A 55,516-nucleotide genomic window follows, 5' to 3' on the forward strand; every position below is an offset into this window, starting at 1 on the left:
GCGGGTGGAGCCCCTGCGCTGGGGCGAGTCCCGGCTGGTCGGCGACGTCACCGTGAGCGCGCTGCCGTTCTACGGCGAGCAGCCCACGGATGGCGAAGGCCCGTACCCGGACCTCTTCAACGAGGGCAACGCGTGGCTGGTGCGGGCGCCCGATTTCTCCGCGGCGTTCTTCGCGGACTCGGGGCACGACGTGCGCGGGGACATGGCGGCGGTGTGCAGGCGAGTGCGCCGCGAGGCCCCGGTGAATGTGCTCTTCTGCGGCGTCCGAGGCTTCCGGCTGGCGCCCATCTTCTTCGGCTTCACCACGCTGGAGGCGTTCCTGGTCAACGTCCCTCGCGCGATGCTGAGGGCGCCGCAGCGGCTCATGGCCGGGCCGGAGGAGGCGCTGCGTTATGGCGCCTTGCTGGGCGCGCGCTACGTGGTGCCCTGTGCGGATGGTGGGGCGCCCTGGTACTGGCGTGAGGGCATGGGACCTCGCTACGCGGGCTATCCCGGCGAGCCCGTGAGCGGCGCCAGCCACCTGGATGAGAACCCGGACGCGGACCCCTACCCGGAGCGGCTCGCCGAGGTCCGGCGGACGATGAAGGACGGTCCCAAGCCCCTGGTGCTGCGGCCGGGAGAGTCGCTGCGCTGGAAGGGGGCGCGGACGCCGGAGGTGGTGCGCCACCCCGGCTTCGTGTGGCCTTTCGGCGACGCGGCGTGACGTATCCGCCGCGCTCGGGACTCAGCGCGCGGCGAGCCGGGCCCTGCCGCGCACGAGCTGCACCACGTACACCCCGGCGACCACCACGAGGCACACGGTGGCCAGCGTGAGGTACCTGCCGATGAGCTGGTGCTCGCCCCAGTTGTGGGGCATCCCCACGAGCTTGCTGGCGTCGCTCAGGCCCACGCCTTCCGTCTTGCCGAAGGGAATGGCGTTGAAGTCCTTCTTCGACTTCCACCACGTGAGGAAGCCATCCACGAGCGACAGCGCGCCGAGCCCCAGGAAGCCCCAGCGCAGGGCCTGCTTGTGGAGGTAGCTGCCCGCCGGGGCATAGATGGTCAACATCATCACCGTGCCCAGCACCATCATCCCGCCATCGCCGTTGAAGGTGATGAGCATGTCCACCGTTTGCGGCGACAGCAGCAGCGTGCCCACGGCTTGGAGCGCCAGCAGGCTCGCGCCGCAGGCCACCCACAGCCACTGACGGCGCTTCCACCCCCACCACGCCCACGCGCCCAGCACCGCGGAGAGCATCAGCGCGAGGACGTAGGAGCGGCCGAAGATGGCCGTCTTCCACAGCGTGGGGAACGCGGACCGGCCGCAGAACCAGGCCGTCATGGCGTGGCCCAGCTCATGGAACGGCATGGTGATGAGCCGGGCCGCGAAGGCGCTGAAGTTGCCGTTCAGCGCCACGTAGGACACCAGGAGTGCCACGGGGATGGCCCAGGTGCGCAGGCGGTGCTCGAACGCGGCCTCCTCGGCATCGCCGTCCCAGGCGGGCGTCTCCAGTGGCAGCACGTCCGGGCGCAGGTCGGGCGTCGCCAGCCATGCGGGGTCGACGAGCGGCGGCGGTTCCTCGGGCACCCCGGGCGCCACCGTGGAGGCTTCCTCGCGCTGCCGTGCCGCCCGGGCCTCCGCCTTGGCGTAGATGATGCCGCAGCGGGGGCACTCCGGCCCGGCGGCGCGGGGGGACCGGCAGCGGGGGCATGCCTGGGGGGACGAGGCTTCCACGTCAGGCCCACTCTAGGGGGCCGCCGCGTCCGGCGAAAATCGGGGGTGGTACGGAGCGGGGTGGGCTTGACGGCCACGCCAGACTCACCCAAGAGCGCACCATGCCACCGCTGGACACGAAGACACGGGGAAGGACGTCGCGCGGACGCCTGCGCGCGCTGGACGCGTACCTGTGCCGCTTCGAGCGTCTGTTGCTCGAACGCCGTGACGGGCCCTGGGCCCACGCCGTCTTCGTCGACGTGGGCTTCGGCGAGCACCCGTGGACGACGCTGGAGAGCGCCCAGGCCTTTCGCGCGCTCAACCCGGAGCTCGCCGTGGTGGGCGTGGAACTGGACGCGGAGCGCGCGCGGGCGGCACAGGTGGACGCGGATGCCCGCACGTCCTTCCGCGAGGGCGGCTTCGCGCTGCCCCTTCGGCCCGACGAGCCCGCCCGGCTGGTGCGTGCCATGAACCTGCTCCGTCAGGGCCCCCTCGAGCGCGTCCCCGAGGTGCACCGCACCCTGGCCCGCTACCTGCTGCCGTCGGGCCTGCTGGTGGAGGGCAGCGCGGACGCGACGGGCGCGGTGATGTCCGCGCACCTGCTGCGCCGCGGCGTCGGGGATGGCGAGGAGCTGCCGCTGCGCGAAGCGCTCCTGTTCCACACCGACTTCAGCCTCGGCTTCGCGCCCATGCTCTTCCGGGACTGGCTGCCCCGGGACTTGCGCCGCCGGGTACGTCCGGGTGAGCCCATCCATGACTTCTTCTCCGCATGGAGCGCCGCCTGGCAGCAGGCGCGGACCATGGGCCATACGCACCCACCCGATGCGTTTCGTGAAGCCGCACTGGGGCTCTCCGCACGAATGGAGGGAGTGGAGACCGACCCGTGGCTCTTGTCCCAGGGCTACGTTGTTTGGAGGTCCAAGGGGGGTGTCTGTTTTTGACGACAGTGGGCTGCGTCTTTCTCAGAGAAGGAGAGGGCGCAGCCGAGGGAAGCCAAGTGGGGTGGCGTGCGGTTATCCTTCGCGCGACCAGGACTTGAAACGGCACCTCCTCTCCTTCGCGTGAGGCGTGCCGGGAACGCAGCGGGAGAACGACACCGTCATGTTGGAGCAGGCACCCCAGGTTCGAATGGAGGGCCGGCCGTCCGTGCTGCTCTTCTCCGCGGGCTTCTACGGCACGCTCGCGGCCGCGCGTTGCTTCGGACGCAATGGCATTGACGTCACGGTGGCGGACCCCGGCAAGCTGGGGCCCGCGAGCTGGTCTCGCTTCGTGGGCCGCCGCGTGCAGTGTCCTCCGGAGTCCCAGGCCGAGGCCTTCGTCGAGTGGCTGATGGACCTGGGCCGCCGCGAGCCGATGCGGCACGTGCTCTATCCGACGAGCGATGAGCTGGCGTGGCTGGTGTCTGTCCACCGCGAGGCGCTGTCGGAGTATTTCCACCTCTACGACCCGGGCGTCGACGCCGTCTACGGCCTGCTCAACAAGCGCAAGCTCTTCGAGGCGGGCCAGGCGGTGGGCCTGAAGCTGCCGCGCACCTGGTTCCCCGAATCGGAAGCGGACCTGGACGTGGTGTCCCGCGAGGCGCGCTTCCCGGTCCTCATCAAGCCCACCACGCAGATTCTCTACTCCACCCACCGCAAGGGGCAGCCGGTGCAGGCGCCCGAGCAGCTCGCGGAGGAGTACCGCGCCTTCTCTCGGGACGGGTACGCGCCCATGCTGGTGCGCTTCGACCCCGCGGTGTCGCGCCCCATGGTGCAGGAGTTCCACCCGGAGGCGGCGGAGGGCATCTACAGCCTCTCCGGCTTCGTGGACGAGACGGGCGAGCTGTTCGAGGTGCGCGGCGCCATGAAGGTGCTCCAGCGTCCGCGGCGGCTGGGCGTGGGCGTGTGCTTTGAATCCGCTCCGGTGCGCGAGGAGCTGGCCGCGGGGCTCCAGCGTCTGTGCAAGCGCCTGGGCTACCACGGCGTCTTCGAGGTGGAGTTCATCCAGACGAAGGACGACTTCCTCCTCATCGACTTCAACCCCCGCTACTACGGGCAGATGGGCTTCGACATCGCCCGGGGCCTGCCGCTGCCGCTGCTGGCCTACCACGCCGCGCTGGGGGACCGGGACGCCCTGCGCCGCGAGCTGCGGGCCGCGCGTGACTGGCGCGGCAACGGCGAGGTGTTCTGCAACCGCATCGCGCTGGAGATGCTGCTCAACCTCCAGCGGCTGTCCGGCGCGTTGCCGGAGGACGAGGCCCGCCAGTGGCGGAGCTGGCTGGCGTCACACCGGGACGTGGCGGTGGACCCGCTCATCGACTCGGATGACCTGATGCCCACCGCGGTGGAGGTGGCGCAGATTCTCTACGGCTCCGCGCGCCACCCCCGGGCCTTCATCCGGATGATGGTGCTCAACCGGTGAGCGCGGCGCGGCTGTCCAGCGCGTCGAACGTCACCAGGTCATCGAACGTCTCCGCGCGCCGCAGCAGCCGCTCCTTCCCGTCCTCCAGCGCGATGATGGCCGGCTGGGGATAGGAGAAGGACGTGGCGAAGGGCACGAAGTAGGCGCCCGCGTCCATGATGGCCAGCGTGTCTCCCACGCGCAGGTCGGGCAGCCGCTTCGCGTGGTAGAGCGTGTCGCCCGGCGTGCAGATGGGGCCCACCACCGTATAGATTTTGTCGGCCGGCGCGTCCGGCCGGTTCACGTGGAAGAGCTGGTGGTACTCGTTGCGCACGCACTCGGCATGGTTGATGCCAGCGTCGAGCACCGCCCACGTCCTGTCTTCCCCCGCCTTGAGCGCGTGCACGCGGCCCAGCAGCAGCTGCGTGTCGCCCGTCATGGCGCGGCCCGGCTCCAGGAAGATGCGGGGACGCTGGCGGCCGCGCCGCGCGTAGTGCGTCTCCACCATCTCCACCGCCAGCGCCACGTAGCGGTCGATGGACAACGACGCCGCCGGGTCGGGCGCGGGCACGTCGCGGAAGAACGTGAGGTTGAGGCGCCAGTCGCGCTCGGCGATGTGCTCGACGGTGGGCGTGTTGAGGCTGCCGCCCAAATCGAGCACCTCCAAATCCAACCCCAGCTCCTGGTGCAGCGTGTCCGTGAAGTCGAGCACCGACTCCACGAAGGCCGTGAAGTCGCCCTCCGTGCGGAGTGTCTCCCCACGGTGCGCGTGCAGGCCCACCACGTCCAGGTGCTTCGACGCGCGCGCCTGCTGGTAGGCCCGCAGCGCGGCGCCTCCCGCGATGGGCGTGCCGAACTGCGCGGACCAGCCGCTGTTCGTCGTCACTCGCACGGCGACGCGCGGGCGGCGGTCCAGCTCCGCGGCCAGGCGGGCGAAGACGGCAATCTCCTCCGCGTGGTTGGCGGCCAGCAGCTGGATGCCCCGGGAGATGGCCTCGCGCACGGAGGCCTCCGACTTCACCGGGCCGTTGTAGACGATGCGCTCCGGGGGCACGCCCAGCTTCAGCGCCAGCCACATCTCGTAGGCGGAGATGACCTCCGCGCCCACGCCCAGGCCGTGCAGGAAGGACAGCACGCCGGGCACCGGGTTCGTCTTGTACGAGTAATAGACTTCACAGCCGCCCGTGCGCCCCGGCGGCACCGCCAGGAAGCGCTCCGCGTTGCGGCGCAGCGCCGCCATGTGCACCACGTGCAGCGGCGAGCCCCAGCGCTCCACCAGCTGCGCCAGCGGGACGCCCTCCAGGCTCAGGCCCTGGCCGGGCACGTCCCGCAGGCCCCAGTGCGAGGCGGGAATGTGGTTGCGTGCGGGGGCCATGGCCCGCTGGAGCACCGGGCGCAGCGTCTGCTTCACCTGGCGCCTGGCCGTCCCGAGAAGCCGGCTCTTGAGGCTCATGACACGCGGCCCTGGTTGCGCAGGCGCAGCGGCAGACGGCGGGCGACCTCGAAGGGCAGCACCCGCAGGGCGGCCTGCATGAGGCGGTACTCCAGCATGCCGTTCGTCTTGCGGTACTTGCCGTGAATCATCTCGTTGGACTGCACCACCAGCGTGCCGTCCTTGCCCAGGTTGTGCATCAGTGAAGGCCGGCCGGTGCGGTAGTGCAGGATGGGCCGGTTGACGTACACGTGGCCGAACGCGCGGATGCCGCGCAGGTAGAAGTCCACGTCCTCGTAGACGGGGATGCTGGCGTCGAAGCCGCCCAGCGGGGCGAAGTGCTCGCGGCGCACCATGCACGCGGAGTTCACATACAGCGTGCCGCGGAAGAGGATGTGGGCCACCGTCCACGCGCTGTTGGGAGTGCTGGCGCCCACCTGGGCCGCCCACTCGAAGTAGGTGCTCTTGTCCTTGAGCCAGTCCGCGTCGTCGCCGAAGGGCACCACCCAGCCCACCGCCACGCCCGCGTCCGGCCGCGCGTCCAGCGCGCTCACCATGGCGTGAAGCGCGCCCTCGGCGAGCATGTCGTCGTCATCCAGGAAGTGCAGGTATCGGCCGCGGGCCAGCGTGGCGCCGTGGTTGCGCACCACGGCTGGGCGGCCCTTCGACGGCGGGTCATTCACCAGGTAGCGGACCCGTTCGTCCTTCAGTCCTTCCACCGCCTCGCGTGCCGTGCCCTCGGGCGTGTCGTCCAGGACGAGGACCTCGACGTTCACCCCTTCCTGGCGGAGGACCGAGCGGATGGCCTCCACCACTTCCTTCTCCCGCTTGTGGGTGGGCATCACCACCGAGACGTCAATGACGGACATAGCGGACTTATACGCGTTGGCGGCCACGCCTGAGAAGCCGCCCGCCCGCGCGCCACCCCGTCACATCAGTAGCTCGCGAACTCCAGGTCGAAATCCACTCCAAGCGCCTCTTCCGGGTCGCACTCGACCTGTGCCCGGACCGCCGCAAGTAGGACAGGAATGTCCGAATTCTGGCGATTCCCACTCGGACGGGAGGGGGGTGTGGTGCTCACGACCACCCAGTCATGGCTGCCAGTGGCCGCACGGACCTGCCTGTCCGCTCGACCGGAATCCCAGTGCGACAGGCGGTTCAGCGAGGGCTGCGTGCGGTGGCGGGCCATGGTCATCCTCCTGCCTCGACTCCGCGAGGCTGGCCGTTGGTTGTGCAGACGTCATGCCAGCCCGCCAGCTGGGCAGACGGGTGTGCCGCGGACGACGCGTTTCCCTCTGAGAAGCGGGTGTCTGCCCGGAAGCGGAGGCTTCGAGACACCGGGTCAGACTTGACGCCGGACAGCGGGCACGACAGGAACAGGCCACACATGGCGTTCCTCCTGGCACACGAAGTCGAGCCGCCCCGGGCCTGCAGCTACCTGCCGGAGCGGCAGGCCTCGCTCGAAAACCTCGTGCTGGAGGACGTCACGCCGGAGGAGTACGAGCACCTGCTGGTGAGAGGCTGGCGCCGCTTCGGGTTGGTGTACTTCCGGCCCGCCTGCGTGGACTGCCATGCCTGCGTGTCATTGCGCATCCCCGTGGAGGGCTTCCAGCCCAACCGCAGCCAGCGCCGGGCGCGTGCCGCGTGCGCGCATCTGCGCGTGGAGGTGGGGCCGCCGCGTGTGGATGACGCGCGCCTGGCGCTGTATCGCCAGTGGCATTCGGAGCGCGAGGCCGCGCGCGAGTGGGCGCCGTCACCCATCACCGTGCGCGAGTACTCGCTCCAGTTCTCCTACCCGCACCCGTCCGCGCGCGAGGTGGCGTGGTACGACGACGGCGCGGAGGGCGGATCCAGGCTGGTGGGCGTGGGCATCTGCGACGAGACGCCGCGCGCCTGGAGCGCCGTGTATTTCTTCTACGACCCCGCATATGCGCACCTGTCGCTGGGCACGGCCAACGTGCTGCACCAGGTGGCACTGGCGAAGGCGCGGGGCATCCCCCACGTCTACCTGGGCTACCGCGTGCTGGCCTGCGCGTCCCTGCGCTACAAGGGCGCCTTCCGTCCGCACGAGCTGCTGGAGGAGCGGCCCGCGCTGGACGCGGCGCCTCACTGGGTGGCACCGCCCGAGGAGGCTTGAGGCAGGGCCTGGAGCGCCGCGCCGAAGTGCTGGAGCAGCCGGCGCGCGTATTCCTCCGGCGCCACACGCGCGTACTGGCCATGGCCCGCGCCCTCGACGACCCAGAGTGACTTGGGTTCGCACGCGGCCTGGAAGAGGCTGGCCTGGAGCTTCGCGGGCGCGTCCGGGTCCACGTCGCCGTTGATCAGCAGCAGCGGCCGGCCGCCCAGCCGGCACATCCCGTCAATGGGGCGCACCGCGTCCACCGTCACGCCCGCGCGGCGCAGGGTCCACAGCACCGGCTCCGCGCTCAGCGCACCCCAGCGGCCATAGCCGGCGTAGATGTCCGCCTCCAGCGCGGGATAGGCCCCCGCGGCGGCCACCGCCTTCACCCGCGCGTCCTCGCTGGCGACCAGGAGCGACGTGGTGCCACCCATGGAGAAGCCGAAGAGGCCCAACCGTCCCGGGTCCACGTCCGGGCGCCGTGAGATGAAATCCAGCGCGGCCGTCACGTCGCGCCGCTCCCGGTCTCCCCACGTCACCGTGTCGCCGCCGCTCTCGCCGTGCGCGCGCAAATCAAAGAGCAACACTCCGTAGCCCGCGCCCGCGAGCGTCCGGGCCTCGAAGAGCAGCTGCGCGCGGTTGTCCGCGAAACCGTGCACCAGCACCACCGCGGCGCGGTTGCGTGAAGGCACGTACCAGCCCTTGAGCGGCACCCCGTCGGACGTGGTGAAGGCCACGTCCTCCAGCGGCGACAACACCGGCTCCGCCGGGGGACGTGTCACCGGAATGGGCCGCGGATGCAGCAAGCCCTGGCCGATGCGATGACCGTTGACCCCGAGGTATCCCGCCGCGGCGAGCAACACGCAGAGGGGCGCCAACGCCATGAGACAGCGGAATTGAGTACGTGTTTTCACGGATATCTTGGATTGGCTTGGAATAAAGCGAACCCTAGCTGAGCCGTGGGGGTGGCGGAGCGAATGCAAGTTGGTTACACCGCGGGTGGGTCAGGTTGGAGCCGGGGGGAGTCCTGTCACTCCGAAGGTCCTGGACCGCGGTGTCTCGAAGCACGCGAGAGTGCGGGTGATGCTCGTAACGACACAGGGCGAGGCGCCTCCAGTAGCCGCTCGGAAGCGGGTGCTGTTCACGCTGGTGTTCCTGGGCTCGGGCGGCATCGAACGGTCCGTGTGCAACGTGCTGACGGGGCTGGACCCCAGCCGGTTCGACACGAAGATGTTCTTCCACCACCGGCCCCATCCGAAGAGCCAGAGCGACCGGATTCCGCAGCGCACCGAGGTGGTGTGGGGCACCGACGCCTTCGAGTACCGGCGGGGCATGTTGCCGCGCTTCTTCTGGCGGCTGGTGCGCGAGTCGCGCGACGTGGACGTCATCGTCGCGGGGCAGGAGGGCCGGGCGGCGCTGCTGGCGTGCCTGGCGGGGCGGCTGCTGCGCAAGCCCGTGGTGGGCATGATTCACTTCGACTGGGGCGCCTTCCACCTGGAGCAGCCCCGGCGGCAGCTCTGGGGCCTGCGGTGGCTCTACCCGCGCATGAGCCGCATCGTCGCGTGCGGCCACGATTCAGCGAAGGCCTTCCAGGACCTGGTGCCGGTGCGGCCCGAGCAGCTCCACGTCATCCCCAACTTCGTGGACGGCGACCGGGTGCGCGCCGCCGGTGCGCAGCCGCTGCCGGCCTGGGCGGAGCCCATCTTCCGCAAGCCCGTGGTCATCGCCGTGGGCCGGCTGGAGCACCAGAAGGCCTTCGACGTGCTCATCCGGAGCCACGCGCTGATGCGCCAGGCCGGGGTGGACCAGCACCTGCTCATCCTGGGGGAAGGCTCGCTGGAGGCGGAGCTGAAGGCGCTGGTGAAGTCCCTGGGCGTGGAGGACTCCGTCTTCCTGCCGGGCTTCGCGCCCAACCCACATGCGCTGATGCGGCGGGCGGCGGCCTTCGCCCTGTCCTCGCGCTTCGAGGGGCTGCCCATGGTGCTGCTGGAGGCGCTGGCCCTGGGCTGCCCCGTGGTCAGTACCGACTGTCCCTCCGGTCCCGCGGAGGTGCTGGAGCACGGCAAGCACGGCGTCCTGGTTCCCATGGAGCAGCCCCAGGCGCTGGCGGACGCCCTGGCGCGAATCGTCCAGGACGACGTGCACCGGGCCGACCTGTCCGCCCGGGCCCGGCGCCGCTCCGAGGAGCTGTCCGCCGACCGCGCCCTCAAGGCCTGGGAGTCCCTGCTCTCGTCGCTCTGACAGAGGGGGAGGGGCCCGGTCCCCCGCCTTCCGGACGGAGGGATGAAATGTGCCCCCGCTGGGGGTTCCCCTGCACGGCTTCGGGGCGTCCACCTTCGTCCCGGAGGCCCGGCCGGGCGGCACATGAGGTAGGAATCCCTTGCCGGCCCCCGGCTGCTTCACGAGGATTCGCCCCCATCATGACGACGACGAACGAAACGCAGGGCCTGAACTTCCTCCAGGAAATCATCGAGGAAGACCAGCGGACGGGAAAGCACGCGGGCCGCGTGCACACCCGCTTCCCGCCCGAGCCCAACGGCTACCTCCACATCGGCCACGCCAAGTCCATCTGCCTCAACTTCGGGCTGGCGCAGCAATACGGAGGCACGTGCAACCTGCGCTTCGACGACACCAACCCCGTCACCGAGGACACCGACTACGTCGAGGCCATCCAGCGTGACGTGAAGTGGCTGGGGTTCGAGTGGGAGGACCGGAAGTTCTTCGCGTCCGACTACTTCCCGAAGCTCTACGACTTCGCCGTGCAGCTCATCAAGCAGGGCAAGGCGTACGTGTGCAGCCTGTCCCCGGAGGAGATTCGCGAGTACCGCGGCGACTTCACCACGCCGGGGCGCAACAGCCCGTACCGCGAGCGCTCCGTGGAGGAGAACCTGGACCTGTTCCACCGCATGCGCGCGGGCGAGTTCTCCGACGGCCAGCACACCCTGCGGGCGAAGATCGACATGGCGTCGCCCAACCCCGTGCTGCGCGACCCGCCCATCTACCGCATCCGTCACGCGCACCATCACCGCACCGGCGATGCGTGGCCCATCTACCCGCTCTACGACTTCGCGCACTGCCTGTCGGACGCCATCGAGGGCATCACCCACTCCATCTGCACGCTGGAGTTCGAGAACCGGCGCGTGCTGTACGACTGGATTGTCGGCAACCTCATCAGCGGGGACCGGCCGTACCAGTACGAGTTCAACCGGCTGAACCTCAACTACACGGTGATGAGCAAGCGCAAGCTGCTCAAGCTGGTGACGGAGGGTTTCGTGACCGGGTGGGATGACCCCCGGATGATGACGATTACCGGCCTGCGCCGCCGTGGCTTCACGCCGGCGTCCATCCGGGACTTCGCCACGCGCGTGGGCGTGGGCAAGGCGCAGCAGCTCATCGACATGAGCCTGCTGGAGCTGTGCATCCGCGAGGACCTCAACGAGACGGCCCCGCGCGCCATGGCGGTGATGCGCCCGCTGAAGGTGGTGCTGGAGAACTACCCGGAGGGGCAGACGGAGCTGCTGGAGGTGCAGAACCATCCGCAGAAGCCGGAGATGGGGACGCGCCAGGTGCCCTTCATGCGCGAGCTGTACATCGAGGCGGACGACTTCATGGAGGACCCGCCGAAGGGGTTCTTCCGGCTGGCGCCCGGCAAGGAGGTGCGGCTGCGCTCGGCGTACTTCATCAAGTGCGAGCAGGTCATCAAGGACGCCGCGGGCAACGTGGTGGAGCTGCGCTGCTCGTATGACCCGGCCACGCGCGGCGGCAACGCGCCGGACGGCCGCAAGGTGAAGGGCACGCTGCACTGGGTGCCCGGCAACGCGCCCGTCGCGGAGGTCCGCCTCTATGACCGGCTCTTCTCCGTGGAGGCGCCGGACACGGACGAGTCCAAGGACTTCACCACGTTCCTCAACCCGGCCAGCCTCCAGACGCTGCGCGACGCCCGCGTCGAGCCGATGCTGGCGGATGCCGCCGTGGAGTCGCGCTACCAGTTCGAGCGCACCGGGTACTTCTACGTGGACCCGAAGGACTCGAAGCCGGGCAAGCCCGTCTTCAACCGCACGGTGACGCTGAAGGACTCGTGGACGAAGGAGCAGGCCAAGGGGAAGTAGTCTCTGGCGTGCTTCCGGGTGCCGCCCACGCTGGCGGCACCTGGCACGGTGCTTTCTTCGGAAGGCTCGCGGCCTACCGCGTCGCGGCGGGCTGCTCGAGCTCCTTGAGCATCTTCACCGCGTTCTCGTTCTTGGGGTCCAGCTCCAGGGACTTGCGGTAGTTGGCGATGGCCTGTTCCTTGTCGCCGTGGGCGGCGTAGGCCTCGCCGAGGCTGTCGTAGCAGTTGGCCTCCTTGGGGAACATCTCCACGTTGAGCTTGAACACCTCGATGGCATCCGCCACGCGCCCGCCGCGCAAGAGGTGGTAGCCCACCGTGTTCAGCTGCGATTCGCTGAAGTCGTACTGGGCTTCTTTCGTCTTCTTCAGCGTGCGGTAGTTGGCGATGGCCTCGGCGGTGGAGCTCTTGCCGAGAGACTCCATCATCACGGTGCCGATGGGCATCCGGGCCTGCCGGGGGGCGATGCCATGGAGGATGCTCAGCACGCCGCCCGCAATCTCCTGGAGGTCGCCGTGGGTCGCGTTGTCGAGGAGGATGACGACCTCCTTGCGCTCGGGCACGCGGACCAGCAGGGATGAGAAGCCGTTGATGCCGCCGCTGTGGAAGATACCTGGGAGCTTCGTCTTGCCGTCATGCAGCTGCACGGGGGCAATGGCCCAGCCGAAGCCGTAGTGCTGAAGGCCCGGGGTGAGCATCTTCTGCTTGAGCTCCGCGGGCATCAGCGTGTCGCCGTAGAAGGCCCGGTCCCAGCGGTACAGGTCCTCCACCGTCGAGTACAGCGAGCCGGCGGCATAGGGCTGGCCCATGTCGAGGTAGGGCGCGTTGACGTACCCACCCGGCGTGGCCGTGTAGCCGCTGGCGCGCTTGGGCAGCACCGTGGCGGTGACGTCATAGCCGGAGTCCTTCATGCCCAGCGGCCCGAAGATGCGCGCCTGCACGGCCTGCGCATACGTCTGGCCGGTGAGCTTCTCGATGAGGGCGCCCAGCAGGTAGTAGCCGCAGTTGTTGTACGCGTACTTCGTGCCGGGCTCGAACTCCAGGTCGCCACTGCAGGACTTCTTCACGAACTCCGCGACGCCATAGGGGTTGACCGAGTCGGCCCGGAAATGGGGGGCCGACGTGTAGCTGGGAATGCCGGAGGTGTGGTTCAGCAGGTGGGTGATGGTGACGCGCCCACCGGTGTCGTTCCGGTAGTCCGGCAGGTGCTTCGTGATGGGGTCATCGAGCTGGAGCTTTCCCTCGGCGACGAGCTGCAGGATGACGGTCGCCGTGAAGGACTTGGTGATGGAGCCGATGCGGAACTTCGTGTCCGGCGCGTTGGGCACCTTCCACTCGAGGTTCGCGGAGCCGTAGCCCTTCTTGAGGAGGATGCCTCCCTCATGGGCCACGAGCACCGTTCCATTGAACATGCCCTTCTGGTGGAACCCACGGATGTACCGGTCCACCTCCTGCTTCCGGTTCGCCGCCTCCGCCAGCGGCGCCACCAGCACCCATGCCACCAGTACGCCCGTGAGGCGCGCGCTCAGCCATCTCATTCAGACCTCCCCTTCATTTCGCGCAGTACGTGCGGGGGGGCGGGTGATTGCATCTGTTTTCGCGGGCCGCCCCGGTTTTCCTTGGTTCGGAAGTCGGGTTGTCTGCCAGACGCTTGTTCATGAGAAGTGAAGGGGTGTCTTGCAAAGGCAGTCATTCATGCATGACAAGGGTTGGCGTCAATGGCTGTCGAAAAAAGGAGCCCATGACATGGCAAAGCCTTCCCCCGATGGCGTGCATCGCTTCCTGGCCCCGGCGAACCAGATTGATTTCCCCGAGGACCCGACAGCACAGAAGAAGCTCAACGAGGCATGGAACTTCAACCTCACGGGCTTCACCGACCAGGGCATCACGGGCAACCCGTGGAACATGTCCAACTTCCTCCGCCCCAGGATTTCTTGAGACACCTCTCTGGGGGATAGCCTCCCCCTCGTGAGGTGGATGTGAAGAAGCAGCAGAAGCAGGACAGTGTCGGTGTGGTCGACGGAATCGGGCAGCGTGGCCACGGCGAGATGCCTTTGGGGAGGCACAGCCGCGACAAGGCGACCTCCGGGGACCGGTCAGCGGTCGCTCAGCTCTCGTGGGCGTGCTTGCCGTAGGTCCCTGCGGTGAGCGTCTTCAGCGAGGCGCGGACGATGCCAGTGAGCACGTCGAGGTCGACCTTCGTGAGGTCCTTGATGTACAGGCATCCGGTGCCGGCCGTGTGCGGACCGAGCTTGGCGAGCGCACTGGCGTGGGCTCTGAGGCCGTCAGCGAGGTAGACGACGGTTGCCGCCTTGCGGGGAGAGAAGCCAGCGGCGGGTGCGGTGCCACGGTGGCCGCTCGCGTACTGGTACGCGTACTCTCCGAACCCGACGATTGAGGGACCGAACATCTTCGGCTCGAGCCCGGTCACTTCGCGCATCAAGTCGAGAAGCACCTGGGCGTCGCGACGGCGCCCTGCAGGCGTCACGTTAGCGAGGAACGCCAACGGATCGGCATCGGTCCACGTGGTTGTCATTGCGCCCATTGTGCTCACTGGTTGAAGGAAACGTCCACGGCCGCCGTCACGTCCTTCGACGAGCGCGCCGTGGCGCCCTCGGTGAGCAGTGTCTGGCGGACTTTCGAAGCGAGCGGTGCCTCGCTGCGGCGAATCATTCAGTAGCGTCACGAGGGGGCGCCTCGCGCGTCATCTCCACCATGGTGGGGCGCCAGCCCAGCTTCGCGAACAGGCGCTGCGCGGTCGCGTTCTGCGCGGCGGTGTGGAGGACGACGCGCGGCACGCCGAGGGCCGTCAGGCGCTTCATCATCTCCTCCGCGAGCAGGACGCCCACGCCCGCGCCACGCGCCTTCTCGTCCACCCAGATGTCATGGAAGCCGCCGCTGCGGTCCAGCAGGGCATTCCAGTCCATGCCTTCCACGCGGCCGTAGGCATAGCCCACGACCTCTCCGTCCAGCTCCGCCACCAGGACGACCGCGTCGGGCTTCCTGGCCTCGTCGCCCAGCCACTTGCGGAAGCCCGACTCCACGTCGTCTGGGAGCATGAAGCGCGCGGCGTCGAAGGCGTGGTGTTTCCGGGCGAGCGCCGCGCCCATGCGCCCCAGGACGGGCTCATCCGAGGGCTTGGCGGGACGGAGGGTGACGGGCATGGCGGCTCCAAGGGAAGGAATGGCCCCTTCCTATAGCGGGCTTCTTCACCGAGCGCTGGCCTCATCGGAACGCGCGGCTTGGCGGCGTGGCCACGAGACAACATTGTTGACGAGGAATGGCGTCCAGGAGTCGTTGGTGGACGGGAGGCACGCCAACGGGGAGGGCGCCTCGTTGCCTCCTTGCGCTGGACTCGCCCCTCCCATGGACCACCTGGAAGACAGCACCTGGATGTCGGCTCCGCTCGCCCGGGACGATGGCACGCGTCCCGGCGGGCATGCCTTCGCGGACGGTGAGGGCGGCATCCCGCTCGGCATCCTGGAGGCGGTCTTCCTCAACATGGGTGATGGCGTGTCGGTGGTCGACCGGCACGGCCGGTTCGTCCTCCTCAACCCCATGGCCCAGCAGATCTTCGGCGCGTTGCCTCCGCCGGAGATGCCGGTGTCCCAGTGGTCGAAGTACTTCGGGCTCTACCTTCCCGATACCGTGACGCCCTATCCCGTCGAGACGCTGCCGCTCACCCGCGCCCTGCTGCGTGGCGAGGCGGTGGACCAGGCGGAGGTCTACGTACGCAACGCCCGCCACCCCAAGGGCCTCTGGCTGCTGGTGGGCGCGCGCGTGCTCACCGACCCGACGGGAGACGTCTACGGCGCGGCGACCGTGTTCCGGGACATCACCGCCATCAAACAGGCGGAGGCAGCGCTTCGCGCGGAGGAAGAGAAGTTCCGGAGCCTCTATAGGAACACGCCCGCGATGATGCACTCCATCGACGCGGAGGGCCGGCTGGTCAGCGTCAGCGAGTACTGGCTGCGCACCCTGGGCTATTCGCGCGAGGAGGTCCTGGGCCGTCGCTCCGTGGACTTCTTCACGCCGGAGTCTCGCCGGTATGCGACCGAGCACGTCCTGCCAGCGTTCTTCAAGACGGGCGTCTGCAAGGACGTGCCGTACCAGATTCTGAAGAAGAACGGCGAGGTGCTCGACGTCCTCCTCTCCGCCATCTCGGAGCGGGACGCGTCGGGCCGGATGGTTCGGTCGCTGGCGGTGCTGACCGACGTGACGGAGCGCAAGCGCGCCGAGGACGCGCTCGTCGAGAGCGAGAAGCGGCTGCGCGCCATCCTGGACAACGCCAACGCCGTGTTCTTCATCATCGACCGGCAGGAGCGCTACATCTTCGTGAACCGCGAGTGGGAGCGGCTCTTCCATCACACGCTGCAGGAGGTCGCTGGCAAGTCCACGTCGGACATCTTCCCCGGGCCGCTGGCGGCGCGCTTCCGTGAGACGAGTCAGGCCGTCTTCACCACCGGGGAGCTCGTCCTGCGGGAGGAGCGCATCCCCCTGGAAGACGGCGTCCACACCCATCTCATGCAGAAGTTCCCGCTCATCGATTCGTCGGGCACGCTCTATGCGCTGTGCGGTATCTCCACCGACGTCACCGAGCTCAAGCAGATGGAGCTGGGGCAGCGCTTCCTGTCGGAGGCCAGCCAGGCGCTGGTGACGTCGCTCGACTCGGAGACCACGCTCCAGCGCGTGGCGGAGCTGTCCGTCCCCACCCTGGGGGAGCTGTGCGTCGTCTCCCTGTTGGACAAGGACGCGGCGCTGCGCCCCGTGGCCGTAGCCGCCAGTTCGCCCGAGGGGGGCCGCACCGTTCGCGAGTTCCTCCAGGCCCATCCCCCCGTCTCCGGTCCGCGGGATGGTCCCTATGGGGTGCTGGAGACGGGACATTCGGAGTCGTCCCCGGATGCCATGGGCCTGCTGGACCCGGATGGGCTCCGAGACGAACGGTGGAGCACAGTGAGGGCACTGAGCGCTCGGGCATCACTGAATGTTCCGCTGCGGGCGCGGGGCCTCATCCTGGGCGTGCTGTCCGTTGTCGCGGCGCATCCGGGGCGTCCGTATGGCCCGCGCGAGCGCTCACTGGCCGAGGAGCTGGGGCAGCGCGCAGCCTTCGCCATCGAGAACGCCGAGCTCTATCGCAAGGCCCAGGAGTCCATCCGCGCTCGCGACGAGTTCCTGTCGATTGCCTCGCATGAGCTGAAGACGCCCGTCACCTCCATGAAGCTGCGTGTGCAGCAACTGACGCGGACCCTGTCTCGGCAGGAGTCCGGCCAGCTTCCCGTGGAGAAGGTGGCCGCCATGCTGGATGTCTTCGGGGACCAGCTCCGGCGGCTGTCGCATCTGGTGGAGCACCTGCTGGACGTGTCGCGCGTCAACGAGCGCCAGGTGGCCCTGCGGCGCGAGGACATGGACCTGGCGGCGGTGGCCCGGGACGTCACGGGCCACCTGAGGGGACAGATGGGCCGGGCGGGCTGCGTGTTCGAGCTGGTGGCGCCCACGCCCGTCCTGGGGCGATGGGACCGGCTCCGGATGGAGCAGGTGATGATCAACCTGTTGACCAACGCGATGAAGTACGGCGCCGGCGAGCCCGTCCGCATGGAGGTGTCACGCGTCGGGGAGGGTGCCCGCATCCGCATCCAGGACCATGGCGTGGGCATTCCCCTGGAGGCGCAGCCGCGCATCTTCGATCGCTTCGAGCGCGCCGCGTCCCGCAACTACGGAGGCCTGGGGCTGGGGCTCTTCATCACCCGGCGGCTCGTGGAAGCGCACGGCGGGACGATTCGCGTCGAAAGCCAGCCGGGGAAGGGCGCCACCTTCGTTGTCGACCTTCCCCCGGAGGCTCGCTGACCCGTGACTGGAGGAGGACGGAGGGGCAGACTGCGGCCACTGCATGCATACGCTCGACGCCGAACTCGACATCGCCCGCCGCGTAGCCCGCCAGGCGGGAGCCATCCTCCTGGAGGTCTACGCCACGCCCTTCTCCGTCCATGACAAGGCGGGCGGCATGGGGCCCGTCACCGAGGCCGACGAGCGCGCCAACGCCTTCATCGTGGAAGCGCTGCGCGACGCATTTCCTTCCGACGGTGTCGTGGCCGAGGAGTCCGACAACACCTCCGGCGCGAGCCGCTTCGAGCGCTGCTGGTTCGTGGACCCCATGGACGGCACGCAGGAGTTCGTCAACCGCAACGGCGAGTTCGCCATCCACATCGGGCTCGCCATCGCGGGGAAGGCCACGCTGGGCGTCGTGTACCGGCCCGTTGGAGACACGCTGTACTGGGGCGTGGTGGGGCAGGGCGGCTTCGTGGAGGACGCGCAGGGGCGCCGCGCCCTGCGGGTATCGGACACGGCGGAGCCGTCCGCGCTGCGACTGGTGGTGTCCCGCTCACACCGCTCGCGCCTGACGGACGCGGTGGCCCGGCGGCTGGGCATCACCCACGAGCAGGCGTGTGGCTCAGTGGGCCTCAAGTGCGGCCTGCTGGCGGAGGCCGCCTGCGACCTCTACCTGCACGTCAGCGACAAGAGCTATCGCTGGGACAACTGCGCGCCCGAAGCGGTGCTGCGCGCGGCGGGTGGCATCCTCACGGACCTGGGCGGGACGCCGTACGCCTATGACGGTTCGGAGCTCCAGAACCGCCGCGGCCTGCTGGCCTGCAACGCCGCCGCCTTCGAGCACGTGGCGCCCGTGGTGGCCGGGTTCGCCCGCGAGGCCGGTATTCTTCGCTGAGGCCTCGCGGACGCTGCTCGCGTCAGGACGCCGTCGTCTCGCAGCGCTGGATGATGGTGCGCAGTTGGGACTGCACGCCGGAGAGCATGCTGCGCAGGCGCGCATGGCGGAGCGAGCCCGCGAGCGCGTTGGACAGGGCCTGGAGCACGGAGACCTCCGTCGGCGGCCACTGGCGCTCCGTCCGGCAGTCGTCGAAGCCCACGAAGCCCCACCACTCGCCGCCCACGATGATGGGGCAGACCAGCAGCGACCGGATGTCCTGGCCCTCCAGCAGCTCCCGAGCGGGCGACGGGAAGTTACGGGGTGGTCCCTGGACGGCCTTGCCCGACGACAGCGGCCCGACCCAGGAGGGCATGACCTCCGCGTAGGGGACGTTCTGGAGCTCGGGGTTGTCCAACTGCGCGGAGGCCGCGGCCGCGGTCCACTCGTAGCGCTGGTTGCACAGCAGCTCGCCCCTGGGGCTGGTGGCGTTCTCGAAGATGTAGACGCGGTCGACGTCGAGCGCGACGCCCACCTGGCCCAGGGCCTCCGAGACTGTCGCGGTCTCGAAGCCGCGCTCCAGGAGTAGCTGCGATACGTTCATGATTGCTGCGAATGCCTTCGAGGCCATGGGGTCTGCTCCAGGTGGGGGCGCCTGTTGCGATGCAGGTCCGGGGGAACCTGGCGGGCAGCGTTGCATGCGGGCGCACCCATGGGTCAAGGCACGGTGCGCGAGGCACCGCGAACTCGTACCGGGAGTCGTCAGCCCTGCTCCACGGCGCGTCGCAGCTCGGCGAAAAGGCGGCCCAGCGCGTCGAGTTGGTAGTGCGCGTTGAGCCCGCTGGGGTTGGGCAGCACCCACAAACGCGTGTCGCCCAGGCGCTCCGGTTGCGTGCCCAGCGCGGCCTTGGGACGGCCAAAGGCGATGCGGTAGGCGCTCACGCCCAGCACCGCGAGGAAGCGGGGCTGGTAGCGCGCCACCTTGGCTTCCAGCGCCTTCGCGCCCTGGGCCAGTTCGGCGGGGTTCAGCAGGTCCGCGGTGGCGGTGGCGCGGTCCACCACGTTGGTGATGCCGTAGCCCAGCGCGAGCAAGGCCTCCTGCTCCGTGGGTTGGAATGTGTGCGGAGTGATGCCCGCGGCATGCAGCGTGGGCCAGAAGCGGTTGCCGGGCCGCGCGAAGTGATAGCCCACCACCGCGGAGTAGAGGCTGGGGTTGATGCCGCAGAAGAGCACGCGCAGCCGGGGAGCGATGACGTCCGGCATGGTGCGACCGGTGGCTGCGTCCAGCTCATCTCGTGAGGGGCGACGGAGCGGTGTCATGGGGGCGCATCTTCGCGAGCCTACCTGGGAAGGCAACCCCCCAGGGCCCCATGCACGGGGTGGGGTGTTGCCCGTGGGACGGAGCGGCGTGGGCGCTCGGATGGCTGGCGAAGGCGCGCGGGGTGGGGCAGGCTCGGCCCTTTCGCGCCCATGCAACCCAGGAGGCCCTTCGCGATGCCGCACATCGTCACCCTGACGCTCAACCCGACCATCGACGTGGCCACGTCCGTGCCGGAAGTCACGCCGGAGCACAAGCTGCGCTGTGGCCCCGTGCGCAGGGACCCGGGTGGGGGCGGCATCAACGTGGCGCGCGTGGTGCGTGAGCTGGGCGGTGAGTCCATCGCCGTCTACACGCGGGGCGGGGCCACCGGGAGCCTGCTGGAGGAGCTCCTGGAGGAGAAGGGCCTGCTGCGCCGCTCCGTGCCGTTGCAGGACGCCACCCGGGAGAGCTTCACGGTGGCGGAAGGCACGGGCGCGCGTGAGTACCGCTTCATCCTGCCGGGGCCCACGTTGTCCGAGCGCGAGTGGCAGCGCTGCCTCGGAGCACTGGAGGACGTGGCCGTGGGCGCGGCCTTCATCGTCGCCAGCGGCAGCCTGGCGCCCGGCGTGCCGGAGGACTTCTATGCCCGTGTGGCCCGGCTGGGGAAGCGCCTGGCCGTGCGCGTGGTGGTGGACACCAACGGTCCTCCGCTGCGGGCCGCGCTGGAAGAGGGCGTGTTCCTGGCCAAGCCCAATCGCCGCGAGCTGCGCGACTTGAGCGGCGTGTCGACGGAAGACTTCGCCACCCAGGCCGCCGCGGCGCGCGAGCTGGTGGCCCAGGGCCGCGCGGAAGTGCTGGCGGTGTCCATGGGCGCGGACGGCGCGCTGGTGACGACGCGCACCGCCCAGTTCCGGGCGACGCCGCCTCCGGTGCGGACGCACAGCTCTGTGGGCGCGGGGGACAGCTTTGTCGCGGGGATGACGCTTGCGCTCGCGCGGGGCCAGTCCATTGAGGACGCGCTGCGCTGGGGCATCGCCTCCGGGACGGCCGCGCTGCTCACCCAGGGGACGGACCTATGTTACCGGGCGGACGTGGAGCGGCTCTTCGCCCAGGTGAAGGCGGAGCCGGTGCCGCGTCCGTAGGCACTCCGGCCGGCGCGGGAAGGAGGGCTTGTCCGTTCCATTCCCAGGAGTGGCGGCGGCGAGGCTGAAGCTGGGCGGCGAGTCCGGGCAGGAGGTCACCGTCCAGGCCGGCGATGTGCTGGTGCTCCCGGCGGGAACGGGCCACCGCCGGCTGGAGGCCAGCGGTGACTTCCTCGTGGTGGGCGGCTATCCAGCGGGGACGGGCGACTACGACATGCAGCGCCCGGAGTAGGCGACGCATGACGCCTCCGTCCAGCGGATTGCCCAGGTGCCTCTGCCCGGCGCGGACCCGGTGACGGGCAAGCAGGGCGCGTTGCCCTCGGCATGGAAGCCGTAGCGCCTCAGCGACGCTCCACGGCGACCGTGCCGCCCTTCATCACCCAGCGCACCTTGCGCAGGGTGGTGATGTCCTTCGTCGGGTCGCCCTCCACCGCCACCAGGTCCGCGAGCAGCCCGGCCTTCACCTGGCCCAGCTGGTCCTCACGGTGGAGCATCGCCGCGTTGCCGGAGGTGGCGGCCTGGAGCGCCTGTGCGGGCGTCATGCCGTAGGCCACCATCAGCTCCAGCTCGCGCGCATTCTCTCCGTGAGGGAAGACGCCGGAGTCTCCACCCGCGCACATGGGGACGCCGGCGCTGAGGGCGGCGCGGAAGGTGGCGCGCTTCTGTTGGAGGTAGGCGGGCTCCGGGTCCACGCCGCGCTTGTAGCCGCGCTGTTCGAACATCGCGTCGCTGGCGGCCAGGGTGGGGCAGAGGTAGACGCCCCGCTGTGCCATGAGGCGGAACACCTCGGCGGTGCCTTCGTCCCCGTGCTCGATGCTCTCCGCACCCGCAAGCACCGCGTGGCGGATGCCTTCGGGGGTGCTCGCATGGACGGACACCGGACGGCCGCTGCTTCGCGCGGTGTCGACGATGCGCTTCATCTCCTCCAGGGAGAAGGTGGGCCGGGCTTCGTTGTTGGGGCCCCAGCGGTAGTCACCGTACACCTTCACCCAGTCCGCGCCCTGGCCGATTTGCGCGCGCACCACCCGGGTGAGCGTCTCCTCGCCGTCCGCCTCTTCCGCGCCCTGGGGGACGTGCCACTCCGAGGCGAAGCCCTTGGGGCCATAGCTGCCGGTGGCGACGATGGCGCGCGTGGCCACCAGCAGGCGCGGGCCAGGGATGATGCCCTGGTTGATGGCCTGCTTGAGCCCGACGTCCGCGTCGGCCGCGCCCTCGGTGCCCAGGTCCCTGGCGGTGGTGAAGCCCGCCGCCAGCGTGGCGCGGGCGTGGTTGGTGGCGCGGGCCACCCGCAGCGCCAGCGACTCCTTCAGCACCTGGTCGTTCCAGGACGCCTCGTTGTACGGATGGAGGAGCAGGTGGGAGTGGCCCTCGATGAGGCCGGGCAGCAGCGTGGCGCCGCTCAGGTCAACGGACGTGGTGCCCTGGGGGACCTTCATCTTGGCTTCGGGCCCCGCGGCGGCGATGCGGTCACCCGTCACCAGGACGACCCAGCCCGTGTGCGGCTTGGGGGTGACACCGTCGAAGACGCGGTCGGGCCGCAGTAGATAGGACGCCGGTGGGACGGTGTGCGTCGGTTCGGCAGCGGTCGCCACGGCGGTGGCGAACAGCGAGACGAAGAGGAAGGCGCGCATAGGCAGGGGAGCGGACAAGCTCGGGCGGCGGGAAGGCCTGGGTGTTAATTCGACGGGCATGGCTTTCCAAGACCGCTCGAACGCACTGCAGGCGCTAGAGGCCGAGTTCCAGGCGGAGAAGGCCTCCTCGCTCCGGAAATTGGAAGTGAAGCTGGAGGAGACGCTGCGGGAGCTGTCCGAGGTCGAACGTCAACTGCGGTCCCACCGGACCGCCGACCGGCGCGCGCAGATTGCCCGCCACCAGGCCCTGCGCAAGGAAGCCGAGCACCAGCGCTGGTGCTTCATGGTGCAGCGGGAGGCGTGTGGCTTCGTCAACCACGACGACCTCGACCGGTACTACCCACTCCCCCCGTCCTGGAGGGAGTGAGCGGGGCTCAGTTCGTGGTGCGCCAGGCGGCCACCGCGAACAGGAGCCAGCCGGCGAGGAATCCCAGGCCCCCCAGCGGGGTGATGGCTCCCAGCACGCGCACGCCGGAGAGTGCGAGTGCGTAGAGGCTGCCAGAGAACAGGACGATGCCCACCAGCATCGCCCAACCGGCGCCGTTGAGCAGGGACGAGGGGCGGAAGTGCCCCAGCAGGCCCACGGCCAGCAGTCCCAGCGCGTGGTACATGTGGTACCGCGCCCCCGTCTCGAAGATGACCTGGAGGTCCTGGGGCAGCCGGCTTCGCAGCGCGTGCGCGCCGAAGGCCCCCGCGCTGACGGAGAGGAAAGCGTTCACGGCACCCAGGACGAGCCACCACCGCATCATCGTTCGCCTTTCATCGGAAGTCGGACTGGTGCACGCTACACCGCCGCAGCCGGAGCGTCCTGGCCGACATCAACACCTGGGGCGCTCACAACAGAATGACCTCACCCAACTTCATTCCTTCAACGAAGCCGCTTCCCTTCGAGTTGCACCCGTCCTCCATCCAGGGCCAGGGTGCCTTCGCCATCCGCCGCATCCGCAAGGGCACGCGCATCATCGAGTACCTCGGTGAGCGCATCACGCAGGCGGAGGCGGACGTCCGCTACGACGACGAATCGATGGCGCGGCACCACACGTTCCTGTTCAACCTCGACAAGCGGACGGTGCTGGACGCGGGGACGATTCACAACGAGGCGCGCTACATCAACCACTCGTGCGCGCCCAACTGTGAAGCCCTCATCGACAAGGGCCACATCTACATCTACGCGCTCACCACCATCGAGCCCGGTGATGAGCTGGTGTACGACTACGGCTACGAGCGCACCGAGGACATGGGGCCTGAAGCCGAGGCTCTCTACGTCTGCCGCTGCGGCGCGCCCAATTGCCGGGGCACCATCCTGGCCCCGGAGAAGAAGGCGCCGGCCCGGAAGACGTCGGCCAAGAAGGCGAAGACCTCGTCGACGTCGAAAAAGAAGTCTGTGTCGAAGTCCCGGGGCAACAAGGACGCGGGGGCCAAGAAGGCGGCGGGGAAGAAGTCATCCGCCGGTACCCGCAAGTCCACCCAGCGGGCGAAGTCGCCCAGCCGTAAGCGCGCGAGCTGAACTGCGCGCAGGTTCCAGCGCCCTCCTCAGGAGGGCGCCGCTGTGCCGGGTGTGCGTGCCGTGATGGTGCTGGGCACGTAGGGGGCTGCTCATTGACGGTGCTTTCGTGTTCCCTTACGTTTCCTGCCGAAACATTTTTCGAGCTTCATTTGTGGAGCCAATTACATGCGGGCCGTCGTACTCGCTTTCGTTGTGGCGTTGATATCATCCGGATGTGGGAGCGGCGCTCTGAGTGCCATCCGAGGGAAGGCTGCCCAGGACATGGCCTGTCCGGAGAAAGACCTGGCAGTCAATCCTGTCTATGATTACGCCGGGGCTCCGAACGAGTCGGGCGCGTACTATGCGGAAGGCTGTCAGAAGCTTCGGCGCTACGAGGTTGGCTGCAACGCCTTTGGGTATTGCCCTGAACCTCGTGGGGTCGACATACAGGAGCTCGTTCTTCGTCAGGCGGCCTTCGACCTGAAATGTGAGCAGGACGCGATATCAACCCAGCGGCTGAATCGTGACACGTTTGGCGCGAGAGGCTGTGACCAGCAGGCCAGCTACCTCCTGCTGTGCAGTCGCAGCAGCTGCCGCGTGGTTCAGAATACCCAGAGTCAGTAATACATCCCTGAGAAGTCCTGGGGCGGAGGGAGCGGTGGCCGCTCAACCATTCATTCAAGAACTGGTGGACGAGCCGGCGAGGGCCGCCAATAGACTCCTCCCGTGAACGACGTCCTCCATTTCCTGCTCACCGCGCCCGCCGAGCCCCAGGTCCTCGATTCTGTCGACATCTGGTGGCGCCAGCACCTGGAGCTGTCCTCCCGCTTCTCCTCGCCCTCGGACCTGGCGCTGGCCGGCGGCTTCCTCGCCGACCGGTTGGGGTTCGCCTTCGCTTCTGGCTACCACGCCGCGCACCGGCGCCTGTTTCCGGAGCTCCCGGCGGAGCGGATCATCGCGCTCTGTGCCACGGAGCCGGGGGGCGCGCATCCCAATGCCATCGAGACGCGGCTGACGGATGCCGGCGCGGGCCCGCGCCTGTCAGGCACCAAGACGTTCGTCACCCTGGGCACGCGCGCGGAGCTGCTGCTGGTGGTGGCGTCGGAGGGGCAGGACGCCCAGGGCCGCAACCGCCTGCGCATGGTGGCGGTGGACGCGAAGCGGCCCGGTGTGCGGCTGAGCGCGCTCCCGGAGCTGCCCTTCATCCCCGAGGTTCCTCACGCGGAGCTGTCCCTGGAGGACGTGGCGGTCGCCTCGGAGGACGTGCTTCCGGGAGACGGCTACGCGCGCTACCTCAAGCCCTTCCGCACCGTGGAGGACTGCCACGTCCAGCTCGCGATGCTGGGCTGGCTGCTCCAGGTAGGGCGCCGCAGCGGCTGGCCGGACGACGTGCGCGAGGAGCTGTCCGCCCTGGCGGTGATGATGCGGGGGCTGTCCCAGTTGGACCCGACGGCGGCGTCCACGCACGTGGCCCTGGGCGGAGGGCTGGCGCTCACCAAGCGCGCGGTGTTGGAGCGGTGCGAACCCCTCTGGGCCGCCACGGATGCCATCACGCGAGAGCGCTGGGCTCGGGACCGCGTGCTGCTGGGCGTCGCTGGCAAGGTGCGCGCGAAGCGGCTGGAGGCGGCCCGGCAGCGCATCCAAGAGGAAACGGGCCGGAGCGGCTGAAGGTTGGGACGCGCCCGCTGCCGGGCATTGCTCACACGGCTCTGGCGGAGCGCTTCGATGCGGCCCGGCCATGCGAGCCAGGCCGTGGGGCAGGGCGCCTGAAAGGCGAAGGGCCGGGCCTCCGCGCAGGAGGACCCAGCCCCGGTGCTCACCGCGACGCGGTGGCGGTGCTCAGTACCGCCCGCCGCCCACGGCGGAGACGATGGCGGAGAGGACGCGGTTCTCCACGCCCCACACCGCCTTGTTCAGGCCCTTGATGCCCGCGCCGCGCAGGTAGTCGGTGAAGTCGTGCAGCGCGGTGGAGCGCTGCATGCCCTCGCCCTTGGCCGCGTAGAGCAGCGGCGTGTTGGGGGCGCCCGTCAGGCCCAGGTCCGGCACGGCCTCGGACAGCTTCTGCGGGTCGATGCCCGTCGCGGCGGACATCATCGCCACGGTGAACTTGTGCACCGGCAGGTCGCGCACGTTCGGGACCTTCTTGTAGACCTTCGCCTTCGTCTTCTCGTCGCTGGCGAGCTGGTCCAGCGACACGTTCGCCATGGCGATGAGCTGCTCGTTCGTCACGTGCTTGCTGTCGAGGATGGCCCGGCTGAACAGGCTGGCCGCGGTGTCACCCTTGATGGTGATGTTGTTCGCGTCCGGGTTCGACTGGAGCCGCGAGACGATGGACTGCACCGCCTTGCCCACCTCGGTGTCCGGACCGCCGCGCCACGCACCGGGAATCGGCTGGGCCGCCGCGGCCGGACGGGCCCGGGCCGCGCCCTCGAAGGAGTTCACCTGCGTGTGACCCACGGCGGTGGCACGGGCCACGTTGGCCGCCTGCTGAGCTGCCGGCTGGGCCCGCGCAGGCGCGGTGGTGGGGTTCGAGATGACGCGGGGGCGGCTGTCGATGCGGGACATGGCCTGGGGGGCTCCGGGAAAAATCAGCTTGTCGGTGATTATCGCAAGTCAGCTGTAAAGGTTGCGTGGGGCGCTATGTTCCAATCCGATGAAGGCCTTTCCCAAAGAGTTCGCTGACTGGCTGACCCCCCGGGGTCGCCGCATCCTCGACGGCAAGGAGCGTGACGTGGTGGGCGCGCTGCTCGACCCGGCCCGTCCCTTCGTGTCGCTCCAGGGTGTCATTGACCCACGCCGTGCCGCCGAATGCCGCGATGCGTTGGACGCGGCGATGCGCGAGACGATGGTGCCCATGGAGGACCCGATTCCAGCGGACTCCATCTCCGGGCAGACGATGAACTACATGGAGCTGCTGCCCAAGACGGTGCGGGTGAGCACGGCGCTGCTGGAGAGCCGCCGTTCCCGCTCGTGGCGCGCGGCGGAGTCCGTGGGGCTCACGGACATGCTGCGCTCGGACACCTTCGCCGGGTTCGCCGCCGCGGTGACGGGCCGGGCGCTGCGGCGCAAGTGGGGCATCCAGGCGCTGTGCTACGGGCCGGGGGACTACTCCGGGCCGCACAACGACCACCACCCGGAGGAGCCCGAGGCCCGGGACGGCTACGTGGACATGCACGTCAGCCTCACGCTGCCCGGGGTGGACCACCAGTACCTCGTCTATGCCCAGGACGGACACTTCACGCAGATGACCCCCGTCAGCACCGTGGGCGGCATCACCGTGTACCGGTTGCCCTTCTGGCACTACACGACGCCGCTGTTGGCCCGGAATGGGAAGGAGGGGGCCTCTCGCCGGTGGGTGTTGTTGGGCACCTTCCTGGACGCGGCCCCGGGGGCCCGGCCCGCGACCACCATTCTCCCCGCGCAGGCTCCGGCGAAACGCCCGCCCGCCCGGTAGGCCGGTGACTTTCGGGAGTGGCGGCGGGGCCGGACGGCGTTAGCTTGGGGCGCCCTATGAGCCCCACCGACACCGACGCCCTGGCCGGAGATCTCCTCGAGTACATCGACGCCTCGCCCACGCCGTACCATGCGGTGCGCGAGTCGGCCCGCCGTCTGACGCAGGCGGGCTACCGCCAGTTGGACGAGCGCGAGCCCTGGACGCTGGAGCCGGGCGCGCGCGTCTTCATCACCCGGGGGGACACGAGCATCGCGGCCTTCCACCTCGGCACCCAGCCCGTGGACCGGGCGGGCTTCCGGTTGGTGGGTTCGCACACGGACTCGCCGAACCTGCGCGTGAAGCCGAACGCGGCGGTGATGAAGAACGGCTACCAGCAGCTCGGCGTGGAAATCTACGGCGGGGTGTTGCTGCACACCTGGACGGACCGCGACTTGTCGCTCGCCGGCCGCGTCATGGTGATGGTGGAAGGACGCCCCCAGCGGCACCTGGTGGACTTCCGCCGGCCGCTGCTGCGCGTGCCCAACCTGGCCATCCACCTCAACCGCGGGGTGAACTCGGACGGGCTCAAGCTGAACGCGCAGGAGCACATGGTGCCGGTGCTGGGCCTGGATCGCGCGGGCGTCGCGGAGCTGCACGGGCTGCTGCTGGAGGAGTTGGCCAAGGGCGGCGTGAAGGCACAGGCGGGGGACATCCTCGGCTACGACTTGTGCCTCTATGACTTGCAGCCGTCCATCCGCTCGGGCGCGCACGGCGAGTTCCTCCACGCGCCGCGCCTGGACAACCTGGCCAGCTGTCACGCCAGCCTGTCCGCGCTGCTCTCCAGCAGCGAGCCGCGTGAGGCCACCAGCGGCGTCATCCTGTTCGACCACGAAGAGGTGGGCAGCCGCAGCGCGCAGGGCGCTGCGTCACCCTTCCTGCGCACGCTGCTGGAGCGCCTGACGCTGGCGCACTCGGACGGCAAGCCGGACGCGTTCCACCGCGCCATCGCGCACTCGTTCCTGGTGAGCGCGGACATGGCGCACGCCATCCATCCCAACTACCCGTCCCTGCACGAGCCCAAGCACCAGCCGCACATGGGCGCGGGCCCGGTCATCAAGTCGAACGTGAACCAGTCCTACGCCACGGATGGCGAGTCGTGGGCCTTCTTCACGGCGCTGTGCCGCGAGGCCGGCGTGACGCCGCAGCACTTCGTCACCCGCACCGACCTGGGCTGCGGCAGCACCATTGGGCCCATCTCCGCGGGGCAGCTCGGCATCCGGACGGTGGATGTGGGCAACCCCATGCTGTCCATGCACTCCATCCGGGAGATGGCCTGCGCCACCGACGTGGCGCAGATGGTGGCCGTGCTCAGCCGCCTCTTCGCGTAGTCCCGCGGGTGCTCAGGAGACCGCGAGCGTCAGCCGGCGCTCGCGGGCTTCCGTCAGCGTGTGTGCGTCCATCAGCACCGCCGTCTTCTCCGGCGGGGACAGCGGCTCCACGTTGTCACCCAGCAGCTTGCGCCGCGCGGAGGCCAGTGCCATGGGCACGGCGGCCGGCGAGGGCTGCGACTCCAGCAGCGCCAGGTGCAGCGCGTGCGCCTTGGCATCGGAGATGACGTGGTCCACCGCGTCCTTCACCGGCTCCAGCGCGTGCTCCTCGGCCACCTCTTGCGCCCGCTCCAACACGCGCGGCGGCTCCGTCTCCTCGGGGATGACGAGCAGCCCGCGCCGCTCCAGCCAGATGCCCAGCGACGCGCGGGACGTGAAGACGGAGAGGGGGATGGACAGCAGCAGGCCGGCCACGACGGGCGACAGCCACAGCAGCAGCCCGGGCGACAGGAAGAACGCCACCGCCGCCAGCACCACGCCCACGGTGGTGTGAGCGGCGTGCCGCCGGGCCGCCTCGGACCAGGGCAGGTCGGCGTCGTCGCGTTGCTGGCTGGACCACGTCACCTTGTAGCCAAGCAGCGTGCCGAAGACGAAGTGCGACTGGAACAGCATCATCACCGGCGCCATCAGCGTGGCCAGCACGCTCTCCAGCAGCACACTCAGCACCAGCCGAATCCGGCCGCCCATGAGCGCCGAGTCCTGGGAGCTGGCCAGCGCCAGCAGCAGCCCGAAGCACTTGGGCGCGAACAGCATGGCCATGGACACGGAGAACAGCCGCACGGCGCCCGTGGTGTCGAACGCCAGCGCCTCCGGGCCCAGGTCCTCCAGCAGGTGCGGGTTGGAGAACGACAGCCACCCGTCGTAGAGGCCGGCAATCAGCCCGGACATCAGGAACAGCAGCCACAGCGGGGACGCCGCGTAGGACATCACGCCCATCAGGAAGTGGCCCCGGCTGATGGGGTGCAGGCCGCCCGCGGCCACCAGGCTCAGGTGCTGGAGGTTGCCCTGGCACCAGCGCCGATCTCTCTGCGCGTAGTCCAGCAGGCTCGGGGGCGGCTGCTCGAAGCTGCCGCCCAGCTCCGTCACCAGCCACACGGTGTAGCCGGCGCGGCGCATCAGCGCGGCCTCCACGAAGTCGTGGCTGAGGATGTGGCCACCGAAGGGTTGCTGGCCGGGGAGCACGGGCAGGCCGCAGTGCTGGATGAACGCCTCCGTGCGGATGATGGCGTTGTGGCCCCAGTAGTTGGACTCGCCCAGCTGCCACGCCGCCGCGCCCGCGGCCACCACCGGGCCGTAGACGCGCCCGGCGAACTGCTGCAGCCGGGCGAAGAGGGTGCTGCGGCCCACGTTCAGCGGCGGCGCCTGGAGGATGCCCGCGCGCGGGTTGAGCTCCATCAGCCGCGCCATCGTCACCAGCGTGCGGCCGTCCATCAGGCTGTCGGCGTCCAGCACAATCGTGAAGTCGTAGTGGCGGCCCCAGCGCTCGCAGAAGTCCTGGAGGTTGCCGGCCTTCTTGCCGGTGTTGTCCGTGCGTCGCCGGTAGAAGATGCGCCCCTGGCCACCCACGCGGCGGCACAGGTCGGCCCAGGCGAGCTCCTCGGCGATCCACGCCTCCGGGCGGGTGGAGTCGCTGAGAATGTAGAAGTCGAAGGCGTCCAGCTGCCCGGTGGCCTCCACGGACTCGTAGGTGGCCTGCACGTTGGCGAAGACGGAGGCCGGGTCCTCGTTGTGGACCGGCATCACCACCGACGTGCGCGAGGTGAGCCGCGTGGTGGATTCCTCCGCCGTGGGCCAGCGCAGGCCGGGCAGCCGCTTGCTCACGGCGAGCTGGAGGAACCCCGCCACCGCCGTCCAGAAGGACAGCGCAATCCACCCGAAGCACAGGGCGAAGAGCACCAGCAGCACGCCTTCGGGGACGGTGGTGCCGCGCGCGCTCAGCAGGCGGTGCATCTCCCACGTGCCCACGAGGGTGGACACGGCGGCCAGGCCCAGGACGAAGAGGCGCCGGATGCCGGCGCTCTCCGGTGAGAACGAATGAGCGTGCATGGCGGAACCTCGCGAGGAATCTCCCGGAGCGGGGGCTGCGTCAGCGGGAGACGGACATGTCCGGCTGCCCGGCGCGCAGCCAGCGGCGCAGGCGCTCGCCCAACGGCCACAGCACAAGCTGCTGCTCCGGCATCTGCGTGGCGACCTGCGCCGGCGTCGGCACCGGCACCGCGGCGCGCAGGGCGCGGTAGAGCTCGCGCGGCACCGCGTCCCGGGTGAGCACGGAGGCGCCGAAGCGCGCGCCGTCGCTGAGGACGAAGGCGGCGCGGCCACGGGTCAGCAGGCGGCCTTCACCCACCACGTCCATGTCCAGCACGCGCGTCAGCCACGTCTCCATGCGGGCCCGGGCCAGGGCCACGGCGGCCTGCGGCTTCACGTTGGACGCGGTGACACCCTCCAGCGCCCAGGCGGCCAGCGCGGCCAGGTCCTCGGCGGCTTCGAAGCCGAAGCCCTGGAAGAAGGCGTCGAGCGCCACGCACGTCTCCGGACGGACCCAGTCGGTCGGCACGGAGGGGCAGGTGTTCGGCGTCGTCACGGAATCCATAGATAGCTCCAGGTCTCGGTGAGGGTCTCCGAACCGCGCCGCAGGAACGCGCGCAGCTCGATGGGTTCACTGGTGCCCTCGGGCTCCAGCTCGAAGGTGGTGCGCCAGCCACCGGAAGGTTCATGGCGCTGGATGGTGGAGCGCAGCACCTGGCCCTTGGCTGCGGTGATGACGGCTTCCACCGGCCCGTCCTCGGCGCGGGCGGTACGAGAGAAGTCGAGGATGAACCGGCGCGTGGCCGGCGTGACGCCTTCGCCCACGGGCATGCCCGGGGTGATGGCGGAGGTGATGCGCGTCGAGGTGACGACGCCGCCGGTGTTCTCCCAGGGCGACCTGGTGCCCCAGTGCAGGCGGTAGGCCACGCGCAGCGGCGTGCCCGGCGTGAGCGGCGCGTCTGGCACCCAGAAGGCGACGATGTTGTCGTGCGTCTCGTCCGGCGTCGGAATCTCCACCAGCCGCACCGCGCCGGCGCCCCACTCGCCCACGGGCTCCACCCACGCGCTGGGGCGGCGCTCGTAGTGGGCCTCCAGGTCCTCGTAGTTGTGGAAGGCCGTATCGCGCTGCAGCAGGCCGAAGGCGCGCGGGTCCTCCGCGCGGAAGCTGGAGGTGCGCACCTGCCGCGGGTTCTGCAGCGGGCGCCACAGCTGCTCGCCGTCCTTGGACCAGACCAGGAGGCCGTCCGAGTCGTGGACCTCCGGCCGGAAGTCGTCGAACTTCGCGCGGTCGTTCTCACCGAACAGGTACATGCTGGTGAGCGGCGCCACGCCCAGGTTGTCGATGGTGCGGCGCGAGAAGAGGGTGGCCTGCACCTCCATCACCGTGTTCGAGCCCGGGGTGATGGTGAATCGGTACGCGCCGGTGATGCTCGGGCCGTCCATCAGCGCGTGCACCACCACCTGGTTCGAGCCGGAGGCCGGGCGCTCCAGCCAGAACTCACGAAACTCCGGGAACTCCTCGGGGTTCGGCTGCGCGGTGTCGATGGCGATGCCACGCGCGGAGAGGCCGTAGAGGTTGCCCTGGCCCAGCGAGCGGAAGTAGCTGGCGCCCTGGAACACCGCGAGCTCGTCGAAGATGTCCGGGCGGTTGAGCGGGTGGTGGAAGCGCAGGCCCGCGAAGCCGTCCACGCCGCTGCGAGGCAGGGACGCCTTGTTGACGACCTTGCCGTAGCTGAAGAGGTCCTGGGAGAAGCGCAGCGGCTGCGAGCGGCCCGCCTCCACGACGTTCATCACCACCGGCGACTGGAACAGGAAGCCCGGGTGGAAGAACTGCACCTGGAAGGGCAGGCCCGCGTCGCGCCAGTGCGCGCGCTCCGGGCGGAAGCGGATGTCGCGGTACTGGTCGTAGTTGAGCTGCGTGTACGCCTTCGGCAGCGACTTCGGCGGCGCCTGGTAGGGCTTTGCCGCCAGCGCCCGCGCGCGCTCCACCACCGTCTCCGTGGAGAAGGCCGTCGTGCCCTTCGTGGCCGCGGTCTGGGCCTTGGCCGGCGGAGCCGCCACGGCGGCGCCGCTCGACGCCACCGCCACGGCACACAGCCACGGCGCACCCAGCTTCAACGCTTTCTGCCGCAACGACGTCACGTCCGAGCGCCTCCGAATGAGAGGTTTCGCCGAACGGCTCCGGTGTCCCGGACCTCGCCCGACCGCACGCTCCGCGTGGACTCGCGGTGCGGCGCGTCAGTGCCTCAGCAACCCGCGTACCAGCCCCGCAGGCTCGAATCCGCCGTCAAAAAAACGCTGGGATTCCGGCAGGTTGGGAGCGGCGTGTCACTGGAAAGTCACGAAAAGCACACTCTGCGCATGCCTCCTGTGGACGGTTCCCTGCCCAGCGGTCGGGGGCGGTGGGGAGGATAGGGGCAGGGGGTGGGGGGGCCTGTCCAAATCTTCCACAGGCTGACAATTCGCTATGCGTGCGCGAGTCGTTCCTGGATCAGGGAGAGGAGTTCCCTGCCAGCGAACGGCTTTTCCAGATGTGGGCTTGGCACCGACTCCAGGAAGGCGCGGGCCTGAGGCGTCACCGCGCCGCCGGTGAGGAAGATGACCCGCTGGGCCTGCTCGGGGTGGCGGGCCTGGAGGGCGGAGTAGAAGTCCATCCCGCTCATGCCCGGCATCATCAGGTCGCAGAAGACGACGTCGAAGCGCTCGCCGGCCTCGATGCGATCCAAGGCCTCCTGGGCCCGGGTGGAGAGGGTGACGTCGTGGTGCGGACGCAGCGTACGCCCCAGGGCCGTGCAGACGAGCGGCTCGTCGTCCACCACCAGCAGGCGGCCCCGCTTCTCCGCGGGGGCGGGCGGCGGAGCGGGCGGTGGGTGCTCCGTCCCGATCCGCTGGGAGGGGGTCAGGAGCACCTGGAAGGTGGAGCCCTTGCCCGGCTCGCTCGTCACGTGGATTTCCCCACCCAGGGCCGTCACCAGGCTGTGGCAGATGGACAGGCCCAGTCCGGTGCCCACCCCGGGCTCCTTGGTGGTGAAGAAGGGGTCGAACAGGCGCGGCAGGTGTTCCTTGGCGATACCGGCGCCCGTGTCCGACACCTCCACGCAGACGTGGCCCTTGCCCGAAAGGCGGGTGACGACGCGGATTTCATGGCGCTCCGGCGTCCCGGAGGGAATGGCCTGGGCGGCGTTCACCAGCAGGTTGAGGAACACCTGTCCCAGCCGTGACTCGTTGCCGACCACGGTGGGGACCGCGTCGAGCTGCTTCACCAGGCGGGCGCGGTGGCGAATCTCCGTGGTGGCCAGGTTCAGCGTGGACTCCAGCACCTGCCGGACGTCCACTTCCGCGCTCTCCGCTGAGTCCACCCGGCTGAACGTCTTCAAGTCCCGGACGATGCTGCGCACCCGGTCGGCGCCCTGCTGCGCCTCGGCGAGCGCGGCCTGGGCGCTGGCCACCGCCTCCGCCAGCCGGGGCTCCACGTTCCGGGTGCCGGTGGGCAGCACGCCGGCGAGCTCCTCGCGCGCGAAGGCCAGGTTGGCGGTGAGGTAGGCCAGGGGGTTGTTGATTTCGTGCGCCACGCCCGCGGCCAGCGTGCCGACGGAGGCCATGCGCTGCGCGAGCATCAGCCGCGCCTGCATCTGGTAGCGCTCCGTCAAGTCATGGGAGACGGAGACGATGGAGTCCTCGCCGTCGAAGGGCAGGGGGAAGGTGGTGGACTCCACGTGCAGCACGCTGCCGTCGCGTTTGACCAGCCGCCGCTCCTGGAGCGCCGCGCGGCCGGTGCGGATGGCTTCGTGCATGCGCGCGTCGGCGCTGGCGAAGTCCTCCTTCGGGATGATGTCGGAGATGTGCTTGCCCAGCAGCTCATTCACACTCTCGTAGCCCAGGGCCGTGGCGACCTTGAGGTTGGCGTAGCGCACGCGCGCGCTGGTGTCGAAGACGGCCACCAGGTCCGGCAGGCTGCCGATGAGGGTGCGGAAGCTCACCTCCGAGCGGCGCAGGCTCTCCTCGGCGCGCTTGAGCGGGGTGATGTCCGGGAAGAAGGCGATGATGTGGGGCGTGCCGCCGTAGAGCACCAGGCCCATGAAGAGCAGCGTGTGCCGCATCTCGCCCTCGCGGGTGCGGTACTGCGCGTCCACGCCGCGCACCGTGCCGTGGCGCCGCAGCCTGTCCATGATTTGCGAGCGGTCCACGGGCGTCTCCCACAACGACAGCTCCACCGTGGTGCGCCCGATGACCTCCTCGCGCGTGTAGCCGAAGAGCTCGAAGTAGGCTTCGTTGGCCGCCACCACGCGCCCTTCGGTGATGGTGGTGATGGACGTGGGCACGGGGCTGACGGCCAGCAGCGTCTCCTTCAGGTCATCTCCGAAGGGCAGGCCCTTGCGGCCCTCGCGCCGGACGAAGCGGCGGCGGGCCATCTCCAGCCGCAGCGCCAGTTCCTCCTCATCCACGGGCCACGCGAGCAGGTCCTCGGCGCCGGCTTCCAGGGCGGGCCGCAGTGTGCCCAGCGCGCCCCGGTGGCCCAGGAGCAGCAGCACGGATTCCTCCCCACCGGGCAGGCTGCGCAGCGCGCGCACCAGCGGGACGCGGGAGGTGTCTGTCCGGGCATCCACCATCACCAGCGCGCACGTGCCGCTGCGCCACGCGGCGGGCACCTCCGCCTCACGCGTCACGGTGACCACCGTGTGTCCCTGCTCACGCAGCCAGGACTCGACTGGCGCCAGGTCCGCCCCTCCCCCCTGGGTGACAATCAGGACCCGCATGGGACACCTCTTGATGACGAACGCTCATCGTTACACGACGTCTGCTGTTGTAAAAGCGGGGTGCCGTGCCGGTGTGGCGTGGAGGTGACGAAGCGCCCGGGCTGCTACACTGGCTTCAGGACCGGGGTGGACCGGTGGAGACAGGGGGAACTCATGGAACGGCGGGGCTGGGACGACAAGACGGCCACCGAGCCGCGGAAGCCACCACCGTTGCCGGTGCAGGTGCCTCGGCGGAACTTCGAAGGGCTCTTCGTCCATGCGTTGAAGCCCACGGGGCCCTTCGCCCAGTCCTTGCGAGACATTGGCTACGACATGGAGGCGTCGCAGGAGTACTACCCGCTGGCGGTGTGGCGGGCGGCGCTGGGGGTGGCCCGTCGTCATGCCTGCGTGGGGCAGCCGCCCGAGGCGGCCAACCGCGTCCTGGGGCACCGCTATGTGGAGGGGTTCGCCCAGACGCTGGTGGGCCGCATCTTCGCCACCGCCGCGCCCCTGCTGGGGACGGAGCGGTGTCTGACGCGACTGCCCACGTATCTGCGGGCGGGGCGCGAGGACATGAAGATGCTGCTGGAGCCGGTGCAGGCGGGGGAATGGCGCATCCGCGTCGTGGACCCGGACCCGCTGCCGGACTTCGTCGCCGGCGTGGTGGAGGGCGTCCTGCTGCGCACCAAGGTGTTGCCCCAGGTGGAGGTGCTGGAGCGGCAGACCGCGGGGTACACCCTGCGGGTGCGCTGGACGGGCGCCTGAGCGGGCCTCCGGGCTCCGGGTGTCCGCCTCATCGCCAGCCAGGGAGGCGAGTTCCGACAGGTGCTCCCTCAGTTGTGATTGGCGGCGAAGTGTCCAGTCGTTAAACCTGCCACCCGTATGCACAAGACTCACCTCGTTGGCGCGCGCACGCACAACCTGAAGGACCTGTCGGTCGACCTCTCGGAAGGAGAGTTCGTCTGTGTCACTGGCGTCTCTGGCGCCGGTAAGTCGAGCCTGGCGCTCGACACCCTGTATGCCGAGGGGCAGCGGCGCTTCGTGGAGAGCTTCAGCCCGTACGCCCGGCAGTTCCTCGAGCGGCTGGAGCGGCCGCCCATGGACGCCCTGGAGCCCGTGGCCGCGGGCGTGGCAGTGGACCGGCGCGCGCCCGTGAAGAGCTCGCGCTCCACGGTGGCCACGCTGGCGGACGTGGAGCCGTACCTGTCCGCGCTCTTCACCCGTGAAGCCGTGCCCGTCTGTGGCACCTGCGGCGTGGAGGCGGTGCGGACGGACGCGCGCGTGGCGGCGGCCGCGGCCATCCGCGAGCACACGGACGCGCAGGCCATCCTCACCTTCCCGCTGCGCATCCCCGACACGGCGGCCTTCCTGGACGCGCGAGCCCGGCTGCTGAAGGACGGCTACCACCGGCTGATGGTGCAGGGCGAGGTGAAGGAGCTGGAGTCGCTCCGTCCCGCCGAGGCGACCGACCCGGCTGGAATCGCGCGCGTGGTGGTGGACCGGGTGAAGCTGACGAACGCGCAACTGTCGCGCGTGACGCAGGCCTTGGAGGACGCGTGGAACCGCGCGGACGGCGAGGCGCACCTCTTCGTCCCGGGCCAGAGTGTGCCCCAGCGGCTGCGGCGCGGGCTGGTGTGCCCCAAGTGCGCGCGGGAGTTCGAGGCCGCGCGGCCCGGCCTCTTCAGCTACCAGTCGCCGGTGGGCGCGTGCGCCGCGTGCCGTGGGTTCGGCCGCACCATTGGCATCGACTGGGGCAAGGTGATTCCCAACCCCGAGCTGAGCCTGTCCCAGGGGGCCATCCGTCCCTGGTCCGGGCAGTCCACCACGTGGGAGCGCGGCATGCTCCAGCGCTGGTGCAAGGCGCGGGGGATTCCGTGGGACAAGCCCTGGGGCCTGCTGACGCCCGAGCAGCGCGAGTCGGTGCTGGAGGGCGAGGGCGACTACGACGAGGGCCGCGCCTATCCGGGCGTGCGCGCGTGGTTCCGGTGGATGGAGGGCCGCACGTACAAGATGCACGTGCGCGTGCTGCTGGCGCGCTATCGCGCCTACACGTTGTGCGAGAGCTGTGGCGGCGGACGCCTCAACGCCCAGGCGCGTGCGTACCGCGTGGGCGGGCTGGATTTGCCGTCGTGGCACCACCTGGAGCTGACGGATGCGCTGGCGCGGCTGGACGCGCTGCGCACCACCACGGGGCAGGGTGAGCTGGCGCGGCGCGAACTGGCCGGGCGCCTGCGCTACCTCCAGCGGGTGGGCCTGGGCTACCTCACGCTGGACCGCCCCGCGCGCACGCTGTCGGGCGGCGAGGCGCAGCGCGTGTCCCTGACGGCCGCGCTGGGCACGTCCCTCACCGGCGCGCTCTTCGTGTTGGATGAGCCCACCGTGGGCCTGCACCCGGGCGACGTGCCGCCGCTGACGGAGGCCATCGCGGAGCTGGCGGAGCGGGGCAACATCGCGCTGGTCATCGAGCATGACCCGCTGGTCATCCGCTCGGCGCACCGCGTGCTGGAGCTGGGGCCCGGGGCGGGGAAGCAGGGCGGGCGGCTGGTATTCGATGGCACGCCGGAGGCGCTGGCGAAGAAGCAGGACCTGCCCACGGGGCGGCTGCTGGCCGGTGTCGACGAGGTGACGCGCACGCCGCGCTCGCGCACCGGCGCGTTGGTGATTCGGGGCGCTCGCGAACACAACCTGAAAGACCTCACGGTGGAGGTGCCCCTGGGCGTGTTGTGCGCGGTGACGGGGCCCAGCGGCTCGGGCAAGAGCACGCTGATGGACGAGGTGCTGTACCGGCACCTGGCGCGGCGGCTGGGCGTGAAGGACGTGGAGGCGCCCGGCGCGGTGGACGCGGTGGAAGGCATGGAGGCGGTGACGGCCATCACCCTGGTGGACCAGTCCCCGCTGGGGCGCACCTCGCGCGGCAACGCGGCCACGTACACCAAGGCGTGGGACCGGCTGCGCGAGCGCTTCGCCTCCGAGCCCGACGCGGAGGTGCGCGGCCTCACGGCGGCGCACTTCTCCTTCAACGTCGACAAGGGCCGCTGTGAGGCCTGCTCGGGCGAGGGCTACGAGACGGTGGAGATGCAGTTCCTCGCTGACGTGGCGCTGCTGTGCGCGGTGTGCCGTGGCCGGCGCTTCAAGGAAGAGGTGTTGGCTGTCCGCCACCAGGGCTTCAGCGTGGCCCAGGTGCTGGAGATGACGGTGGACGAAGTGCTCCAGCACTTCGGCGGCGACGCGGCGCTGAAGCGCACGCTGGGGCCGGTGGCGCGGCTGGGGTTGGGCTACCTGCCGCTGGGGCAGCCGTTGTCCACGCTGTCCGGCGGCGAGGCGCAGCGTTTGAAGCTGGCGCGGGCGCTGGCAAGTGAGGCGCAGGGGACGCTGTTCCTCATCGACGAGCCCAGCGCCGGCCTGCACGCGGAGGACGTGCGCCACGTCATCACCGCGCTGAATGCGCTCGTGGACTTCGGCGCGAGCGTGCTGGTGGTGGACCACGACGTGGCGGTGATGAAGGCCTCGGACTGGGTCATCGACCTGGGACCCGTGGGCGGCCGTGACGGTGGCCGGCTGGTCGCCGAAGGGACGCCGGAGGACGTGGCTCGCGGCAAGGGCGCCACCGCCCAGGCGCTGCGGGGCGAGCGCGAGCCGCTGGGCCGCGCGGTGAAGCTGCGCAAGCCGGGCAAGGGCGAGGTGCCCGCCATCGAGGTGGAGCACGCGCGCGAGCACAACCTCCACGACGTGTCGTGCCGCATCCCGTTGGGGAAGATGACCGTCGTCACCGGACCGAGCGGCTCGGGCAAGAGCTCGCTCGTCTTCGACGTGGTGTTCGCGGAGGGCCAGCGCCGCTTCCTGGAGACGCTGAGCCCGTACGCGCGGCAGTTCCTGCCCTCCATGCCGCGTCCGGATGTGGAGCGCATCAGCTCGCTGCCGCCGTCGGTGGCGCTGGAGCAGCGCACCTCGCGAGCGGGAGCCACCAGCACCGTGGCCACCGTCACCGAGGTGGCACACTACCTGCGCCTGCTGTTCGCCAAGCTGGGCGAGCCGCACTGCCCGAATGACGACTCGCCCATCACCTCCATGTCGCCGGACGTGCTCTTCGCGCAGCTCACGGCGATGAAGGGCGAAGGCACGTTGCTGGCGCCCGCGGTGCGTTCCCGCAAGGGCACCTATCTCGACATCTTCGCGGCGGCTGCGCGCGCGGGAATCTCGCGGGCCATCGTCGACGGGAAGCTCGCGTCCACGGATGACCCGCCGCGCCTGGCGAAGACGCGTGAGCACGACATCGACCTCGTCATGTACGAGGGCAAGCTGTCGAAGCTGGACCGCGACGTGTTCGAGAAGGCGCTGGGCTGGGGCCAGGGCGCGGTGAAGGTGGACGCTGGCAAGGGCGAGACGCTGCTGTCCACCGAGCGCACCTGCCCCAAGTGCGGCACCGCCGTGCCGGAGCTGGACCCGCGCTGGTTCTCCTTCAACACGAAGCAGGGCCGCTGCGAGTCATGCGAGGGCACCGGCGTGCAGGGCGGCGCCGAGGCGATGGCCGAGGGCGAAGTCGCGCCGTGCCGCACGTGCGGTGGCAGCCGGCTGGCCCCCGTCCCCCGGGGCGTGCGGCTGGAGGGCGCGCGCTACCACGAGGTGGTGCAGCAGTCCGTGGCGTCCACGCTGACGCGGGTGCGCGGCTGGAAGTTCAAGGGGGACCGGGCGCTCCTGGGCGAGCCGTCCCGTCAGGAGCTGCTGCGCCGCATGGAGTTCCTGGAGCGCGTGGGCCTGGGCTACCTGTCCCTGGACCGCAACGCCGCCACGCTGTCGGGCGGGGAGATGCAGCGGCTTCGCCTGTCCGCGCAGCTGGGCGCGGGTCTCACCGGCGCCATGTACGTGCTGGATGAGCCCACGATTGGCCTGCACCCGCGCGACACACACCGGCTGCTGGACAACCTTCGCGCCCTGGTGGCCACGGGCTCCACGGTGCTGGTGGTGGAGCACGACTCGGACACCATCCGCGCGGCGGACCACCTGCTGGACCTGGGGCCCACGGGCGGCCGGGGCGGCGGGCACATCCTGGCGGAGGGGCCGCCGGACGTGGTGCTGGAGAGTGATTCGCCGACCGCGCGGGCCTTGAAGGAGTCGCAGGTGCGGCCTCCCTCGGGCCGGGGCGAGGCGAAGCAGTGGATTGAGCTCAAGGGCGCGCGGGCCAACAACCTGAAGCGCGTGGACTTGCGGCTGCCGGTGGGGCGGCTCAACGTGGTGTCCGGCGTGTCGGGCTCCGGGAAGAGCACGCTGATTCGCCAGGTGCTGTACCCGGCGCTGCGCGAGAAGCTGGACCGCGTCACGGCGAAGCCCGGCCCCTTCACCTCGCTGCACGGGGCGGAGGCGGTGAAGCGCGTGCTGTCGGTGGACCAGTCCCCCATCGGCCGCACGCCGCGCTCGGTGCCGGCGACGTTCCTGGGCATCTGGGACGAGCTGCGCCGCGTGTTCGCGGCCACGCCCGAGGCGAAAATCAAGGGCTTCACGCCCACGCGCTTCTCCTTCAACTCGGCCAGTGGCGGCCGGTGCACCGCGTGCGACGGGCAGGGCGCCATCTCCCATGAGATGTCCTTCCTCCCGGACGTGGTGACGCCGTGCGAGGCCTGCAACGGCGCGCGCTTCGACGCGGCCACGCTGGAGGTGCGCTACCACGGGCTCACCATTGGCGACGTGCTGCGCCTGTCCGCCGACGAGGCCAAGGAGGTCTTCAAGGCGCTGCCCCGCGTGGCCGCGCCGCTGGAGTGCCTGGCCGACCTGGGCGTGGGCTACCTCCAACTCGGCCAGGGCTCCAACACCCTGTCCGGCGGTGAGGCCCAGCGCTTGAAGCTGGCGGCCGAGCTGACGGCCTCCGCCCGGCACGAGCCCACGCTGTACGTGCTGGACGAGCCCACCACCGGCCTGCACCTGGGCGACGTGGAGAAGCTCATCACCTTCATGGGCCGGCTGGTGGACCGCGGCGACACGTTGGTGGTCATCGAGCACCACCCGTCCGTGATTGGCGCCGCGGACCACGTGGTGGAGCTGGGGCCCGACGGTGGCGAGGCGGGAGGCCACATCGTCGCGGAGGGCACGCCTCGCGAGGTGGCGAAGCAGAAGACGCCCACCGGCCGGGTGCTCAAGTCGCTCTTTTCGGGGGAGGACACACGCTCGCGTGCCGCGGCGCGGCGGGCGTGAAACGGGCGGGGGACTGGGGCATCCTGGGGAGCGGCATGAAAACCCTCCCCCTTTTGACCCTGGCCTCGGCGCTGGCTTTCACCCCGGCGCTCGCCGCTGCGCCGAAGCCTCCTCCCCCCGCGAAGTCCGAACCCACGAGCGAGAAGAAGCCCATGTCCTTCCATCAACTCTCCGCCAACCGGCTCGACGGCAAGCCGGAGAAGCTGTCCGGCTACCAGGGCAAGGTCGTCCTGGTGGTGAACACCGCGTCGGAATGTGGCTACACGCCGCAGTACGCGGGCCTGGAGAAACTCCACCAGGAATACAAGGACAAGGGCCTGGTGGTGGTGGGCTTCCCGTCCAATGACTTCGGCGGCCAGGAGCCGGGCTCGTCGGAGGAGATCAAGAAGTTCTGTGAGCTCCGCTACAAGGTCACCTTCCCCATGTTCGAGAAGGTGAAGACGAAGGGGGACGGCCAGTCGCCCGTCTACGCGTTCCTGGCGCAGCACCACCCCGCGCCCAAGTGGAACTTCCACAAGTACGTGGTGGGCAAGGACGGCCAGGTGAAGGCCGGCTTCCCCAGCGCGGTGACGCCGGACAGCGCCGAGCTGAAGGCAGCCATCGACAGCGCGCTCGCGCAGCCATAGTCCCTGAAAGGGCGCGTGGGGGCTGGCCCTCTGGTCCCCGCCCTGGTGGCATGCGGCCGTGGCTGGCGCCCTGGCATGGGCGCCGGTGGGGGCTCACCCTGAATGCCGACTCGGCTTGAAGGGAGGCCCCATGGACACCCGGGACACGGCGTGGCCGCCGCTGCCGCTGGAGGCGTGGAAGGACACCTACGCCACGTTGCACCGGTACACGCAGGTCATCGGCAAGGTGAAGCTGGCACTGACGCCGCCGCAGAACCACTGGTGGAACGTCGCGTTCCGCGTGACGGCGCGGGGCATGACGACGGGGCTCATTCCCTTCGGAAATGGCGCCTTCGAGGTGGACTTCGACTTCCGCTCGCACGAGCTGCACGTGCACGCCAACCGTGGGCCGTCCCGGGTGATGGCGCTGGAGCCCCGGCCCGTCGCGGAGTTCTACCGGGACGTCATGGCGACGCTGCGCTCCATGGGCATCGAGGTGCGCATCTGGGAGCAGCCCGTCGAGATTCCCGACGACACCACGCCCTTCGGTGAGGACTGGCACCACGCCAGCTATGACGGTGAAGCCGTGGAGCGCTGGTGGCGGGCGCTGCTGCAGGCCACGCTCGTCTTCGAGGACTTCCGCGCGCGCTTCACCGGCAAGTGCAGCCCGGTGCACTTCTTCTGGGGAAGCTTCGACCTGGCGGTGACGCGCTTCTCCGGCCGGCCCGCGCCTGCGCGCCCCGGGGCGGACCCCATCACCCAGGAGGCCTACTGCGAGGAGGTCAGCAGCGCGGGCTTCTGGCCCGGCATGCAGGCCACCGGCGGCGCGGCCTTCTACAGCTACGCGGTCCCGGAGCCGGAGGGCTTCGCGCGCGCCAGCGTGCGCCCGGCCCAGGCCCGGTACGACGCCAACATCAAGGAGTACCTGTTGGCGTACGACGACGTGCGGCGCGCGGAGGACCCGAAGGCGTACCTGCTCGACTTCCTCCAGAGCACCTACGAGGCCTGCGCGGACCTGGGCGGCTGGGAGCGGGAGCGCCTGGAGCGGCCGCTCATCGTCCCGGAGTCCCTGCGCGCGGCCCGCGTCGTTGAGGAGGGGACGGTCGCCGAGCAGCCCGCGCCTTGAAGCCCGGCCTCGCGGAGGCGCGTCGCCGCGAGGCCGGTGTGCGAAAAGGACCTTCCTCACTTCGCCTTGGGCGGGAAGCGCTCCAGCACGTCCTTCACGGACTCATCCAGCCGCTTCTGCTGCTTCTCCGCGCTGGCGTTCTCGTCCAGCTCCGCCTGGGCCGTGCCGCGCCAGACGAGCTGCTTGGACTGCGGGTCGACGATGTCGAGGATGAGCGAGCCTTCCTCGTACTCACGCAGCTCCGTCTCCGGCATGGTGACGGCGCCGCCCGCGAAGAAGGGGTCCGTGAAGGGACCGCCCCAGGGATAGCCGTAGTAGGCGTCCACCGTCTCCGCCTTCAGCGCGTTGTGGATGGCGCCGTGCCAGCCGATGAGGAAGTCCGGGTTGGCGGTGGACTCCACCTTCCGGTAGCCGCGCGCCAGCAGGTAGCGGTCCACTGTCTGCTCGACGCGCGCGCCGACGATGGGGTTGTAGACGCGGTCGTCCTTGCCCGTGGGCTGTGGGAGCCAGGCATAGGTGCGGTACCCCTCCAGCTTCTGCGTGGCGGAAGGGTCATAGTTGGTGTTCACGTCGATGCTGGAGCACGCGGCGAAAGCCAGCGCCAGCAGCGGTGGGGCGATTCGGGTCAGCAGCCGCAAGGAAGCCTCCTCGGTGGCGGCGCGGTGCGCGCCGTTGCCTCCCTGACGGTAGGCACGGCATGACGAGGCCCCCTCGGGCTGGATGCCCGGTCCTCCCCGGCCGTAGTGCGAGTCCACTGCCCTGCGGGAGGGGTGCCAACCCGTTCAACGCGCACGGCGATATGAGGGGCACACCCGGTGCGTTCTCAGGGGTGCCCTCCGTGAGCCAGGCCCCGGGCTCGGGGGCCATGCTCCATCCGTCTTCCCCAGGGGAATGCCGAGAACATCGTCATGCGCTCACGCCTTTCGACGTGGGTGACGGCCGGGCTCCTGTTGGGAGCCTGCGGTTGCGCCGTCATGCCCGAGACCCGCCAGCAGCTGGTGGAGACCACCAGCGGCAATGCCATCTACAAGCTGCCGCCGGACGCCCTGGTGGCGACGGCACGACGCCTGCTCGTGGAGCAGAAGTACGAGCTGCTCCCCAGCTCGGACCCGCTCTACGTCCACACTACCTGGCGCATCCGGGGCAATACGGACCTGGGCGCCAACTGGTCCCGCCTCTTCGTGCAGGTCCATCCGCTGTCGGATGGCCGCTCCGTGGTGCGGGCCTACCGGATGGACTACACCACCAACGGGCGCGCGCCCTCGCATCCGAGCATGGGCGCCGGTAATCGGGACGCGAAGCTGGGGGAAGGAGCGGCGGCGGCCTCCGTCGCGGGGGAGCCCCTGTCGCCGACGAGGCCCGTCGTGCGCCGCGCCACGGATATCGAATGGGAGGTGCTGTCGCGTGTGGAGCCCCGGCTCGCCGCCCACCTCGAGGCCCGCGCGGAGTCGTACCTGGCCACCGGTAGGAAGGACCCGAGCGAGCCCACCGAGGAGTGAACTCGCCGACAGGCCCCGCGCCCCCGCGTCAGTGCATGCCGCCGTCGTATCCGCTGCGCCCCAACGAGTCCTTCCCGGGCTCCCGCTTCATCTTCTGGCGGCCCTCGCTGCGCGCCAGGGCGAGCGCGAGCCGGGCGCGCTTCTCCTGTGGCAGTGTCTTCGCCAGCGCCAGGTACAGCTCCTTGTCGAGCGCCGCGATGCGCTCGCGTGCCTCGAAGGCTCCCAGCGCCGCCGCGTCCACCTGTGCCAGGGCCTCACTGTCGCCTCGCGACGCCCGGTGGAGGATGCGCGCCGCTTCACGCACCTGCTTGCGCAGCGGGCGGCGGCGCTCGTCGAAGCGCTGAAGCGTCTCCTCCAGCTTCAGCGCCTGCGCGTTGTCCAGGTCCAGGATGTCCGACAGCTCCAGCACCTGCCGCAGCCGATGCCGCTGCTCCGCGCGCTCCAGCCGTTCCTCGGCGCGGGCCTCGCGCCCGGTGGGCGTGGCCACCGCCACCCAGGGCAGCAGGGCCAGCATCATCACCGCCATCCGCGTTCGCACCCTCGTCGTCACAGCGTCTCTCCCACATCGAAGTCGAACTCTTCGTCCCAGCCCTCGGAGTCCTCGAGCCGCACCGCGTCCAGCGGCTCCAGCCCCGCCCAGGCCTCGATGGCGGCCATCGTCTCCGCGTCCAGTTCCTCGACGTCGGTGGCGGGCGCCGCCGTCGCCGTCACCGGGGCCTCCGGTCCCAGACCTGGCAGCCGCCACGCGCCGGGCACCAGCAGCACCAACGTCACCGCCGCGGCGGTGGCCACCAGCGCGCCTAGCGTCTTCAAGCCCAGACCCTGGCGCCGGGCGCCGCGCCGCCACTCCGACAGCGTGCGCCGGGGCAGCTCCTGGAGCTCCGTCTTCTCCTGGGGCGACAGCGCGGGCAGCGCCACCAGCGAGAGCAGCTCCATGGATGCCGCGAGCGCCTGCCGGCACCCCTCGCAGCCCTCCATGTGCTGGATGAGCCCAAGCGCCTCGTCATCCTCCAACGCCCCCGCGGCGTGCAGGTCCAGCCGCTCTTCCTGGTCAGGGCACGCAGCCATCAGTGCTTCTCCTCGGGCGCGCCCACCCGCGCCTTGAGGCGCTTCATCGCATGGTGGAACTGCACCTTCGCATTGTTCTCCGTGATGCCGAGCGTCTCGGCGATGTCCTTGAACGCCAGCCCGCCGTCCACGCGCAGCGTCAGCACCTCGCGCTGGCGGCGGGGCAGGGCGAGCACCTCGGCGCGAACCTGCCGTTCGCGCTCGGCCCGCTCCAGCCGGTCCTGCGCGGACTCCGACGGGTCCTCCACCACGTCGTCCGGCCCGGAGGCCACCAGCACCGGGCGCCACCGCTGACCCTGACGGGCGTGGTTCTTCGCCAGGTTGAGCGCGATGCGCACCAACCAGGCCCGGAAGGGCGCCGGTCCCGACGGCGTGAAGCGCGCGAAGACGCGGCGCGAGGCCTCCAACGCGCGCAGGAAGGCGCTCTGCACCAGGTCCGCCGCGTCCTCCGGGCGCGTCACGTAGCGGCGCACCAGCGAGAAGACGAGCGAGCGATGCCGCATCACCAGCACCTCGAAGGCCGCCGGCTCACCCTCCAGGAATGCGCGGCAGAGCGCCTCGTCCGGCGCACGCTCCAGGCCCGCCCGGGCCATGCGCGCGGGCAGGGACACGACCCGGCCGCCTGTCTCCCTGATGCTCACGTGGCTCCAACCCCGGACGGAGATAAAGGTTAATTTTGGCCGATTTCCGACAGTGATTTCTGGTTGTCCCTGAGTTTCAAGGTGTTGAGTCAGGAAACGTGCCTTCCCGAGTTGATGGCGGGCAGGCCGCGCGGGGACAATGGGCGGGCGGTTGCTACCTGGGACGGGGGCATGTTGACCCAAGGAACTGGCTCACGCATCAAGGGCGGCGTGCTCATCTCGCGGCTCAACATGCTGCGCCAGCACGGTGGGCAAGTCGTGGTGGACGCGGTGCTGCGGCGGCTGCCCGCGGAGGACCAGGCGCTGCTGCGGAAGATGCTGCTTCCCGTCGGCTGGTATCCCCTGGAGCTGAACCTGCGGTTGGACGCGGCCATCGCGGGGGTGATGTCGCCCGAGGACAAGGACCGGGCCTTCCTGGAGATGGGGCGCGCTTCCGCCCATGAGGCGCTGCATGGCCCGCAGCAGGTCTTCGTCAAGGCAGGCGAGCCGCACTTCCTGCTGAGCCAGGCGCCGAAAATCTACCGCTTCTATTACGCGGTGGGCTCACGCACCTATGAGCAGACAGGCCCGTGTGCCGCGGTGCTGCGGACCTTCGGCGCGGAGAACGTCACCGAGCCGGACTGTCTCACCATCATCGGCTGGCACGAGCGCGCCATCGAGCTGTGTGGCGGCCGCGCCGTGCACGTCACCCACCCCATGTGCCGCGCCCGGGGCGCACCGCACTGCGAGTACCACTGCACGTGGGAGTGAGCGCCCGTCAGGGGGCCGGGGGCGGGTTCGCGCGCAGGTAGCGGAGCACGTCGTCCAGGTGCCGGTAGACGCGGACCTCGTGACGGATGACCTCTTCGATGCGGCCATCCGCGCCGATGATGAAGGTGACGCGGCGGTCGACGTTGAGCACTGGCCACAGCACGCCATAGTCGCGGCTGATGCCACGGTCCGCATCGCCCAGCAGTGCGAAGTGGATGCCTTCGGCCTCCGCGAACTCACACTGCGTGCGCTGCGTGTCCACCGACACGCCCACCAGCTCGGCGCCCAGCTCCTTGATCAGCTCGTGGTTGTCTCGGAACGCCCGGTTCTCGATGGTGCAGCCCACCGTGAAGGCCTTGGGAAAGAAGAAGAGCACCACGCGCCGGCCGCGCAGGGAGGACAACCGCAGGGGGGCCCCGTGACAGTCGGTGGCGGTGAAATCCGGCGCGGTGTCTCCGACGGAAAGCATGCGCCCGGGTCCCTACCATGTTTGCCATGGGCCCGCCGGACATGCGTTCAGGCTAAGGTCCGCGCCCGTGCGGGCTCCCAGGGACGAGCTGTCTTCGCGGCGGTTTCAACAACGATTGGCCCAGGCCATGGGTGTGACGCGGGTGGCGCGTGTCACCGGGTTGGACCGGACCGGCGTGGAGGTGGCGTGCGCGGTGCGGCCGGGAGGTCACGTCCTCCAGGTGTGCAACGGCAAGGGCCTCTCCTACGACGACGCGGCCTGGGGCGCGCTGCTGGAGACGGCGGAGTTGTGGGCGGCGGAGACGGTGGTTCCGGACGCCTTCGTGTGGGGCTCACGAGCGGAGCTGGAAGGTCACCTGGGCGCGCTGTGGGGCGCGGACGAATTGGGCTCGGCGGGGGCGCTGGTGGCGCCGCGCTTGTGGAGCCCGCACGTGCGCTGTGCCTGGCTCGAGGCGCGGGAGCTGTACTCCGGTGAGCCGGTGTGGGTGCCCGCTCAGGGTCTGCACGTGCCTCCCGCCGGGAGCCCCGCGTTGGGCCCGGTGGCGGTGGCGTGGACGAGCAACGGCTCCGGCGCGCATCCGGATGCGGGGCGGGCCCTGCTGCACGCGCTGCTGGAGGCCACGGAGCGGGACCAGCTCGCGCGGATGATGCCGGAGGGGTGGACGGAAGAGGTCGTCCAGCGCCGGCTGCTGCGAACGCCCGAACTGCTCGAGCTCGCTCCCGCCGTGGAGGCCCTGGCTGGACAGCTGCGCGAGCGAGGTTTTGGTGTGTACCTCTTCGACGCCACGCCCGCCGCGCGCACGCCGGGCGCGGTGGGGCTGCCGGTGGGCGCGGCGGTGCTGGTGGACCTGGAAGAGGGCCCGGTGCCGCTCACCGCGGGTTATGCGTGCGCGTTGACGCGCGAGGCGGCGTTGCTGAAGGCCTTGCTGGAGGCGGCGCAGTCGCGGCTGACGGACATCCATGGCGCTCGCGAGGACGTGGCCGCCGCGGACCGGGAAGCGGCGCGGGGCTTCGCGGAGGCTTGTGCCCAGGTCCGACCCCGGCGTCGTGCCGCGGACATGCCCGACCTGGGTGTGAAGGCGAAGGGCGCCGCGGCGGGGCAGGTGCGCCAGGTGCTGGCGCTGCTCCAGCGAGCGGGCTTCACGCGAGCGGCGGCGGTGGCGTTGTCGTCACCGGTGGAGGGCCTTCACGTGCAGCGGGTGGTGGTGCCGGGCATGCGCATCTCGGAGCTCCTATGAAGCGGCGCGCGGACAATCTCGTGGTGTTCCTTGGGCCTTCTCTTCCAGAGGCCCAAGCGAAGCGGCTGGCGCCCTGCACGGTGCTGCCGCCCGCGCGGCAGGGTGACGTGTGGCGCGCGCTGCGGCTGCGGCCTCGGGCCATCGCCCTGGTGGATGGGGTCTTCGAGGCACAGCCCTCGGTGTGGCACCACGAGCTGCTGGCGGCGATGGAGGCGGGCGTGGCCGTCTTCGGAGGCGGCAGCATGGGGGCCCTGCGCGCGGCGGAGCTGGCGCCGCACGGCGTGGTGGGCGTGGGGCGCATCTTCGAGTGGTACCGCGATGGCGTGGTCGTGGATGACTCGGAGGTGGCGCTGCTGCACGCGGACGGTGAGCACGGCTGGCGCCCGCTCACGGTGCCCATGGTCAACGTCCGGCACGCGGCGGCATGCGCGGCCCAGGCCCGGGTGCTGACGCGCGATGCGGCCCGGGCGCTCGTCGACGCGGGCCAGTCCGTCTTCTACCAGGAGCGGACGTGGGGGCGGGTGCTGGAGGCCGTGGCACCTCGCTGGTCCGCGTCCACCCGGGCCGCGTGGGACGCGTGGTTTCCGCGCGGCGCGGAGGACCTGAAGCGACAGGACGCGCTCGCGTGCCTCCGGACGGCGGCGGAGTGGGTGGCCTCGGGTGCGCCCGCGCCGCACGGCGCTCCTCGCGAGCCGTCGTCCCTGGTCCGGCGACGGCGACTGGTGGATGACGTCACGGCGACGCAGGCGGGCGCCGTGTCCTCGGGACAGGTGTTGGACGTCCTTCGTGAGTCCCCGGACGCGCCGGCGCTGGCCGAGGCGGGGCTGCGGCGGGCGCTGCTCGCGGGCTGGGCGCGCACCCTGGGACTGGGCGTCTCCGATGCCGAGGTGGCGGTGGAAGAGGCCCGTTGGTGGCAGGCCCAGCGCGTGCCCGCCTCGCGCCGTGAGGCCCACCTCGCGCGCCTGGGATTGGACGCGGTGGGGCTGCGGCGGCTGTGTGAGGAACTCGCGCTGGAGCGGCTCGTCCTGACGCATTCCGCGCGCCTGTTGCCGGACGGCCCGTCCTGGGACGAAGCGCTGGCCGCCGAGGCCCGGCTGAGCGGGGCCTGGGCGGACGCCGCCGAGGCGGTGGACCCGACGGAGGGCGTTGGGTCCTCCTGAGCAGCGGACTTACCTCGCGGGTAAGTGAAAACGTGACATCCCCGGGGAAAAGGATAGGGTCAACCCTGGAGGTTGCCCTTGTCCAGCCCCGCTCCCTGGGTGGTTACCGAGTCTTCCGCGCGATTGGCACCGCCACGGGCCGTGCGTCCCGCGCGTGACGTTACGGGTGGGGCGGGAGGAGGGCAGCGGCTGTGGCCGTGAGGTCGCCTCCCTTCCATCCGGATCAACTCGTCCCGGGCAGCGAGGTCGGCCCCTGGCGCGTGGTGGCCTCGCTGGGCTCGGGGGGCTTCGGCCGGGTCTTCCAGGTGGAGCGGGCGGACCGCCGCTACTCGCTGAAGATGGCGCTTCGCCCGGCGGGACTCCACGCGGCGGAGGAAGAGGACATCAACGGCCGGCTGGCGCACGAGGTCGCGGCGCTGCTGGCCTGCGCTCCCCATCCGAACCTCCCGGCACTGCACGCCGTGGACCGCTGGCCCGAGCCTCCCGACGGTTACCTGTACTTCGTCACCGACTACATCGATGGCGAGACGTTCCACGAGTGGCGCTGGCGGGTGAAGCCCACGGCGGCGCACCTGCTGACCGTCTTCACGGAAGTGGTGCGCGTGATGGCGGACCTGCACCGCCGGGGCGTGCACCACCGGGACATGAAGGGCGACAACGTCCTCATCCGCCGTGAGGACGAACGCCCCTTCCTCATCGACCTGGGCACGGTGCGGCTGCCCGCGGCCACGACGTTGACGGTGGGCGTGGCGCCCGCCTCGCCCCATCTGTTGCCGCCCGAGTGCGTCGCCTTCCTGCGCGAAGGCACCTGGCAGCAGGGCGCCAACTTCGACGCGGGCGTGCCAGGGGACCTCTACGCGCTGGGCGCGCTGCTGTACGAGGCGCTCACGGATGGCTACGCGTTCGACCCGAAGCTTCCGTATGACCGCCTGCTGCCGGCCATCGAAACGGTGACGCCGCGCGCGCCCCACGTCGTCAACCCGAAGGTGCCGCGCGCCCTGGGCGACATCGCCCTGCGGCTGCTCGCGAAGCGCCCCGAGGACCGCTACGCCAACACGGAGGCCTTGCTCCAGGCCCTCTGGGACGTGGCCAAGGAGAAGCGGCAGCCCGCCTGGAAGGTGTCGCTGGACCGTCCTCCCGAGGGCGCGGACGCGGAGGCCCCTCGGGTGCGCATGGTGCCCGACGCCTCCACGTCCTCGCGGCCCGTCCGCTCTCGGGAGTCGTCCGGTGTCGCGCCGGTGCTGCCCCTCAATCCGGAGCCCCGGGAGGCCCCCGTGGCGAGCGCGAGTGCTCCCGCCGCGGCGTCCGAGCCACCGGCGGCGCCCTCGGTCGATGCACCCGCGGCGCAGGCGCCCGCGGCGGAGCCGCCCGCGCCGTCAGCACCGCGCCCGGGCCGTCGAGTCGCCATGGGGTGGGGCGTGGCCGCCCTGCTGGGCGTGGGGTTGGTGGTGTTCGGGGTGAGCCGCTTCGCGCTGCCCACCGCGGGAGACCCGGCTCCTGCCCCGTCCCTTCCCATTGAGAAAGGAAGTCCCGCAGTGACGAGTCGTTCTTCGAATCCCTCCGAGATGCCCCTCCCAGAGGCGGTGCCGTCCTCTCCGGACGTGGGCGCGGCCCACGACACGGGCGCGCAGGACGAGGTGTCCTCCCTGTTGGCTTCCTCCGACGCGGAGGGGGAAGCGGCCCACGCGCCACGGCCCAGGAAGCGCCAGTCGGCCGGGGGCGCCCTGGGCAAGGCCGCCGCCGTGGCCTGCCTCACCGCCGCCTGCGCCAGCGGACCTCAGGTGCGGGACGAGCCGCCCCAGCGCAAGTGCCCGGCGGAGGTGCTGGAGGGCATGGCGAAGCGGGGCTTCAAGACCGCCAGGATGATGGGCAACTGGGAGACGCTCTACATCGACCCCAACGAAGGCGTCATCCCCGTGCCGCCAGACGGCACCCCCATCACCCTCCACGCCATCGAGGAAATCGTCAGTCACTACGAGGGGCGGTTCCCCAAGGGGACCCGCATGTACGGCACGTTGTTCCGGGGCAAGACGGACGTCTACGGTTGGATCACCGAGGTGGAGACGCCCGACGGTCAGCGGCTGCCGGTCTGCGCCAACATCGTTGACAGTCCCTTCCCGAAGCGAGTCGGGATGCGCTACGACTGGCAGAGCACTCCCGACAAGCTGTTGATGAGTTCGGGCATCAACCTGATGACGTCACAGGTTCTCGGTCAAATGGGGACGCCCGAGTAGGCCTCCCGCCTGTCATGGTGTGGACGCGCCCTTGCTGGAGGTGGCTCGCTCTTGAATGGTTCGTCCTCATTCATCGTGCTCGTGTGGGGAGTGTTGTGGGCAGCCACGGCACAGGCCGCGGCACTGGATACGCCAGGCACTGGCACCGCGGTCCGGCGCATTGATGTCCAGGCGGGGATGCTGGTGACGCCCCCGGAGGTCCGCATCAGCCCTGGACTGTCCACCACCTTGTTCTTCGATGCGCGCATCCGCCCCGAGCAACTGGTCCTGGAGGGCCGTGAGCGGTTCCAGCGCTTCGGGGTGACCGAGGACCACCTGGTGGTGGTCCCCTCGTCCACGTTCCGTGAGGGCGAGCGGCTGCGGTTGGAGGTCCGCTTCCATGATGGCGCGGTGCCCGAACGCGCCGTCGTGGTGCTCGTCGTGGATGCCGCGCGCTCGGAGCGTCAAATCGAGCTCTACCGCCACGCGCGCTCCGCGGCGTCCTACCGGCAGGAGGTGGAGGAGCTCCGCGCGGGGATGCTCCGGTTGGAGCGCCAGGTGCAACAGCTCCAGCGCTCCCGAACGGGGGACGAGTACACCCGGGAGACGCTGGTCTCGGAGCTCCGGGACACGGGCATCGTCCACTTCCAGTACTGGGTCCCCCGGAAGGTGGCGGGGGACGTCGCCCCCGCGCGCGTGGCCTTCGTCCGTCTGTCCCCCCGGTGGGCCGCGCTGCGGCTCACGCCGGTGAAGTCGGGGGAGTGGAATGGCTGGAGCGCGGTGGGGGCGACGCTCACGGACGTTCAGGGCAAGCGGCTGAAGACACTCCCACCCTGGCAAGAGGGCCCCGTGGACCCCGATGGCCGCCAGCCCGTCATCATCATCGTGGACGAGCCGGAGGCGGCGGACCACGGCCGGTACACGCTCGAGTTGTGGGACGAGGGCCGCAAGCGGAGTATGAAACTCGAGGGACTTCAGGCGCTGTAAGCGCGCGACTTGAGCCCCGCGCTCCGCCGTGTAGGGTGCCGCTCAGGCCGATGACTTCCATTCCCCCGCCCGAGTCCCTTCGCTGCATCAACGCCGATTCCCGCGAGCCGGCGGGCTACCGCGCCGCGTTAGGCGACACCCGCGCCGCGTTGCTCCACACGGACCCGCCGTACTGCCTGCTCACCCGGCGGCGCAAGGGCGGGGACCTGCGGGACACGCGCGCGCACAAGAAGATCGACCAGAACCCCATCGTCCGCTTCGAGACGGTGCGCGACTACCGCGCCTTCTCCGAGGCCTGGCTGTCGCGCGCCACCGCGCACCTCACCCCGGACGCGTCGCTCATCATCTGGACGAACCTGCTGGGCAAGGAGCCCATCCTCACCGCCGCGCGCGGGCTGGGCTATCCGCACCTGCGCGGCGAGTACGTCTGGGGCAAGCGCACCACGGACAAGAACGCCAACGAGCAGACGCTGCGCGTCTACGAAGTCGCGCTCGTGATTGCCCGCACGCCCGAGCCGCCGCTGGCGCCAGGAGATTTGCCCACCGTCTGGGCCGTGGTCGGCGGCTATGACGATGAAGGCGAAGCGAAGCGCTGGGGCGGCCACCCGCACCACAAGCCCTTCTCCGTCCTGGAGCCGCTGGTGCGCACGTACAGCCGCCCGGGGGACACGGTGCTGGACCCCTTCGCGGGCAGTGGCTCCATGCCGTCGGCGGCGCTGCGGCTGGGCCGGCGGCCCGCGTGCCTGGAAATCGAGCCGGAGTGGGCCGAGCGCGTCACCCTCCGCCTGCGCGAGACGGCCCGCGAGGAAGCTCAGCGCGCCAGCGCCCGGTAGAGGCGCGTGTCCGCCCACGCGGGGATGTCGGTGGGGCGGTGGCCCCACCAGTTCATCACCAGCGTGCGGCGCTGCCGGGACTTTCCGGGCAGCTTCCCGTCGGGAATCTGGTTGTCCGCGTCCAGCACGCCGTGGGTGAGCGTTCCGTCGAACACCACCAGCCGGTTGGGCCGGGGCGTCACCAGGTCGGCGGTGTCCAGGTTCGCGGGAGCCAGGGACGGGTTGGCCGGGTCTGGCAGCTCGGGCGTCACCACCAGCGCGCCGCCGCGCACGCGGTTGAGGAACAGCACGGAGGAGATGCGCGGGTGCACCAGTTCGCCGGTGCGCAGCGCGAGCTTCTCGTCGCGGTCCTGGTGGAAGTCCACGCGCACGTCCGTCGGGTACATGCGTGACAGCCACCACTCCACGCCGGCCACGCGGCGCTTGCCGGCGATGTGCGGACGCAGCGTGAGGATGATGTCCTCCACCACGTTGGCCGCGGGGCCGAAGTCGTACCAGAAGGTCGTCTGGTAGGTCTGACGCAGGCGCTCCGTGCCCACGGCGCCCAAGCGTCGCAGCAGGCGGCGGAAGAGCAGGGGGGGCACGGCGTTCTCAGTGAGTCGAACGAGGGTTTCCACGAGGAGGACAGCATGCCATCTTCGCCTACCGCCCGGTGGCGCGGACCATTCTCCTCCGGCGAGGAGGGCTCGGAGATTCGATGAAGGCGCACCAGAAGATGCTCGTCGGCATTGCCTCCGGCGCGGTGGCGGGCCTTGTCGCCAACGTCGTCGCGGGCGGCGCGCCCTGGCTGACCTTCGTCGTGGACAACGTCGCCTCGCCGGTGGGGCAGATCTTCATCCGCCTGCTGCTGATGCTCGTGGTGCCGCTGTTGTTCTCCGCCATCGTCGCGGCGGTGGCGGAGCTGGACCTCAAGCAGGTGGGGCGGCTGGGGGCTCGCACGCTGGGCTACACCGTCGCCCTGTCCTCCATCTCCGTCCTCATCGGACTGGTGCTGGTCAACACGCTGGAGCCCGGCGCGGGCCTCAGTGACGAGGCCCGTGCGTTGGCCCAGGGCGGGATGGCCATCCAGGCGGCCGCCGCGCCTGGGGCATCCTCGTTCGGCGCGGTGCTCATCTCCATGGTGCCCACCAACCCCATCAAGGCCGCGGGGGATGGAGACTTCATTGGCCTCAT

Annotated in this window: 51 protein-coding genes (2 of these 51 cut by a window edge); 28 read left to right on the top strand and 23 right to left on the bottom strand. The window is 70.3% G+C overall.

Annotated elements, in window-relative coordinates; genetic code table 11:
* Positions 1-703 carry the final stretch of an MBL fold metallo-hydrolase gene (locus BHS09_RS11530; RefSeq protein ID WP_174260521.1) on the top strand. The gene continues 833 nt to the left of window position 1, outside the view, so the window shows 703 of its 1,536 coding nt (coding positions 834-1,536); its start codon lies off the left edge, out of view; the stop codon is at positions 701-703.
* Positions 704-724: 21 nt separating this feature from the next.
* Here BHS09_RS11530 and BHS09_RS11535 read toward each other — a convergent pair whose 3' ends face one another.
* Complete coding sequence (locus BHS09_RS11535) at positions 725-1,714, bottom strand: hypothetical protein (protein WP_140797903.1); 990 nt, start codon at positions 1,712-1,714, stop codon at positions 725-727.
* Between the two features lie 101 nt (positions 1,715-1,815).
* Between BHS09_RS11535 and BHS09_RS11540 the strand changes: the two genes are divergently transcribed.
* Both BHS09_RS11540 and BHS09_RS11545 read left to right on the top strand, forming a co-directional pair.
* Positions 1,816-2,634 (top strand): methylase, encoded by an 819-nt coding sequence (locus BHS09_RS11540; protein WP_140797904.1) that lies wholly within the window; start codon positions 1,816-1,818, stop codon positions 2,632-2,634.
* A 160-nt stretch (positions 2,635-2,794) separates the two neighbouring features.
* A complete protein-coding gene (locus BHS09_RS11545; RefSeq protein WP_140796421.1) occupies positions 2,795-4,093 on the top strand; it encodes a carboxylate--amine ligase in 1,299 nt (432 codons plus the stop codon).
* Here the strand turns inward: BHS09_RS11545 and BHS09_RS11550 are convergent.
* The gene (locus BHS09_RS11550; protein ID WP_140797905.1) at positions 4,083-5,525 is read right to left on the bottom strand and encodes a type III PLP-dependent enzyme domain-containing protein; all 1,443 of its coding nucleotides are present in this window, start codon (positions 5,523-5,525) and stop codon (positions 4,083-4,085) included. The genes BHS09_RS11545 and BHS09_RS11550 overlap by 11 nt on opposite strands.
* A complete protein-coding gene (locus tag BHS09_RS11555) occupies positions 5,522-6,373 on the bottom strand; it encodes a glycosyltransferase family 2 protein (protein WP_174258729.1) in 852 nt (283 codons plus the stop codon). The genes BHS09_RS11550 and BHS09_RS11555 overlap by 4 nt, the downstream gene beginning before the upstream one ends.
* Positions 6,374-6,891: 518 nt before the next feature.
* Between BHS09_RS11555 and BHS09_RS11565 the strand changes: the two genes are divergently transcribed.
* Positions 6,892-7,641: an arginyltransferase gene (locus tag BHS09_RS11565; RefSeq protein WP_140789660.1), complete on the top strand. Its 750-nt coding sequence runs from the start codon at positions 6,892-6,894 to the stop codon at positions 7,639-7,641.
* Here the strand turns inward: BHS09_RS11565 and BHS09_RS11570 are convergent.
* A complete protein-coding gene (locus BHS09_RS11570) occupies positions 7,611-8,507 on the bottom strand; it encodes an alpha/beta hydrolase (RefSeq protein ID WP_140789662.1) in 897 nt (298 codons plus the stop codon). The genes BHS09_RS11565 and BHS09_RS11570 overlap by 31 nt on opposite strands.
* Before the next feature lie 199 nt (positions 8,508-8,706).
* Between BHS09_RS11570 and BHS09_RS11575 the strand changes: the two genes are divergently transcribed.
* Both BHS09_RS11575 and BHS09_RS11580 read left to right on the top strand, forming a co-directional pair.
* Entirely contained in the window at positions 8,707-9,864 is a 1,158-nt protein-coding gene (locus BHS09_RS11575; RefSeq protein ID WP_140789664.1) for a glycosyltransferase, read from the top strand.
* A gap of 179 nt (positions 9,865-10,043) precedes the next feature.
* Positions 10,044-11,732 (top strand): glutamine--tRNA ligase/YqeY domain fusion protein, encoded by a 1,689-nt coding sequence (locus BHS09_RS11580; protein ID WP_140789666.1) that lies wholly within the window; start codon positions 10,044-10,046, stop codon positions 11,730-11,732.
* Between the two features lie 73 nt (positions 11,733-11,805).
* On the opposite strand, the gene BHS09_RS11585 is transcribed toward BHS09_RS11580, so the two are convergent.
* Complete coding sequence (locus BHS09_RS11585; RefSeq protein WP_140797907.1) at positions 11,806-13,266, bottom strand: serine hydrolase; 1,461 nt, start codon at positions 13,264-13,266, stop codon at positions 11,806-11,808.
* Between the two features lie 208 nt (positions 13,267-13,474).
* On the opposite strand from BHS09_RS11585, the gene BHS09_RS11590 reads away from it, so the two are divergent.
* Complete coding sequence (locus BHS09_RS11590; protein WP_237080328.1) at positions 13,475-13,666, top strand: hypothetical protein; 192 nt, start codon at positions 13,475-13,477, stop codon at positions 13,664-13,666.
* A gap of 169 nt (positions 13,667-13,835) precedes the next feature.
* On the opposite strand, the gene BHS09_RS11595 is transcribed toward BHS09_RS11590, so the two are convergent.
* The 3 genes from BHS09_RS11595 to BHS09_RS11600 are packed head-to-tail and all read right to left on the bottom strand — an operon-like array spanning position 13,836 to position 14,892.
* Complete coding sequence (locus BHS09_RS11595) at positions 13,836-14,264, bottom strand: DUF1801 domain-containing protein (protein WP_237078242.1); 429 nt, start codon at positions 14,262-14,264, stop codon at positions 13,836-13,838.
* A gap of 14 nt (positions 14,265-14,278) precedes the next feature.
* Complete coding sequence (locus BHS09_RS39910) at positions 14,279-14,401, bottom strand: hypothetical protein (protein WP_257792141.1); 123 nt, start codon at positions 14,399-14,401, stop codon at positions 14,279-14,281.
* Positions 14,398-14,892: a GNAT family N-acetyltransferase gene (locus tag BHS09_RS11600; RefSeq protein WP_140797908.1), complete on the bottom strand. Its 495-nt coding sequence runs from the start codon at positions 14,890-14,892 to the stop codon at positions 14,398-14,400. Before BHS09_RS11600 ends, BHS09_RS39910 begins: the two co-directional genes overlap by 4 nt.
* A gap of 19 nt (positions 14,893-14,911) precedes the next feature.
* On the opposite strand from BHS09_RS11600, the gene BHS09_RS11605 reads away from it, so the two are divergent.
* Both BHS09_RS11605 and BHS09_RS11610 read left to right on the top strand, forming a co-directional pair.
* The gene (locus BHS09_RS11605) at positions 14,912-17,572 is read left to right on the top strand and encodes a PAS domain-containing sensor histidine kinase (RefSeq protein ID WP_140797909.1); all 2,661 of its coding nucleotides are present in this window, start codon (positions 14,912-14,914) and stop codon (positions 17,570-17,572) included.
* Between the two features lie 43 nt (positions 17,573-17,615).
* The gene (locus BHS09_RS11610) at positions 17,616-18,449 is read left to right on the top strand and encodes a 3'(2'),5'-bisphosphate nucleotidase CysQ family protein (RefSeq protein WP_140789678.1); all 834 of its coding nucleotides are present in this window, start codon (positions 17,616-17,618) and stop codon (positions 18,447-18,449) included.
* Positions 18,450-18,471: 22 nt separating this feature from the next.
* On the opposite strand, the gene BHS09_RS11615 is transcribed toward BHS09_RS11610, so the two are convergent.
* A complete protein-coding gene (locus tag BHS09_RS11615; protein ID WP_140789693.1) occupies positions 18,472-19,059 on the bottom strand; it encodes a GAF domain-containing protein in 588 nt (195 codons plus the stop codon).
* A gap of 131 nt (positions 19,060-19,190) precedes the next feature.
* Complete coding sequence (gene mug / locus BHS09_RS11620) at positions 19,191-19,691, bottom strand: G/U mismatch-specific DNA glycosylase (RefSeq protein ID WP_140796422.1); 501 nt, start codon at positions 19,689-19,691, stop codon at positions 19,191-19,193.
* Between the two features lie 231 nt (positions 19,692-19,922).
* Between mug and BHS09_RS11625 the strand changes: the two genes are divergently transcribed.
* Both BHS09_RS11625 and BHS09_RS39330 read left to right on the top strand, forming a co-directional pair.
* On the top strand, positions 19,923-20,870 hold the full coding sequence (locus BHS09_RS11625; RefSeq protein WP_140789695.1) for a 1-phosphofructokinase family hexose kinase: 948 nt from the start codon (positions 19,923-19,925) through the stop codon (positions 20,868-20,870).
* 28 nt (positions 20,871-20,898) lie between these two features.
* A complete protein-coding gene (locus tag BHS09_RS39330) occupies positions 20,899-21,102 on the top strand; it encodes a cupin domain-containing protein (RefSeq protein WP_237080330.1) in 204 nt (67 codons plus the stop codon).
* 109 nt (positions 21,103-21,211) lie between these two features.
* Here BHS09_RS39330 and BHS09_RS11635 read toward each other — a convergent pair whose 3' ends face one another.
* Positions 21,212-22,501: a metal-dependent hydrolase family protein gene (locus BHS09_RS11635; protein ID WP_140797910.1), complete on the bottom strand. Its 1,290-nt coding sequence runs from the start codon at positions 22,499-22,501 to the stop codon at positions 21,212-21,214.
* Between the two features lie 58 nt (positions 22,502-22,559).
* Between BHS09_RS11635 and BHS09_RS11640 the strand changes: the two genes are divergently transcribed.
* The gene (locus BHS09_RS11640) at positions 22,560-22,868 is read left to right on the top strand and encodes a hypothetical protein (RefSeq protein ID WP_174258730.1); all 309 of its coding nucleotides are present in this window, start codon (positions 22,560-22,562) and stop codon (positions 22,866-22,868) included.
* A 7-nt stretch (positions 22,869-22,875) separates the two neighbouring features.
* Here the strand turns inward: BHS09_RS11640 and BHS09_RS11645 are convergent, their stop codons facing one another.
* A complete protein-coding gene (locus BHS09_RS11645) occupies positions 22,876-23,250 on the bottom strand; it encodes a DUF423 domain-containing protein (protein WP_140797911.1) in 375 nt (124 codons plus the stop codon).
* Positions 23,251-23,345: 95 nt separating this feature from the next.
* Between BHS09_RS11645 and BHS09_RS11650 the strand changes: the two genes are divergently transcribed.
* Together BHS09_RS11650 and BHS09_RS11660 are read left to right on the top strand one after the other, a co-directional pair.
* On the top strand, positions 23,346-24,008 hold the full coding sequence (locus BHS09_RS11650) for an SET domain-containing protein (RefSeq protein ID WP_140797912.1): 663 nt from the start codon (positions 23,346-23,348) through the stop codon (positions 24,006-24,008).
* Between the two features lie 705 nt (positions 24,009-24,713).
* Positions 24,714-25,655 carry an acyl-CoA dehydrogenase family protein gene (locus tag BHS09_RS11660; protein ID WP_140797913.1) on the top strand — a complete coding sequence of 314 codons (942 nt, stop codon included), beginning with the start codon at positions 24,714-24,716 and terminating at the stop codon, positions 25,653-25,655.
* A gap of 171 nt (positions 25,656-25,826) precedes the next feature.
* Here the strand turns inward: BHS09_RS11660 and BHS09_RS11665 are convergent, their stop codons facing one another.
* Positions 25,827-26,552, bottom strand: a complete 726-nt coding sequence (locus BHS09_RS11665) for a hypothetical protein (protein ID WP_140789707.1) — start codon at positions 26,550-26,552, stop codon at positions 25,827-25,829.
* A gap of 88 nt (positions 26,553-26,640) precedes the next feature.
* On the opposite strand from BHS09_RS11665, the gene BHS09_RS11670 reads away from it, so the two are divergent.
* Positions 26,641-27,441, top strand: a complete 801-nt coding sequence (locus BHS09_RS11670) for a hypothetical protein (RefSeq protein ID WP_140797914.1) — start codon at positions 26,641-26,643, stop codon at positions 27,439-27,441.
* 56 nt (positions 27,442-27,497) lie between these two features.
* Positions 27,498-28,808 (top strand): M18 family aminopeptidase, encoded by a 1,311-nt coding sequence (locus BHS09_RS11675; protein WP_174260522.1) that lies wholly within the window; start codon positions 27,498-27,500, stop codon positions 28,806-28,808.
* A gap of 12 nt (positions 28,809-28,820) precedes the next feature.
* Here the strand turns inward: BHS09_RS11675 and mdoH are convergent, their stop codons facing one another.
* From mdoH to BHS09_RS11695, 4 genes are all read right to left on the bottom strand, one after another.
* Positions 28,821-30,854, bottom strand: a complete 2,034-nt coding sequence (gene mdoH, locus BHS09_RS11680; protein ID WP_140797916.1) for a glucans biosynthesis glucosyltransferase MdoH — start codon at positions 30,852-30,854, stop codon at positions 28,821-28,823.
* Positions 30,855-30,894: 40 nt separating this feature from the next.
* Positions 30,895-31,398: a hypothetical protein gene (locus BHS09_RS11685; protein ID WP_090489571.1), complete on the bottom strand. Its 504-nt coding sequence runs from the start codon at positions 31,396-31,398 to the stop codon at positions 30,895-30,897.
* A complete protein-coding gene (locus BHS09_RS11690) occupies positions 31,386-32,975 on the bottom strand; it encodes an OpgD/OpgG family glucan biosynthesis protein (RefSeq protein WP_140789715.1) in 1,590 nt (529 codons plus the stop codon). The genes BHS09_RS11685 and BHS09_RS11690 overlap by 13 nt, the downstream gene beginning before the upstream one ends.
* A 323-nt stretch (positions 32,976-33,298) precedes the next feature.
* The gene (locus tag BHS09_RS11695; protein WP_140797917.1) at positions 33,299-35,590 is read right to left on the bottom strand and encodes a PAS domain S-box protein; all 2,292 of its coding nucleotides are present in this window, start codon (positions 35,588-35,590) and stop codon (positions 33,299-33,301) included.
* A 153-nt stretch (positions 35,591-35,743) separates the two neighbouring features.
* Here BHS09_RS11695 and BHS09_RS11700 point away from each other — a divergent pair, with 153 nt between their 5' ends.
* From BHS09_RS11700 to BHS09_RS11715, 4 genes are all read left to right on the top strand, one after another.
* A complete protein-coding gene (locus BHS09_RS11700; protein WP_140797918.1) occupies positions 35,744-36,334 on the top strand; it encodes a DUF2378 family protein in 591 nt (196 codons plus the stop codon).
* Positions 36,335-36,451: 117 nt separating this feature from the next.
* Positions 36,452-41,755 carry an excinuclease ABC subunit UvrA gene (gene uvrA / locus BHS09_RS11705; RefSeq protein ID WP_140797919.1) on the top strand — a complete coding sequence of 1,768 codons (5,304 nt, stop codon included), beginning with the start codon at positions 36,452-36,454 and terminating at the stop codon, positions 41,753-41,755.
* A 35-nt stretch (positions 41,756-41,790) separates the two neighbouring features.
* Positions 41,791-42,381, top strand: coding sequence for a glutathione peroxidase (locus tag BHS09_RS11710; protein ID WP_140789723.1), 591 nt, complete (start codon positions 41,791-41,793; stop codon positions 42,379-42,381).
* A gap of 130 nt (positions 42,382-42,511) precedes the next feature.
* A complete protein-coding gene (locus tag BHS09_RS11715; protein WP_174258732.1) occupies positions 42,512-43,486 on the top strand; it encodes a DUF5996 family protein in 975 nt (324 codons plus the stop codon).
* Between the two features lie 56 nt (positions 43,487-43,542).
* Here the strand turns inward: BHS09_RS11715 and BHS09_RS11720 are convergent, their stop codons facing one another.
* A complete protein-coding gene (locus BHS09_RS11720; RefSeq protein WP_140789726.1) occupies positions 43,543-44,124 on the bottom strand; it encodes a DUF4136 domain-containing protein in 582 nt (193 codons plus the stop codon).
* 336 nt (positions 44,125-44,460) lie between these two features.
* On the opposite strand from BHS09_RS11720, the gene BHS09_RS11725 reads away from it, so the two are divergent.
* On the top strand, positions 44,461-44,985 hold the full coding sequence (locus tag BHS09_RS11725) for a hypothetical protein (protein WP_140797920.1): 525 nt from the start codon (positions 44,461-44,463) through the stop codon (positions 44,983-44,985).
* Between the two features lie 28 nt (positions 44,986-45,013).
* Here BHS09_RS11725 and BHS09_RS11730 read toward each other — a convergent pair whose 3' ends face one another.
* Genes BHS09_RS11730 through BHS09_RS11740 form a run of 3 tightly spaced genes read right to left on the bottom strand, consistent with a single transcriptional unit; the run spans position 45,014 to position 46,694 of the window.
* A complete protein-coding gene (locus tag BHS09_RS11730; RefSeq protein WP_140797921.1) occupies positions 45,014-45,535 on the bottom strand; it encodes a hypothetical protein in 522 nt (173 codons plus the stop codon).
* Positions 45,532-46,053, bottom strand: a complete 522-nt coding sequence (locus BHS09_RS11735; RefSeq protein WP_140797922.1) for a zf-HC2 domain-containing protein — start codon at positions 46,051-46,053, stop codon at positions 45,532-45,534. Before BHS09_RS11735 ends, BHS09_RS11730 begins: the two co-directional genes overlap by 4 nt.
* Positions 46,053-46,694: an RNA polymerase sigma factor gene (locus tag BHS09_RS11740; protein ID WP_140789734.1), complete on the bottom strand. Its 642-nt coding sequence runs from the start codon at positions 46,692-46,694 to the stop codon at positions 46,053-46,055. The genes BHS09_RS11735 and BHS09_RS11740 overlap by 1 nt, the downstream gene beginning before the upstream one ends.
* Positions 46,695-46,865: 171 nt before the next feature.
* Here BHS09_RS11740 and BHS09_RS11745 point away from each other — a divergent pair, with 171 nt between their 5' ends.
* Positions 46,866-47,444, top strand: coding sequence for a TIGR02265 family protein (locus BHS09_RS11745; protein ID WP_237080331.1), 579 nt, complete (start codon positions 46,866-46,868; stop codon positions 47,442-47,444).
* Between the two features lie 7 nt (positions 47,445-47,451).
* Here BHS09_RS11745 and BHS09_RS11750 read toward each other — a convergent pair whose 3' ends face one another.
* Entirely contained in the window at positions 47,452-47,913 is a 462-nt protein-coding gene (locus BHS09_RS11750) for a peroxiredoxin (protein ID WP_140789736.1), read from the bottom strand.
* Positions 47,914-47,980: 67 nt separating this feature from the next.
* Between BHS09_RS11750 and BHS09_RS11755 the strand changes: the two genes are divergently transcribed.
* The 5 genes from BHS09_RS11755 (at position 47,981) to BHS09_RS11775 (ending at position 54,343) form a co-directional block, all read left to right on the top strand.
* Positions 47,981-49,150: a YcaO-like family protein gene (locus tag BHS09_RS11755; RefSeq protein ID WP_140789738.1), complete on the top strand. Its 1,170-nt coding sequence runs from the start codon at positions 47,981-47,983 to the stop codon at positions 49,148-49,150.
* On the top strand, positions 49,147-50,310 hold the full coding sequence (locus tag BHS09_RS11760) for a TfuA-like protein (RefSeq protein ID WP_140797923.1): 1,164 nt from the start codon (positions 49,147-49,149) through the stop codon (positions 50,308-50,310). The genes BHS09_RS11755 and BHS09_RS11760 overlap by 4 nt, the downstream gene beginning before the upstream one ends.
* A gap of 191 nt (positions 50,311-50,501) precedes the next feature.
* The gene (locus BHS09_RS11765; protein WP_237078247.1) at positions 50,502-52,544 is read left to right on the top strand and encodes a serine/threonine protein kinase; all 2,043 of its coding nucleotides are present in this window, start codon (positions 50,502-50,504) and stop codon (positions 52,542-52,544) included.
* Between the two features lie 51 nt (positions 52,545-52,595).
* On the top strand, positions 52,596-53,510 hold the full coding sequence (locus tag BHS09_RS11770; RefSeq protein ID WP_140797924.1) for a DUF2381 family protein: 915 nt from the start codon (positions 52,596-52,598) through the stop codon (positions 53,508-53,510).
* 50 nt (positions 53,511-53,560) lie between these two features.
* Positions 53,561-54,343, top strand: a complete 783-nt coding sequence (locus BHS09_RS11775; RefSeq protein WP_140797925.1) for a DNA-methyltransferase — start codon at positions 53,561-53,563, stop codon at positions 54,341-54,343.
* On the opposite strand, the gene BHS09_RS11780 is transcribed toward BHS09_RS11775, so the two are convergent.
* Complete coding sequence (locus BHS09_RS11780; protein WP_140789746.1) at positions 54,322-54,960, bottom strand: 2OG-Fe(II) oxygenase; 639 nt, start codon at positions 54,958-54,960, stop codon at positions 54,322-54,324. The two genes, BHS09_RS11775 and BHS09_RS11780, sit on opposite strands and share 22 nt — an antisense overlap.
* A gap of 80 nt (positions 54,961-55,040) precedes the next feature.
* Here BHS09_RS11780 and BHS09_RS11785 point away from each other — a divergent pair, with 80 nt between their 5' ends.
* Positions 55,041-55,516, top strand: partial view of a dicarboxylate/amino acid:cation symporter gene (locus BHS09_RS11785; RefSeq protein WP_140797926.1) — the start only. It continues 802 nt past the right edge of the window; the window shows 476 of its 1,278 coding nt (coding positions 1-476); the start codon lies at positions 55,041-55,043; the stop codon falls past the right edge of the window.

This window comes from Myxococcus xanthus (genome assembly GCF_006402735.1).
In the GTDB taxonomy this organism is placed as follows: Bacteria; Myxococcota; Myxococcia; order Myxococcales; family Myxococcaceae; genus Myxococcus; species Myxococcus xanthus_A.

Excerpts from the sequence above, each read along its gene's own strand:
- BHS09_RS11625 (WP_140789695.1), top strand. The coding sequence starts at position 19,923 with ATGCCGCACATCGTCACCCTGACGCTCAACCCGACCATCGACGTGGCC.
- BHS09_RS11710 (WP_140789723.1), top strand. The coding sequence starts at position 41,791 with ATGAAAACCCTCCCCCTTTTGACCCTGGCCTCGGCGCTGGCTTTCACC.
- BHS09_RS11735 (WP_140797922.1), bottom strand. The coding sequence starts at position 46,053 with ATGGCTGCGTGCCCTGACCAGGAAGAGCGGCTGGACCTGCACGCCGCG.
- BHS09_RS11715 (WP_174258732.1), top strand. The coding sequence starts at position 42,512 with ATGGACACCCGGGACACGGCGTGGCCGCCGCTGCCGCTGGAGGCGTGG.
- mdoH (WP_140797916.1), bottom strand. The coding sequence starts at position 30,854 with ATGCACGCTCATTCGTTCTCACCGGAGAGCGCCGGCATCCGGCGCCTC.
- mug (WP_140796422.1), bottom strand. The coding sequence starts at position 19,691 with ATGCCGGACGTCATCGCTCCCCGGCTGCGCGTGCTCTTCTGCGGCATC.
- BHS09_RS11725 (WP_140797920.1), top strand. The coding sequence starts at position 44,461 with ATGCCCGAGACCCGCCAGCAGCTGGTGGAGACCACCAGCGGCAATGCC.
- BHS09_RS11665 (WP_140789707.1), bottom strand. The coding sequence starts at position 26,552 with ATGTCCCGCATCGACAGCCGCCCCCGCGTCATCTCGAACCCCACCACC.
- BHS09_RS11595 (WP_237078242.1), bottom strand. The coding sequence starts at position 14,264 with ATGACAACCACGTGGACCGATGCCGATCCGTTGGCGTTCCTCGCTAAC.
- BHS09_RS11565 (WP_140789660.1), top strand. The coding sequence starts at position 6,892 with ATGGCGTTCCTCCTGGCACACGAAGTCGAGCCGCCCCGGGCCTGCAGC.
- uvrA (WP_140797919.1), top strand. The coding sequence starts at position 36,452 with ATGCACAAGACTCACCTCGTTGGCGCGCGCACGCACAACCTGAAGGAC.
- BHS09_RS11695 (WP_140797917.1), bottom strand. The coding sequence starts at position 35,590 with ATGCGGGTCCTGATTGTCACCCAGGGGGGAGGGGCGGACCTGGCGCCA.
- BHS09_RS11675 (WP_174260522.1), top strand. The coding sequence starts at position 27,498 with ATGAGCCCCACCGACACCGACGCCCTGGCCGGAGATCTCCTCGAGTAC.
- BHS09_RS11775 (WP_140797925.1), top strand. The coding sequence starts at position 53,561 with ATGACTTCCATTCCCCCGCCCGAGTCCCTTCGCTGCATCAACGCCGAT.
- BHS09_RS11570 (WP_140789662.1), bottom strand. The coding sequence starts at position 8,507 with ATGGCGTTGGCGCCCCTCTGCGTGTTGCTCGCCGCGGCGGGATACCTC.
- BHS09_RS11750 (WP_140789736.1), bottom strand. The coding sequence starts at position 47,913 with ATGCTTTCCGTCGGAGACACCGCGCCGGATTTCACCGCCACCGACTGT.
- BHS09_RS11645 (WP_140797911.1), bottom strand. The coding sequence starts at position 23,250 with ATGATGCGGTGGTGGCTCGTCCTGGGTGCCGTGAACGCTTTCCTCTCC.
- BHS09_RS11650 (WP_140797912.1), top strand. The coding sequence starts at position 23,346 with ATGACCTCACCCAACTTCATTCCTTCAACGAAGCCGCTTCCCTTCGAG.
- BHS09_RS11615 (WP_140789693.1), bottom strand. The coding sequence starts at position 19,059 with ATGGCCTCGAAGGCATTCGCAGCAATCATGAACGTATCGCAGCTACTC.
- BHS09_RS11550 (WP_140797905.1), bottom strand. The coding sequence starts at position 5,525 with ATGAGCCTCAAGAGCCGGCTTCTCGGGACGGCCAGGCGCCAGGTGAAG.
- BHS09_RS11760 (WP_140797923.1), top strand. The coding sequence starts at position 49,147 with ATGAAGCGGCGCGCGGACAATCTCGTGGTGTTCCTTGGGCCTTCTCTT.
- BHS09_RS11610 (WP_140789678.1), top strand. The coding sequence starts at position 17,616 with ATGCATACGCTCGACGCCGAACTCGACATCGCCCGCCGCGTAGCCCGC.
- BHS09_RS11555 (WP_174258729.1), bottom strand. The coding sequence starts at position 6,373 with ATGTCCGTCATTGACGTCTCGGTGGTGATGCCCACCCACAAGCGGGAG.
- BHS09_RS11700 (WP_140797918.1), top strand. The coding sequence starts at position 35,744 with ATGGAACGGCGGGGCTGGGACGACAAGACGGCCACCGAGCCGCGGAAG.
- BHS09_RS11580 (WP_140789666.1), top strand. The coding sequence starts at position 10,044 with ATGACGACGACGAACGAAACGCAGGGCCTGAACTTCCTCCAGGAAATC.
- BHS09_RS11685 (WP_090489571.1), bottom strand. The coding sequence starts at position 31,398 with ATGGATTCCGTGACGACGCCGAACACCTGCCCCTCCGTGCCGACCGAC.
- BHS09_RS11590 (WP_237080328.1), top strand. The coding sequence starts at position 13,475 with ATGGCAAAGCCTTCCCCCGATGGCGTGCATCGCTTCCTGGCCCCGGCG.
- BHS09_RS11545 (WP_140796421.1), top strand. The coding sequence starts at position 2,795 with ATGTTGGAGCAGGCACCCCAGGTTCGAATGGAGGGCCGGCCGTCCGTG.
- BHS09_RS39910 (WP_257792141.1), bottom strand. The coding sequence starts at position 14,401 with ATGATTCGCCGCAGCGAGGCACCGCTCGCTTCGAAAGTCCGCCAGACA.
- BHS09_RS11585 (WP_140797907.1), bottom strand. The coding sequence starts at position 13,266 with ATGAGATGGCTGAGCGCGCGCCTCACGGGCGTACTGGTGGCATGGGTG.
- BHS09_RS11635 (WP_140797910.1), bottom strand. The coding sequence starts at position 22,501 with ATGCGCGCCTTCCTCTTCGTCTCGCTGTTCGCCACCGCCGTGGCGACC.
- BHS09_RS11575 (WP_140789664.1), top strand. The coding sequence starts at position 8,707 with ATGCTCGTAACGACACAGGGCGAGGCGCCTCCAGTAGCCGCTCGGAAG.
- BHS09_RS11745 (WP_237080331.1), top strand. The coding sequence starts at position 46,866 with ATGTTGACCCAAGGAACTGGCTCACGCATCAAGGGCGGCGTGCTCATC.
- BHS09_RS11600 (WP_140797908.1), bottom strand. The coding sequence starts at position 14,892 with ATGCCCGTCACCCTCCGTCCCGCCAAGCCCTCGGATGAGCCCGTCCTG.
- BHS09_RS11540 (WP_140797904.1), top strand. The coding sequence starts at position 1,816 with ATGCCACCGCTGGACACGAAGACACGGGGAAGGACGTCGCGCGGACGC.
- BHS09_RS11640 (WP_174258730.1), top strand. The coding sequence starts at position 22,560 with ATGGCTTTCCAAGACCGCTCGAACGCACTGCAGGCGCTAGAGGCCGAG.
- BHS09_RS11670 (WP_140797914.1), top strand. The coding sequence starts at position 26,641 with ATGAAGGCCTTTCCCAAAGAGTTCGCTGACTGGCTGACCCCCCGGGGT.
- BHS09_RS11605 (WP_140797909.1), top strand. The coding sequence starts at position 14,912 with ATGGCCCCTTCCTATAGCGGGCTTCTTCACCGAGCGCTGGCCTCATCG.